A 54,603-nucleotide genomic window follows, 5' to 3' on the forward strand; every position below is an offset into this window, starting at 1 on the left:
CCCCTGGTCAGGCCGGTTCCCGATCCCCATACTGCTCGCATGAGAGGGACGGACAAGCCGCGCAGCAGCCCCTTGGTGCCCGACGCGGTGGGGGCGGAGATCGCCCGGCACGACTGGGAGACCGTGACGTGCGGCTGCCGCCGCGGCGCGGGGCATCTCGTGGACACCTTGTGGGCGGCCGCCGAGGGACATCCGGCCGCCTTCCGCGCGTTGGAGGGCCACGCCTTCCTGTCCGGGCAACTGCACCCGCCCGCTCCGGCGGTGTGCGGGGTGCTGATGGCCGTCTGGTCGGCGGGCCCTCCGCGGCTGGCGACCCGCGAGGCCCTGCTGTGGACGCTGCTGTCCCTGCTCGGTGCCGAGGACGACGGGTCGTCGCACGAGGCCGGGCTGTACGGGCAGTGCGCGGCGCACGTCCGCGCCGGCCTGCCCTCGCTGCGCCGCGCGGCGGCCGCCGTCCCGGGCTCCGTTTCGGCCGCCTACGTGGACGGCGTCGTGGAGCTGCTCGGCCTGGGGTCCTGACGGTCCTGCCGCGGAACACCGTTGCCGAGGCAGCGCCGCAGCAGGTCCGGGGTGACGTCCTCCAGGGACTGCGCGACGGTCCGTACGGGTGATTCCGGCACCTCCAGCGGTGACGGGACCACCAGCACCCCGCACCCGGCGGCCTCCGCTGAGGCCGCCCCGTCGGGCGAGTCCTCGACGGCCACGCAGTCCCGTACCGCGGCGCCGAGCCGCTCGGCGGTAGCCACCCCGTGGGAGCGCCGTACGGGCGACGGGTGAGGGGTCAGCGAGCCGCCTCGGCGAGCTCCTCGGTGATCGCCCCGGGCAGCCAGTCCGCGACCCGGCCGAAGCCGAAACCCAGTCCGGCGGCCCGGCTGTTGTCCAGGGCGTAGGCGCGGTCGAAGGAGAACGGGGAGGCGGGGGCGCCCTGTTCGACGACCCGGTGGCGCGCGGGCCGGCCGACCCGGTCGGCGACCATCTCGCACAGCCCGAGGACGTCGAGCGCCCCGTGGGAGGCGGCGTCGACCACGCCGGTGAAGGACCGCCCGGCCGCCCACTGCAGGAACCGGGCGATCTCCCGGTGGTGGATGAAGGAGGTGGCGTACGGGGCTGCGTGGACGTCCACCGGGTCTCCGGCGGCGATCCGCCCGACGTAGTGCGCGAGGCGCCCGGTGAACTCCTCCCGTCCGCCGCCCAGGACGTGCGCGGTCCGTACGGCGGCGAAGCCGAAGGGGCCGTCGCCCTCCCCCGCGCCGCGGAGGACGGCCTCGGCCTGCCGCTTGCCCTCGGCGTAGGCGCGGGCCCCGGGGGTGGGCGGCGCGGGGTCGTACACCTCCATCGTGGAGGTCATCACGTACCGCGCGGTCCGTCCGGCGAAGACCCGGCGGGCCACGGCGGCCTGCAGCGGCGTGTAGCAGACCTGGTCGACGACGGTGTCGAACGTGCGCGTGCCCAGGGCGGCGAGCAGCTGCGCCGCGTCGTCGCGGTCGGCGACGAGGCGGCCCACGCCGGGCGGCGGTTCGGCGGAGCCGCGGTTGAGGACGGTGACCTCGTCGCCCGCATCGCGCAGGAGGGTGACCAGGTGCTTTCCGAAGTACCGGCTTCCGCCGATCACGAGAATCTTCTGCATGGCTCCGACTGTGCCGCTGTATCGTCCCCAGCAGAACCGATCACCTGCTGAACGGGTATGAAGGAAAACTGATGATCGATGTGCAGCGGCTGCGCATCCTGCGCGCCGTCGCCGAGCACGGCAGCTTCAGCAAGGCGGCCGGAGCCTTGCGGCTGACCCCCTCGGCCGTCTCGCAGCACATCGCCTCGCTGGAACGGAGCCTGGGCCACCCCGTGGCGGTGCGCAGCACCCGCGGGGTCACCCTGACCGAGCCGGGGCGACTGCTGGTGGAGGCGGCGGAGACGATCTCCGCCGAGCTGGACCAGGTCCGCCACGCAATCGCCCGGCTGACGGCGCAGCGGCCCCGGCTGACGGTCGCCACGTTCACCAGCGGCGGCCGTCATCTGCTGCCGGCGGCGCTGGCCCGGTTCGTGGCCGCGCACCCCGAGGTCGAGCTGACCGTACGGGAGGTCGAACCGGAGACCGCGGTGCCGATGGTGCGCAGCGGCGGCGCCGACCTCGCCCTGACCTACCACTTCGACGGTCCGCTGCCCCTGCGGGACGGGCTCGACTGGACGCCGCTGATGGACGACCCGCTGTGGCTGGTGCTGCCGCGCGAGCACCGGCTCGCGGGCCGCGCCTCGCTCGGCCTCGCCGAACTGGCCGGCGACCGCTGGGTGCTCGGCTGCCTGAAGACGGAGGCCTTCCTGCGCCGGTACGCGGGGCTCGCCGGCTTCGACCTCCGGGTGGCGGCCTCCACCACCGACTACTTCTTCGCGCAGACCCTGGTCGCCGCGGGCGTCGGCGTCGCGCTGATCCCGCACGTGTCGCTGGCCCCCGCGGCCCCCCTCGCGGTCGTACGGGTCGAACCACCGCGCCCCGCCCGCCACATCGGGGTGGTCGCCCCGCGCCGGCGCCGCCCGCACCCGTACGCGGAGGCGTTGACCGCGGCGCTGGCCGAGGCGGCGGTGGAGCGGTGAACGGGCACCTGCTGTCCGGTCTCGCCGCCAATCCGGCACTGCCGGCCGAGCTGCTCGACCGGCTGATCGGCCGACTGGCGGACGGGCTGCTCTCCCGTGCGACCGCGGACCCGGACGGCGACGACGCGGACCTCGCCGAGGCTCTGAGCGAACGCACGCACCTCGGCCCCGCCCGGGTCGCTGCGCTCGCCGCCTGCGACGAGGACGCCGCACTCCATCTCGCCCAATCGGGCCTGCTGGACGCCGCCGACGTGGACCCGGCGGCCCGGCCGGCGGTGGCCCTCGCCCTGCTGGACGAGGGCGCCGGACCGCCCGCCTGGGCCCGCCTGCTGGCGGCCCATCCGGACCGGGAGATCCGCTGGAGGCTGGCCTCCCGGCCCGGTCTGCCGATCGACGTGCTGGAGACGCTGGCCGCCGATCCGGACGTCGGGGTGGTCGCGGAGTTGGCCCTCTGGACGACCGAGCCGTCCGTCGCCGCGCTCCTCGCGGCGCATCCGCATGCCGAGGTGCGCCGGGGCGCCGCGGCCAACGAGGCGGTGCCGCCCGCTGCGCTGGCCGCGTTGATCACCGGCGAGGGGCTCGCTCCCGCGCGCTCGTGCCTGGTCTGCGACCGCGAGGAGATCCCCTTCACGCACGATCCGTACTGCCCTCGACCGGACTGCGACCTGCGCGGCGGCGCGGCGTGCGCGGGTGGGCACGAGTCCACCCTGCACGAGATCCGGCAGCAGGCCGCACGGAACCCGGCCACGCCGACGGCCGCCGCGGCCTCCCTCGCCGACCATCCGTCCATGCTGATCCGCTGGGCCGTGGCCGAACGGACCGACCTGTCACAAGAGTTGTACGCACAGCTCGCCGAGGACCCGATCCCGGGGGTGCGGTCCGAGGCGGCCGGGAACCCGGCGATCGGCGAACCCCTGATCCGCTCCCTGGCCGCCCGCTGCGGCAAGCGCGGAACAGGCGGAAAGGGCGGAACCGGCGGGGACGAGGTCACCCAGAGCCTCGCCCGGCACCCTCGGGTGCCGCTCGACGTCCTCGCGCACCTGGCCGCCGCGACCCGGATCGGGCCGACCCTGCTGCCGCGGATCGCCGACGCCGAGCCTGCCGAGCTCGCGGAGGCGGCCGGGTCGGCGGATGCCCGCGTACGGATGCTCGTCGCCCAACGGCACGATCTGGAACCGCAGTTGCGCGACTCCCTGGCCGCCGACCCGGATGCGGCGGTGGTCAAGGCCGTCGCCCCGCACCCCGGCCTGTCCGAGCAGCAGCTGCGCGCCATGGTCGGGCTGCACGGCGTACGGGTCCTCGCGCGGGTGGCGGCCAACCCGGACGCACCGGGGGTCCTGCTGGAGGACCTGGCCCGGCACGATCCGCCGGTGCGGCGGGTCTTCCGCGAGATCGCCGGCCACCCGAACGCGACGGCCGAGGCCCTCCTGCCCTGCCTCGCCGACGAGAAGGCCCGGCCGCGCGCAGCCGGTCACCCGGCGCTGCCCCCGGCGGTCCTCGTCGGCCTGCTCACCGACGCCGATCCCGAGGTGGCGCGGGCGGCGGCCGCCAACCCTTCCCTTCCGGTCGACGTGATGGCGGACCTTCTCACGGACCGCCGGGGGGAACGGGACGAGGCGTCTGACCGCCGCCCGTGAGGCTCTGGACGGGGGCGCCCGCCTCGAGGGTGACGGGTCGGACCGGCCCGGGGGTCGGCACCTTCCGGGACGCGAAGCCCGGCGCTCAGGCGACCTGGCCGTCGACGATCCGGCCGTCGCGCAACTCCACCACGCGGTCGGCGAGTTCGATGAGGTTCTGGTCGTGGGTGGCGACCAGGGCGGTGACGCCCTCGCTGCGCACCACCGCGCGCAGGAGCTGCATGATCGAGCGGCCTGTCTCGGAGTCGAGTTGGCCGGTCGGCTCGTCCGCGATGATCAGCGCGGGCTCGTTGGCCAGGGCGCGGGCGACGGCGACCCGCTGCTGCTGGCCGCCGGAGAGCTCGCCGGGGCGCTGGTCCATGTGGTCGGCCAGGCCCACCAGGGCCAGCAGGGTGCGGGCGCGCTCCTCGCGCTGCTGCGCCGGTACCTTGCGCATCCGCATCGGGACGCCGACGTTCTCGAGGGCGGTCAGTACGGGGATCAGCCCGAAGGACTGGAAGACGAAGCCGATCCGGTCGCGGCGCAGGGCGAGCAGTGCGGCCTCGTCCAGCCCGGCGAGATCGGTGCCGTCGAGCGTGACCGTGCCGCCGGTCGGGGTGTCGAGGCCGCCGACCAGATTGAGCACGGTGGTCTTGCCGGAGCCGGACCGGCCCTTGAGCGCGGTGAGTTCGCCGCGGCGAATCTCGAACGACACCCCGCGCAGGGCGTGGACGGCCCGGGGTCCGCTGCCGAAGCTCCGTCGGAGGTCCTGAACCGCCACCATGGGCCCTGCCGTGCCGGTCTGATGCTGCGTCATGGTCTGGTTCCCCCTGGAATCGGCCCCGGCGGACACCGTCTGACGACCCGCCCTTTCGAATTTGCTCATCCGTCACATCGTTCGCGCAAGCCCCTTCCGGTCCCTTCCGCTCTGCATTCGAATCTGACAACATCGTCCGCTATCCGGTACCGACGGTCCGGATGGGGGAGGAAAACGGCACATGCTCGGCTTCGTCGTGCGCCGGCTCCGGGGGCGGCTGCCGCTCGCCGCCGCCGTACTGCTGACCGTACTGATCACCACGACCGTGCTGACCGCACTGCTCGCGTTCAACCGCAGCGTGGGCGAGGCCGGGCTGCGCCGGGCGCTCCAGGAACCGGGCCGGACCCGGACCACCGTCCTGGTCACCGGCGAGCATCCGGCGGCCGCCCGCAGCAAGGACGACGAGGCCGTACGGGCCTTCTCCGACGAGCTGTTCGGCCGACTGCCGGTCACCGTCGAGAGCGTGGCGCGCAGCCGCTCCTACGGGCTGCCCGGAGCACGCACCCCCGGCCGGGACGCCGACCTGACGCTGCTCGCGGCCCTCGCCCGGGACCGCGTACGCCTGGTCTCCGGGCAGTGGCCCCAGCCGGTCGCCGCGCCGGGCGGCCGGGTGCAGGCGGCCGTCCCGCAGGCGGCGCTGACCCGGCTCGGGCTGGCGCAGGGCGCGCTCCCCGCCGAGGTGCGCCTCGACGACCGGTACGGCGGCGCCCCGCTCACCGTGGTGATCACGGGCGTGTACCGCGCGGCCGATCCCGACGCCGCGTACTGGCGGCTCGACCCGCTCGGCGGCCGGGAGTTCCAGGTCGGCAGTTTCGCCACGTACGGACCGCTGCTCGTGGACGACACCGTCTTCGGCGCCGGCGGGCTCGTCCAGAACAGCCGCGACTCCCTCCTCACCGCCGACTTCGCCACCGCCCGCGTCGCCGAGACCAGAGCGCTCCGGGCCCGCGCCGCCGGTGCGGCGGACGCCCTCACCGGTGCCTCGGGGCTGCACGCCAGGACCGAACTGCCGGAGCTGCTGGGCGAACTGGAGTCCGGGTTGCTCGTCGCCCGGTCCACGCTGCTGGTCGGCGCACTGCAGCTCACCGTCCTGGCCGCGGCCGCACTGCTGCTCGTCTCCCACCTCCTGACGGGCCGACAGGAGACCGAGCGCCTGCTGCTCGCCGCCCGCGGGGCCTCCCGGCGCCGCCTCGGAGCCCTCACCGCGGCGGAAGGCCTGCTGCTCGCACTGCCGGCCGCCGTGTTCGCACCTCTGCTCACCCCTCCGCTGCTGCGACTGCTCGCCGGTTTCGGCCCGCTGTCCCGGGTGCCGCTGGACAGCTCCGGGACCTGGCTGCTGTGGCCGGTCGCGGCGGGCTGCGCCCTCGCCTGTGTCCTGCTGACCGCGCTGCCCGCCGTACTGCGCGGCGCGGCGGCCGCGGCCCTGCGCCGCACCCGGGGCCGGCAGCTGCTCACCGCGCGCGCCACCCGTTCCGGGGCGGACCTGGCGCTGGTGGTGCTGGCCGTTCTCGCGTACCAGCAGCTGTCCCGGTACAACGACGCCGGATACGGCTCGGGCCGGCCCGGGGGCTCCGGCACGTCCGGCGCGTCCGGCGTTCCGGGCATCGACCCGGTGCTGGTCGCCGCGCCGAGCCTCGCGCTGTGCGCCGGCACCCTGCTGGTGCTGCGGCTCCTGCCGGTCGCCGCCGCCCGGCTGGGCGGGCGGCTGGCCGCGCGCGGGCGCGGCCTCGGGCCGGCCCTGGTCGGCTGGCAGCTCGCCCGGCGGCCCAGTCGCGCCACCGGGCCGGTGCTGCTCCTCGTCCTCGCCGTCTCCAGCGGGGTGCTGGCCCTCGGCCAGCAGAGCGCGTGGTCCGCCTCCCAGCGCGACCAGGCCGAGTTCGCCACGGCGGGCGGGCTGCGGATCTCCGGGGCCGGTCTGTCGGCCATGGGCCAGGGCGGCCGGTACTCCGCGCTGCCGGGCGGCGAGCGGGTGATCCCGGTGATCCGCGAGCAGCAGGAGCTGGTGGGCGGGACTCCCGCGGAGTTGCTCGCGCTGGACGCCGGGGCCGTGGCGGAACGGGTGCCGCTGCGGGCCGATCTGCGGGACGGGCGCCCGATGGCCGACCTGTTCACCCCGCTCGCCGCCGACGCGGCCGGCCAGGGTGCGAGCGGCACTCCGGGTGCGAACGGTGTCGTACTGCCCGGCACACCCGTGCGGATCGACGTCGACGTGACGCTGCGCGGGCAGCAGGGCGGCAACCCCGGCATCTCGCTGCTGCTGCGCGACCGGTTCGGCCTCACGTTCCGGACACCGATGATGACGGTCCCCGCCGACGGCGAGGCCACCCTCTCCGCGCATCTGGGCGCCCTGACCGATGCCCCCGTCGGGTCGGCCGCCGCGCCACTGAGCCTCGTCGGCATGGCGGTCGGACACTCCGCCCTGATGCCGGAGCCCGGGGGGGTCCGGGTGTCCGCCGGAGAGCTGGCCGTCCGCCGGATCTCCGCCTCCGACACGGCGAGCGGCGCAGCCGTCCCCCTCCCCCCGTCCGCGACGGCCGGCTGGAAGCTGTCGGCGCCGACCCTCAAGGACGGAGCCGCCGCCGTGCAGCTGCCCGGCGCCACCGACGGCTCGGAGCTGCTGCGGATGAGCTACCGCGGCGGGGCCGACGCCCTGGGCGGCGCCGGCATCATGCTGACCCCTGCCGGCATGCCGCCGGCCGCCCACGAGCTCCCCGGCCTCGCCACGCCCGGCTACCTCGCCGCCGTGGGAGCGAAGGTGGGCGATACGATCCCCGTCCGGTTCGGCGGCTCGGCCCTAGGGGTCCGGGTGACCGCGGCCGTGAACTCGCTGCCCGTGGCCGGAGACACCGCGCTGGCCTTCGATCTGGCCGCCCTGGGCCGGATGCTCGCGGCCGAGAACGGGCACGCGCTCCCACCTCCCACCGAATGGTGGCTCCCGGCGGCCTCCGCCGACGATCCGCGCCCTGCCCGGGCGGCGGCCGAACTGCGCTCCGGCGCCGGCCTGCAGAAGGTGCAGCTGCGCGAGGAGGTGGCCGCCGGACTCCTCGACGATCCGCTGAGCGCGGGCCCGCAGAGCGCGCTGGCCGCCCTCGCCGTCGCCTGTGCCGTCCTGGCCGCGATCGGCTTCGCGGCCTCGTCCGCGGCGACCGCACGGGAGCGGACCCGGGAGTTCACCGTGCTGTCGGCCCTCGGTGCGCCCCGGCGGAGCCTGGCCCGCACGGCTGCCGCCGAGGGTCTGCTGCTGGTCGGCCTCGGCACTGGCGTGGGGGTGGGGCTGGGCGCCGCGATCGTGCACCTGGTCGTACCGCTGATGGTGCTGACACCGGCCGGCCGCCGCCCGCTGCCGCCGGTCGTGGTGGACCTGCCGGACGGCCGGACGCTGCTGCTGGCCGCCGCGATCGCCGCGCTGCCGCTGCTGGCGGCCCTCGCCGGCGGCCGGCGTGACCAGAGCGGCCGGAGCGTCGCCGCCCGGCTGCGGTACGTGGAGGAGATGTGACGAGCCCGGCCACGCCGGACGCCGGCACGGCGCCCGAGTCCCTGCCCGACACCGCGCCCGGCGCCCGGTCCGGCACCCCGCCCCGGTCCGGCATCCGCCCGGCGCCCTGGGTGCGTACCCGGCTGAGTGCGGCGCCGCTGACCGCCCTGCTCGCCGCCGCGCTGGCCTTCGTCACCGTGCTGCTGTCGGCCGCCCTGCCGCGCGCCATGGACCGCGGCGCCGATCAGGGGCTGCGCTCCTTCCTGCACGACCGGGGCGCGAGCGCGACGAGCGTGCTGGCCACCTCCCCCGCGCAGGACGGGCCGCAGAGCCCCGAGGGCCTGGACACGGCGCTGGCCGCCCTGCTCGCCCGGACCGGCCCCGGATACGGCCTCGCGCCCAGCGGGCCGGTGTACGGCGCCCGGGGCGTCAAGCCGCGCTCCCTCGACAATCCCGAACTGGCCCGCCCCGAGAAGGTCTCGCCGATCCTCTACCTGATGCACGTCCACGGGGCCGAGGAGCACGTACGCCTGGTGGAGGGGCGCTGGCCGGGCGGCGGGACGCCCGACGGCCCGATCCCCGTCGCGCTGCCGCAACAGACCGCGCAGACCCTCGGTGCCAAGGTCGGCACGGTGCTGCGGAGCTCCTCCGGCACCCCGGACGGCATGGACGCCGAGGTCGTCGGCCTCTACGCCGCGCACGACGAGGCGGACGTCTTCTGGACCGACCTGCCCTGCCCCACGCACGCCTGTCAGCGGTACACCCGCGCTCGGCTTCCGGAGATGTACTGGGAGGCCGCCGCCCTCGTCGGGCCGGACGCGCTCGGCCGGCTCGGCGCGTGGGGCGGGAGGGCCGAAGAGTTCTGGCGGCTCCCGGTGGACACGGACGCGCTCCGGGCCGATCAACTGGCCGCCGTCGGGCACCGGATCGCGGCGTACATGGCCGGCCAGACCGCCACCGACCTGGCGCGGGCCACGGGCCGGCCCAGGCTGCAGATCAGTTCCGGGCTGCCGGCCCTCTTCGCCCAGGCCCGGGCCCGGGAGGCGGCCGCCGCGCCGCTCGCCGCGATCGGCCCGGCGGGGGTCGCCGGGGTGGCCGTCGTGGTGTTCTGGCTGGCCGGCGCCCTGACCGGGGACCGGCGCGAGGCCGAGCTGCGGCTGCTGCACGCCCGCGGCGGGTCGCGCCGCGGCATCCTGCTCCGCCTGCTCGGCGAGGGCGCGGTCACCGTCCTGCCGGCTGCCGCGCCGGCGACCGCGCTGGCCGTCCTGCTGCTGCCGACCCCGCGGTGGACGGCCACCCTGTTCGCCGCTTCGGCCGCCGCGCTGTTCGCGCTGCTCGCCTTCCCCGTACGGGCCGCCGTGGTGCTGTCCGCGCGGCGCGGCGCGCGCCCCCGGCGCCGGCTGGCCGGCGAGCTGCTCGTCCTCGTCGCGACCGCCGCCGCCGTGTTCGAGGTCCGGCTGCGCGGGGTCGCCCCGGCCGGGGAGGGCGTGGACCCGCTGCTGGTCGCCGCCCCGCTGCTGCTCGCCCTGTGCGGCGGCCTGATCCTGGCACGGCTCGTCCCCGCCCTCGTCGGAGCGCTGGCCTGGTCGGCCGGGCGGCGGTCCGGGCTTATCGGCTTCCTCGGGCTGGCCCGGGCAGCACGCGGCACCGGCGGCCGGCGCCGCCCCTCCGTACTGCCGGTGGTCGCCCTGCTGCTCGCGATCACGACGGGAGGCTTCGGGGCCGCCGTCCTCGCCACGGTGGACAGCGCCAGGACCGAGGTGGCGCGGGTGAACGTGGGCGGCGACGCGCAAGTCATCGCGCCCTACGGGGAGATCCTTCCGCAGTCCCTCCTCGAGGCCGCCGCCGCACTGCCCGGCGTACGACTGTCCGTACCGGTGTGGACGGACGACGACGCGTTCGTCTCCGGCACCGAGCAGGGTTCCACCAAGGTGCGCGTGGTCGTGGCCGACCCGGTGACGTACGCGGAACTGGCCCGGGCCGTGGGAGGGGGCGAGTTCGACCCGGCCCGGCTGGCGGGCAGCGCTGCCGGGGCGCCCGTACCCGCCCTGTTCAGCCGCGACTTCGCCCGGCTGGCCGGCGCCGGCCCGCACGAGCTGCGCCTCGACAACGCCGGGGCGTTGCCGGTGAAGGAGGCGGGAGTGGTCGAGGGCACGCCCGCCCTGCCGGGCGTCGAAGGCTCCTTCCTCGTCCTGCCGGCCGGCCCGGCCACGGCGACGGTCGCCCAGACGACGCATCCGACCCGGTGGTTCGCACTCGGCTCCCCGGACAAGGCCGCGCTGGACGAGCTGGTCCGCGCAGTGCCCGGGAGCCCAACCTTCGCGGGCTGGGCCGTGCACACCAGCGCCGACGAGTACGCCCGGCTGACGCGCGACCCGCTGGGGCGGTCGGCGGCCCGGCTGTTCTGGGCGTCGGTGGCCGGCGCGGGGGGCCTCGCCCTGCTGGCCGTCCTGCTCACCATGGTTCGGGCCGCCCCGGAACGGGCTGCGCTGCTCGCGCGGCTGCGGACCATGGGGCTGCGGCCCCGGCAGGGCGTGGCGTTGATCCTGGCGGAGGCGCTGCCCCAGGCCCTGGCCGCCGCACTGGGCGGCGCCCTGGTCGCGGCGGCCGCCGTGGCCCTGCTGGGGCCGGCCGTGGACCTGTCCGCGCTGGTCGGCTCGCGCACGCACACCGGCGTACGGCCGGCCGCGTGGGCCGTACTGGCGCAGGCCCTGATCCTGGCGGGCCTGGTCGCGGCGGCCGTGCTCGCCGAGGCGGCCGTGACCGGGCGGCGCCAGATCACCACCGAGTTGAGAGCGGGAGACCAGCGTTGAACAGCGACCAGCCGACCTACGAAGAACTGCGCCGGCAGGCCCTGGCCGCTGCCGAGCCCCGGAGCATCGGGGCGGACACGGCCATCTCATGCGACCGCCTGGTCAGGATCTTCAGCAGCGACGGCGTCGAGGTACAGGCCCTGCAGGGGCTGGAACTGACCGTCGCCCAGGGGGATCTGGTGGCGCTCGTCGGCGCCTCCGGCAGCGGCAAGTCCACCCTGCTCAACATCCTGGCGGGCCTGGACGTGCCCACCGCGGGCACCGCGACCGTCGGCGGCCACAACCTGCTGGAGATGTCCGCGAAGGACACCCTGCGCTACCGCCGCGAGGCGGTGGGCTTCGTCTGGCAGCAGACCGCCCGCAACCTGCTGCCCTTCCTGACGGCAGCTCAGAACATTGCCGTGCCGCTCCAGTTGAACGGCGGCGCGAGGCGTGGTGCGGCGAAACGCCACGCCGCCCGGGTCGCGGAGCTCCTCGAAGCCCTCGGGATCGGCCACCTCGCCGACCGCCGCCCCGCGCAGCTGTCCGGCGGCGAGCAGCAGCGCGTGGCCGTCGCCGTGGCCATGGCCAACAACCCGCCGGTCCTCCTCGCGGACGAGCCCACCGGGGAGCTCGACTCCGAGACCGGCGCCGCGATCTTCGAGGCGTTCCGCACCGTGAACCGGGAGCTCGGCGCCACGGTCGTCATCGTGACGCACGACCCGCTCGTCGCGGGCGAGGTGCGCCGTACGGTGGCCATCCGCGACGGCCGCACCAGCAGCGAGGTGCTGCGCCGCACGGTCACCGACGAACACGGCGCGGAGTCGGTGAGCGAGCGGGAGTACGTGATGCTGGACCGGACCGGCCGCGTGCAGCTCCCGTACAAGTTCTTGGAGGCCCTCGGCATGGAACACCGCGTCGCGGTCGACCTGGCCCCGGACCACATAGAGATCCGCCCCGACTCCGCGGAGGACCCGCACGCATGAGCCGGCCCGTGGGGGTGGTTCCCGCCGGGCCGCCGGCGCGGCTACCGAGCTGACGAAGCCGTCGTGCGGTCGGTGGAGCGGTGCCCTGGGCCGGGGACGTGCCGCGTCCCGCGCAGTGCCACGACCGGTGAACGAACTGGTGGGCGTCACTTCCGTGGGCCGGGTGTCGTTAGGGCCTCGGGGTTGACTCTGGGGGCGAAGGGATGACGGAATGCGGCAGTTTCCTCTGGAGATGCACCACATGGCACCCGGACGGGTCGTCGAGTGGCGGTTGCGGTCCACGGCCGGGGCGGCGGCGGACGCCGGCGGCGCGGGCGGTGCGCCGGGCGGTGCAGCGGGCGATGGGGCGGGCAGGAGGGCTTCGTTCAACCAGGACAAGCACTTCACCGTCGCCGAGGAGAGCCGCGGCGCCGACGATCCCGTCGCGTCCTGGGTCGCCGTCACCTTCGAGGTCGCGGGTGCGCTCGACGAGCAGGCCCTGACCCGGGCCCTGCTGGCCTTCGTACGCCGGCACGAGGTACTGCGGTGCGAGTTCCGGCGCCTCGCGGGCGAGTTGGCGTGCGAGCCGATCGACGCCGGTGAACTCGCCCTCGACACCGCCCCCGTGGCCGCCTTCGACTCCGCCGACGAGCTGCGGGCCTTCCTCGTCGAGCGGTTCACGCGCAGCATCGACACCCTCTCCTGGCCGCTGTTCACCATGGGCGCCGTCCTGCGCGAGGACTCCGCGACCGTCTACCTGGCCTTCGACCACATCGTCTGCGACGGCCTGTCGATGCCGATCGTCGTCCACGAGGTGCAGAGCGCGTACGAGGCGCTGCTCCGCGGCGAGGACGTCGATCTGCCGCCCGCACCGAGCTACCTCGACTTCGCCGAGGAGCAGCGCCGCCGCTACCTCTCCATCGACGCCGACGACGAACGTCTCGGCTACTGGAAGTCGTTCATGGCGCGCGGCGGCGGCGAGTTCTTCCCCCGCTTCCCGCTCGAACTCGGCGTGGAGCCGGACCGGATGTACCCGATCGTCAACGAGGCCTCCACGCTGCTGGACGCCGCCGAGGCCGAGGTGTTCGAGAAGGCCTGCCGGGCGGTCGACGGCAAGCCGTTCATGGGGGTCCTCGCCGCCGTCGCGGTCTGTCTGCGCGAGGCCGGCGGGCCGGGTGCGTACCGGGGCTTCATGCCGCTCAGCGAGCGCGGCCGGGGCGGCTGGGCGAACTCGGTAGGCTGGTTCGTCAACACCCTGCCCATCGAGTTCGACGCCTCGCCCGGCCGGGACTTCGCCCAGGTCATCGCCGCGGTCCGGGCCGGGTTCGGCAAGATGATGGAGCACATCGACGTGCCGTTCGTCCGGGCCTGGCAGCTCCTGGCGCCCACCGAGTTCGCCGCCCGCTCGTGGCCGTACCCGGTGAACTTCTTCTCGTACATCGACGCCCGCAAGTGTCCCGGCGCCGAGCGGCACGAGGACTGGCGGCCGACCTCTCACGTGTGGTCGGCGCGCGCCAACGGCGCCTGCTCCTGGTTCCAGCGGGACGCGGACGGCCTGCACATGAACTCGCTCTACGTGGACACCGCCGCCGCCCGACGCACCATGGACGACTTCCAGGAGGCGCTGCGTCAGACGGTCCGGGAGATCGCCCGGCACGGCGCGTTCCGCCGGCCGATCGCGCTGACGTCGCCCCGCCGGGCCGTCGGGACCCCGCTCGACTCCGCCCCGTACGCCCGCCGCTCCTGACGACGCCGGCCGCCCGTGTTCACACGCGGGCGGCACGCCCGAGCAGCAGCGCCCGTTCCCGTGCGTTGCGCGTGAGCGAGGCGGCGCGTTCGAACTCCGTCCGGGCCTCGTCCCGGCGGCCCAGCCGCTCCAGCAGGTCGCCCCGTACGCTCGGCAGCAGGTGGTAGGCGCGCAGGGCCGGTTCCCCGGCCAGGGCGTCGACCAGCGGCAGCGCCGCTTCCGGGCCCTGTGCCATCGAGACGGCGACCGCCCGGTTGAGTTCCACGACCGGCGACGGGACCAGCTCGACGAGCCGCCCGTAGAGGGTCGCGATGGTCGCCCAGTCCGTGTCCTCGTAGCGGACCGCCTCCGCGTGGCAGCCGGCGATCGCGGCCTGGACGGAGTACGGGCCGCTCCCCGCGTGCTGCATCGCCAGGGCGCCGCGGCGGATCAGCATCCGGTTCCACTTGGCCCGGTTCTGGTCGGCGAGCAGCACGGGCTCGCCGTCGGGCCCGGTGCGGGCGGAGATCCGGGAGGCCTGGAACTCCAGCAGGGCCGCCAGCCCGTGCACCTCGGGCTCCCCGGGCATCAGGCCGGCCAGGACCCGGGCCAGGCGGAGGGCGTCCTCGCACAGGGCGGGGCGGACGAGGTGGTCGCCGGCGGTCGCCGAGTAGCCCTCGTTGAAGATCAGGTAGATGACCTCCAGGACCGAGGCGAGCCGCTCCTCGCGGTCCGCTCCGTACGGGACCTCGAAGGGCACGTCCGCCTTGGCGAGCGCCCGCTTCGCCCGGACGATGCGCTGGGCGACGGTCGGCTCCGAGGCCAGGAAGGCGCGGGCGATCTCCTGGGTGGTCAGCCCGCCCATCAGGCGCAGGGTGAGCGCGATCCGCGCCTCGGTGGCCAGGACGGGATGGCAGGCGGTGAAGATCAGCCGCAGCAGGTCGTCGTCGATGTCGTCCGGGGCCGCCGGCTCGGCGGGCGGCGGCACGTCCTCCAGGCTCCGGCCGACCTCGGCGAGCTTGCGGGCGTACGTCTCCTTGCGGCGGACGAGGTCGATCGCGCGGTGTTTGGCGGTGGCCATGAGCCAGGCGCCCGGCTTGTCCGGGACACCCGACTCCGGCCACTGTTCCAGGGCGGCGACCAGCGCGTCCTGTGCGATCTCCTCGGCGATGCCGAGGTCGCGCACGATGCGCGCCACACCGGCGATGATCCGTGCCGATTCGATCCGGAACACCGCTTCGACCGCCTGGGTCGCACTCACTGCCGTCACGGCCACCCATCAGAGCAGCCGTGACGGGGCAGGGCAAACGCGGCGCGGCGCGGGGCGCAGTCGCGGGTGGCCGGCCCGCGGTCGCAGTGCGGTCAGCCCTCGTCGATCTGGCGCAGTTCGGCGCCGACCGTCCACTCCTCGGGGTGGATCTCGAGGAACCGCTTGGTCCACTCCAGCGCCTCGGCCTTGTCCTTGGCCTGGAGGATGGCGTAGCCGCCGACGACCTCCTTGGTCTCGGTGAAGGGCCCGTCGGTGTAGCTCAGCTTGCCGCCGGACCAGGTCACCCGGGTCCCCTCGGAGGTCGGGAGCAGCCCGGCGGTGTCCAGCATCACCCCGGCCTTGGTGATCTCCTCCATCAGTGCGCCCATCCGCTGCCCGAACTCCGGCGGGAACTCGGTGTTGGCGGGAAGGGCCTGCTCGTCGATACGGATCATGGAAAGAAAGCGCGGCACGGTGACTCCTCGGTCGGACGGGCGGGGGCCTTCCCCGCCTCTCACTGCTTCGTCGAACGGGAGACGCCCGGATCGACAGCTCCCCGGAGATTTCTTCACAAGAAATCTTCCAGACCGAAAAGCCCTACCCGCGAGTAGGATCGCGGGTTCCGGCCCCTCCGAGAGGACCTTCCGATGCCGCGCACCCCTTCTTCCCCCGTCCTGCTCGCCGGCCTGCTGGCGACCGCGGGCGTCGCCCACGCGGTCGCGCCGAAGCAGTTCGACGCGATCGTGCCGAGCGCCCTGCCCGGCACCGCCCGGCAGTGGACGTACGTGAGCGGCGCGGCCGAGCTGGCGCTCGCCGCGGGCGTCGCCCATCCGCGCACCCGCCGGGTGGCGGCGCTGGCCGCGGCGGCGTTCTTCGTCGGGGTGTTCCCCGCGAACGTGAAGATGGCCGTCGACGCCCGTCGCCGCTCGCCCGCCGTACAGGCCGTGGCGATCGCCCGGCTGCCGCTGCAGCTCCCGCTGGTCCTGTGGGCCCGCAACGTCAGCCGGGGCGCGGCCGGCTGACGGCCCGCCACCGGGGTCGCGGGCCTGGGTCACCGGCTGTCGCCCGACCAGTCCCAGCGGTCCGGGTCGGCCGCGCGGCGGCGGTAGTGGGCGCGACCGCCGGCCCCGTAGCGACCTATCTCGGTGGGGAGACGCGCCTCTTCGGCGAGTTGGGACGGGCTCCAGCCCGTGATGTCCAGGAGGAGCCCGTCCAGGGGGCCGCCCACGAGTTCGCCGTAGACATGACCGGGGCGCGGGCCGGGGTCGGGGTCGTCGTGGTCGGCGCCGTAGACCCGGCGCCGGAGCATCCTGTCGTCCATGGCGCCCAGCTTCACAGGTACCACTGACAACGGCCTCGGGTCGCCGGTCTCAGCCTTCGAGCAGGCGCTGCCCGACGTACTCCCCCGGCGCGGCCCCACCCGGTACGCCGAACAGGGCGGACGCCTCGTGCTCGATGGAGCGCGCGAGGGCATCGCCCCGGGCCAGCCGCTGCTGGACGGGGACGAAGCCCGTACGGGGGTCGGCCTGCCAGGCGACGAAGAGCAGGCCCGCGTCCGGCGTGCCGTCGGGGCGCAGGCCGTCGTGGTCGACCAGACGCGCCTCAGCATCGTCGCGCCGCCGTTGGTGCGCGGCGCGGCCAGCCGGACGTGGGCGTTGGTCGCGATGACGGGGCTCCCGTCGGACCGGACGGCGTCCAGGTCCACGAGGGTGCGCTCGGTGCCGCCGGTCAGCGGGGCGCCGTCGGCCACGCGCCGCCCGACGGCCTGCTCGCGGTGGTCGACGGGCAGCCCCTCCCAGGTGCCGAGCAGCATCCGGATCCGGCGTACGACGACGTACGAGCCGCCGGCCAGCCGGGCGTGTCCGGGCCGGTGACGAGGGTCCGGGCCCGCTGGGCGGGGTCGTCGGCCGGGGCCGGGTCGGCGGTGCCGTCGAGCCGGCCCATCAGGTTCCGGTGGGTTCCGGACACGGAACCGGGCCCGACCCCGACAGCCGCAGCCGCCCCGGACGGCCGGGTGAAACCGGACATCACCCACCGGGTCCGGGCCACGCCCCGGGGCAGCCGCTGGAGGGTGCGCAGGGCGTGCACGGCGACGAACGGGTCGTCGGCGCCGATCTGCACCAACAGGTCGCCGCCGCAGCGGGCCGGATCGAGCCGGTCGTCCGTGAACGCGGGCAGCGGGGCGAGCGCCTCCGGCCGGGCGGCGGCCGACCCCAGCCGGTCGAAAGGGCCCGCCCCGAAGCCGAAGGTGGCGGTGAGCGCTGCCGGACCGGCGCCGAGGGCGACGCCCGTGTCGCCGTCGACGCCCGCCGTCGGCTCGCCGAGGCTCATCCGGACGACCGCCCCGGTCCAGGTGCGCAGCAGCGCGGCGGCTTGGCGGAAACACCCGTTCCGGGCGGGAATTCGAGCCACGCGAACCCGGCAGCGATGATGGGGACCCGCCCACGCATCACTCGGCACACGAAGCAGGAGCACCGCCCATGGCACGTCGGGTACACCAGCCGCTGGAGAACCGGGAGTTCGACTTCATCCTCGACATGACCGAGGGGCCGGTTCTCGCCTACTTCATCGGGACCTGGCCCAAGGCCCTGGAGGCCTGCCGGGCGATGGACGCGCTCGTGGCGGAGGCGGCCGAGGAGTACGGCACGCGCCTGACGGCCGTCCGGACCGACATGACCCGCTGCCCCGAGCCGACCAGGCGCTTCGGCGTGGCCGGCGCGCCCACCCTCGTCCTCGTCAAGGACGGCGAGGCCGTGGCGAGCCGGGCCGGCGCGATGAGCCGCGCGGAGCTCCGGGAGTTCCTCGACGCCCATCTCTGAGCGGCTCGGCGGCCACTCGCCCGCGCGGGCCAAAGAGGGCTATCTGGCCGAAACTGGCATAGGTCAGATAGGTGCCTAGGGCATGTAATGGGTTCCGGCGAGACGGACACACGGAACCATGCTTACGAGGTGCTGCATGTCAGAGACCGTTGCCTTCCCTCAGGACCGAACCTGCCCCTACCACCCGCCGACCGCCTACCAACCCCTCCGCGAGGGCCGGCCGCTGTCCCGGGTCACCCTCTTCGACGGCCGCTCGGTCTGGGTGGTCACCGGGCACGCCGAGGCGCGCGCCCTGCTCTCCGACGGACGACTCTCGGCCGACCGGCAGAACGAGGCCTTCCCCGCCCCCACGAAACGGTTCAAGGGCCTGCAGAACCGCCGCACGGCCCTGCTGGGCGTCGACGACCCCGTGCACAACACCCAGCGCCGGATGCTCATCCCGAGCTTCACACTGAAGCGGACGGCGGCCCTGCGGCCCGCGATCCAACAGACAGTGGACCGGCTGATCGACGACATGATCGCGAGGGGGCCGGAGGCCGAGCTGGTCAGCGCCTTCGCCCTGCCCGTGCCGTCGATGGTGATCTGCGCCCTGCTCGGAGTCCCGTACGAGGACCACGAGTTCTTCGAGGCGCAGTCCCGGCGGCTGCTGCGCGGGCCGGAGCTCGCCGACGTGGAGGACGCGCGATCCCGGATCAACGGGTACCTGGCCGATCTGATCGAGCGCAAGCGCACGCGCCGGGGCGACGGGCTGCTGGACGAGCTCGTCGAGCGGCGCCTGGAGACCGGTGAGACCGACATCGACGAGCTGGTCTCGCTGGCCGCGATCCTGCTGATCGCGGGCCATGAGACCACGGCCAACATGATCTCGCTGGGTACGTTCACCCTCCTGCGGCACCCCGAGCAGCTGGCCGAGCTGCACGCCGACCCCTCGCTGATCTCGGTGGCCGTGGAGGAGCTGATGCGCTTCCTGTCCATCGCGGACGGGATGCTGCGGGTCGCGACGGAGGACATCGAGATCGGCGGCGTGACGGTCCGCGCGGACGACGGGGTGATCTTCTCCACCTCCGTCATCAACCGGGACGCGGCGGTGTTCGAGGAGCCCGACGCGCTGGACTGGCACCGGCCCGCCCGGCACCACGTCGGGTTCGGCTTCGGCGTCCACCAGTGCCTCGGGCAGAACCTGGCGCGCGCCGAGATGGAGATCGCCCTGGGGACGCTGTTCGCGCGGCTGCCGGGGCTCCGGCTGGCGGCGGAGCCGGACCGGATCCCGTTCCGGCCCGGCGACACCATCCAGGGCATGGTCGAACTCCCCGTGGCATGGTGAGGGCATGTCGCCACAGCGCATCGACATCGACACGGCCGTCTGCATCGGCGCCGGGCAGTGCGCCCTGACCGCGCCGGACGTGTTCACCCAGGACGACGACGGGTTCAGCCAGGTGCTCCCGGGCCGGGAGGACGGCAACGGCAGCCCCCTGCTCCGTGAGGCCGCCCGCGCCTGCCCGGTCGCCGCCATCCGGATCCAGGAGGAGTAACCGGCGGGATCCGGGAGGAGCAACCGGCGCGAGCGCAGCAGCGCAACCCGCGCGCCGGGAGCCCGTACGGCTCAGAACAGGGCGACGGCCCGGCGCTCCAGGTCCAGCGAGCGGTCCACGAGTTCGGCGCACGCGTCGAACAGGGCCCGCCGCGCGGCGGCGTCGGAGTCCGGGTCGGCCGTACGGGCCAAGTCCGCCAGCTCCGACCAGTGCCGGGCGGAGTCCCGCAGGAGCGAGGCCGCCTCCGGCCGCCCGGCAAGGTCGAGGAAATCGGCGTACAGCGGCCGCGTGGCGCCGGGGGCGGTCCACTCCTCCTCCAGGCAGGCGTACAGCCGCCCGGTGCCCACCCGGAACGCCTCCGGGCCGGCGAACCGCCGCTCCCAGCCGGTCTTGGTGCTCGTGTCCCGCAGCTGCGCGGCGAACTTCGCCATGCCGGAGAAGCCGAAGTTGACGTCGAACTGGTTGCCGAGCACCGGCCCGGTGAGCCGGGCGGCGGTGGTGGCGACCGCCTCGTCGAGGTCCGGCTCGCCGGTGGCCGGTCCGGTGGGCACCACCATCTGGTGGTGGCCCTTGCGGTGCCCCGTCCAGGCGGCGCCGAACTCCTCCCGGCCGATCCGGTACGGGACGTCGGCCCCGTCCTCGACGTACAGGGTCTCGCCCTCCGGACCCTCGTAGCCCGCGACGACCACGGTGTACGGATCCGCGCCGGCCATCTCCGGAACCCCGTGGTGCCAGGGCAGCCGGGACCGGTCGACCGTGCAGAACACCGGACGGCCGCCGTCGAGGGCGGCGCACATCCGCCCCCAGCGGGGTTTGGCGCTGCGCGTGGCCTCGTACGGGACGTGCAGCCGGCCCAGAGCCGTCTGCACCCAGGGTTGGGGGTGGGCCTGGGCGACGATCGTCGGCATCGGCGGGTGGCCCGCGTACTCGAAGACGAAGTACATGAAGCCGATCCCGCCCGCGAGGCCCGCGACCAGCACCTCGTCGTGCACGCTCCCGAGGGCGTGGCGGATGAGCGAGGCCTCGCGGTGGCGGCCGGTGCCGAAGTCCGAATGGACGAGGGGGGTCATGCGGTCAGCGTAGCCGCGCCCGTTCGGGTGATGGCGCACCCGACTTCCTGTACAGTTGTCCAGGAAGTGGCCCGCCCGACCCAAGCTCGCGAAACGGAGGTGGCCGTGCACACGGTCGCTCAGGTCCTCATCGGTGTCGTCGCAGCGCTGCACCTGTACTTCCTGGTCCTGGAGATGTTCCTGTGGCAGCGGCCGCCCGGCCGGGCCCTGTCCGGGTTCGACGAGGACCTCGCCCGCCGCACCGCACCGCTCGCCGCCAACCAGGGCCTCTACAACGGCTTCCTGGCCGCCGGCCTGGTCTGGTCGCTGGTCATCGATTCGCTCGCCACACAGATCTTCTTCCTCGTCTGCGTGATCGTCGCCGGGGCGTACGGGGCCGCGACCGCCCATCGCCGCATCCTGGTCGCCCAGGCCCTGCCCGGCGCGCTCGCCCTCGGCGCGGCGCTGCTGGCCGCGTGAGCCCCGAGGACACGGTGAGGCCCGAGCACCCCGAGCACCCCGTGAGCCCCGAGGACCCGCGGACCGCCCGCACCAAGGCCCGGCTGCGCGAGAGCCTGCTCGCCGCGTGCGCGGACCGGCCGCTCGGGGAGGTCAGCGTGTCGGCGGTGGTCCGCCGGGCCGGGGTCGGCCGCGCCACGTTCTACCTGCACTACGAGGACCTCCCGGCGCTGGCCGTCGACGCCTGCGCCGATGTGGTGCACGCGGCGGTCGACGCCCTGCACGCCTGGCAGACGGAGCCCGGAGCGCGGGCCCCGGCCCGGCCCCCGGCCGCGCTGGCCGGCTTCCTCGCCGACGCCGCCGCGCACGGGGCCCTGTACCGCACCCTGCTCCTGCCGGGCGGCGGCGGCCCGCTCGGCGAGCGGCTCCACCGGGAGCTGCGCGCCCGCGCCCGCGCCGAACGCACGGCGGCGGGCGCCCCTCACGCCGACCTGGTGGCCTCGGCGGTGGCCGCGACCTTCACCGGGATCCTCGCCGACTGGCTGCACGACGGCGTTCCGGGCTCCCCGGCGGAGCTGGCGGACCACGTCTGGCCGCTGCTGCTGGCCCTGCACCGCGCGGGCTCCCGGCCGCCCGGTCCGTGACGGCCTCCGGACCCGGCCCATGACCGCCTCCGCCTCCACCCCCGCCCCATGACAGCCATGAGCCCCGCCGGACCGACCGGCGGGGCTCATGTCACGGGCTGGGCTCGTGAAGTGGCGTCACCGAAGCGGGACCACATTTTCCGCCTGCGGGCCCTTGGGGCCCTGAGTGACGTCGTACTCGACCTTCTCGTTTTCCTGCAGCTCCTTGAAGCCGGTGCCCTGGATGGCGGAGAAGTGCACGAACACGTCGGGGCCGCCGTCGTCCTGCTGAATGAAGCCGAACCCCTTCTCCGAGTTGAACCACTTCACGATGCCTGTTGCCATCAGTACGGATCCTTCTCAACGTTCCACGCGGACCACACGTGAGGTGCAGCCGTCTCCATCCTGCCCAACCGTCCCGCGCGCCACACCCCAGGCGCGGCCAACCGGGGACAGTTAGAACTTTCGTTCACCCCCCGCCGTCCACTGCGGGTGACAGCTCGGCGGGCCGCGGCCGCGGGGCCGAGGCGGCGGCGCGCCGGGGTCCACCGACCCGGCAGCCCAGGCACTGTGCGTGCCCGGTCCGGGCGACGGTGTCCCGGGTGCGCCAGTCCCACTCGGCGCGGGGGCGCGGGCCGCCGGGCTTGCCCCAGCCGGCGAGGTGCAGGACCCAGGTGACGACCCCGGCCACGGCGACCAGGCCGAGGCCGAGCCAGATGCCGGGGGTCCAGGCCGCGCACACGGCGACCCCGGCTCCGGTACAGCCCAGCAGGGCCAGGGCGGTGCCGGTCCAGCCTGCGACGGTGTGGCCGAGGTCGACGTCTCCGTGCGCGCTCATGATTCTCCCCAGACGGACGGGCGGCAGTAGGCTCGAAGGGCGAGATGCCTTAGTGAGCAAGATAAGCATCTCACGAGCTAAGTTACTTAGACACTAAGGAGTATCTGCGTGCAGGGCAAGTCCCGCCCCGCGGCCACGCCCGCGGAGGCGCTGTCGCGCATGGACCGGTACGTCGCGCTCGGCCTCATCGGCCAGCAGGAAGTGGCGCAGCTGCTCGGGCTGAACGTCACCGACCTGACCTGCCTGGGCCACATTCTGGGAGCCGGGGACGCCCCGCTGGGCGCGGGCGACCTCGCCGAGCTGACGAACCTGACCACCGGGGCCGTCACCGGGGTGCTCAACCGGCTGGAGCGGGCCGGATACGCCCGCCGGCAGCCGGATCCCGCGGACCGGCGCCGGGTGCGCGTGGTCGCCGACCCGGCGGCCGCGGCCCGGGTCTTCGCCGTGTACGAGCCCTTCTACGCCCGGCTCGGCGCGGTGTTCGCCGAGTACTCCCCCGACGAGATCGCCGTCATCGCCGACTGGTTCGCGCGGGCGACGGTCGAGATGACCGCCCACCTCGCCGAGGTGCGGGGCGGGCAGCTCGGCCCCGTGGCTCCGTAGTCCCGTAACGCCGCGGTCCCGTGACCCTGCGGGCCGGTGACCCCGCAGGCCGGTGACCCCGCAGTCCCGTGGCGCGGCGGCCCCGATGGTAAAATTTCTCTTTTCACGTCTCACGGAAGGTTCTGCATGAGGAACCCGTCAGCACACGGGCGTTTCGGCATCAAGGCCGGAGCCAAGGCAGGCCCCAAGGGCGGTGCGAAGTCCGGCGGCAAGACCCCCCGGACCGCCCCCCTGCAGGGCGAGTTCGCGATGCCGAAGACGGTCGAGCCGGCGCTGCCGCCGGTGGAGGCGTTCTCCGAGCTCGACCTGCCCCGTGAGCTGGTGACGACGATGACCGACCTGGGGGTGACGGAGCCCTTCCCGATCCAGGCGGCCACGCTCCCCAACTCCCTGGCCGGCCGGGACATCCTCGGCCGCGGGCGGACCGGCTCCGGCAAGACCCTGGCCTTCGGCCTGGCCCTGCTGGCCCGTACCGCGGGCCGCAAGGCCGACCCGAAGCGCCCGCTGGCGCTGGTCCTCGTACCGACGCGCGAGCTGGCGCAGCAGGTGACCGAGGCGCTCACCCCGTACGCGCAGGCCCTGGACCTGCGGATGGCCACGGTGGTCGGCGGCCTGTCGATCGGCAGGCAGGTGAGCTCGCTGCGTACCGGCGCCGAGGTCGTGGTGGCCACCCCCGGGCGGCTCAGCGACCTGATCGGGCGGCGCGACGTCCACCTGGAGCGGGTGAAGATCACCGTTCTCGACGAGGCCGACCAGATGTGCGACATGGGCTTCATGCCGCAGGTCACGGAGATCCTGGACCAGGTGCACCACGCCGGGCAGCGGATGCTGTTCTCGGCCACCCTGGACCGCAACGTGGACCAGCTCGTGCGCAGCTACCTGAAGGACCCCGTCTCCCACACCGTGGACCCGTCGGCGGCCTCGGTGAGCACGATGGACCACCACGTGCTGCACATCCACTCCGCCGACAAGTACTCGGCCGCCACCGAGATCGCGGCGCGCGAGGGCCGGGTGCTGATGTTCCTGGACACCAAGCACGGCGTGGACCAGTTCGTGAAGCACCTGCGGGCCATGGGCGTACGCGCGGAAGGGCTGCACAGCGGCAAATCGCAGCCGCAGCGCACGCGGACGCTCGCCCAGTTCAAGACCGGGGCCGTCACGGTCCTCGTCGCGACGAACGTCGCCGCGCGCGGCATCCACGTCGACGACCTCGACCTCGTCGTGAACGTGGACCCGCCGGCCGACCACAAGGACTACCTGCACCGGGGCGGCCGTACCGCCCGCGCGGGCGAGTCCGGCAAGGTCGTCACCCTGGTCACCCCGAACCAGCGCCGGGACATGGTCCGGCTGATGGCCGAGGCCAAGATCCGGCCGACCACCACCCAGGTCCGCTCCGGCGAGGCCGCGCTGAGCCGGATCACCGGGGCCAAGCCCCCGTCCGGGGTGCCGCTGGCGGGCGCCGAGCCGACCGACGCGAAGGGCCGCCCCTCGGGCACGGACCTCGGCTTCCGCGGGATCGGTACGCGTCCGGGCCGGCCGGGGGCGGGCAAGGAGTCCCGCAAGACCTCGGAGGCCCGCAAGCTCGCCGAGGCGCGCCGCGCGGCCCGCGTCCGCAAGGGCGGCTGAGACCCGACGCCGTCGGTGCCGGTCCCCGGATCCGGGGGCCGGCACCGACGTGCGTACGCAGGCGGGAGGCGCGACCGGGGTCAGCCGCGGCGGCGCCGCCAGGACACGATCGCGCGGGTGATCACCGGCGGGAGCAGGTCCTTGGCCAGCCTGCGCCACGCGGTTCCGGCCCGCGGGCGGGGTCCGGGCTGGTGCACGGGCGGCACGACGGGCTCGGGCGCCGGACGCAGCGGCGCGGGCGGCGCGGGCGGGACGGCCCCTTCGTCACCGATGCGGACCAGGGACTGGCCGGCCACGACGTCCACCCCGTGCCACAGGTCCGTACGGCCTTCCAGCCAGCTGAGCAGCGCCGACCGGTAGGGCGCCGGGTCGTCCCAGGTCGCGTACAGCTTCGACGCGGACACGGCGATCAGGTGCAGCTCGTCGGTGGCCACCGCGCCCCACACGGCGGCGGCGACACCGGGGCAGTGCTCGGAGCGGTAGTCGTCGAAGACGACCACGGCCCCCGGAGCCGCGACGACGCGCGAGGACGCGATGTCCTGGACGACGTGCTCGTAGAGGTGCGAGGCGTCGATGTGGATGAAGCGGCAGCTCGCCGGGCGCACCCGGTCGGCGACCACGAAGGTCGGTGCCTGGATGACCGTGGGCAGGGCCTCGTGGAAGGCCAGGTAGTTCGTCTCGAACCCGCGGCGGGTGAGCGTGGGGTACGAGCCCTGCATCTCGGCGACGTTGGAGTCGTCCGGCGCGGGCGAGTCGAAGAGGTCACAGACGGTGAACTCCTCTCCCTCCCGCAGGTACCCCCCGAGGAAGATCGCGCTCTTCCCCATGAAAGCGCCGAGCTCGAGAAGATCGCCCGGCTTTGCCTCTTCGCCGTTCTGGCGCGTCAGGAACCAGTCGAAAAGCACCTGGTCATAGTCCGAGAACCAGCCCTTGACCTGGCTGTACGCGGTCGGAGCGGGCGGAGCAGGCTCGCCGTCGGGGGTGGTGACGGGAGCTTGGGAAACGTGCGACACGGAGAGCAGCCTCCAGTGAAACGGCATCGGATCAACGCTGATACCCGGCCAGGTAGGCAGACCATAAACCCCCGAACAGCCGTGTGACGAGACTCCGGTGCTCAGCGGGCGGAACCGCGGGCCCCGTTTTCCCATCTTGCTCCCGATTGCCCCTTTCTTCCCAGCCGCACCTCTTCTCGGCTGTGCCCGGAGGGCCTGGCAGGGCGGGTCCGCGGCCTCAGTCCGTGATGTTGCGGCGGTGCAGGCGCTGGGCGGCGGTGTTGCGCACGCGGCGGGTGCGGGCCGTGGCGGAGAGCAGGTCGAGGGCCTCGTACGAGGGCAGCGACTGGGCGGCGGTGCGCTGGCACCAGTCGGAGGCGGCGGTGAGCTCGGCCGGCGACCACGGCTCACCGTCGGTGATCGCCTTGAGCAGGTTCCACTCGCGCAGCCGGCGGGCCGGGAAGGCGCGGGCGCCGATCGCGGTGTCCATGGCCCGGGCCCAGCCGGGGAAACCCGGGTCGGTCAGCAGGTGTGCGGCGCGGCGGTCGAGGTGGGTGACCACCGCGCTCTCGGCCATCACCGGGTCGCGATCGCGCAGCACGGCGGCCACGGCGTCCGCCTCGGCCCCGACCGTCGCACCGGCCGCGGCGGCCAGGGCGACGAGGTGGCGGGCGTAGCGCCAGTGGTCGGGCGCGGTGGTGGCCGAGCCCTCGGCGCGGTGCGCCGGGCCGCCCCCCTCGCGTATCTGGTTCTTGCTCATCCCCATGCCGCCCATTCCACACGACCGCCGTGAACGACCGGTGCGCAGGGGTGCCTCCGCGAGGCCGTCGCACCCGAGGGCGGCCGGGCCGTCCGGGAGCGCCTCGAGGGTGCGGCCCGTGCCCGTCAGACCTGCTCGAAGGAGAACGCCTTGATGAAGCAGTCGCGGGGCTGGCCGATGGCGAAGAAGATGCAGTCCACCAGCGACTGGGCGGTGAGCGGGTCCTTGACCGTGCGCGGGGCGCTCTCCCATTCCGGGGACAGCGGGTCGTGGTTGTCGAAGTCCGGCGGGTAGAGGGAGATGACGCGGACGCCCTGGTCGCGCAGCCGACGCGAGAGGATCTCGGTGAAGCCGGCCTGGGCGGACTTGGCGGCGTAGAACGCGTCGTGCGCGTCGGAGCGGTGGTGTCCGGTTTCGCCGCAGCCGGAGACCATCGTCACGATGTCGGGCTTGTCCGAGTTCAGCAGCAGCGGGAGGAAGGCCTTGGTGGCGAGGACGGTGCCGGTGGCGCCCGAGGCGAGGGTGTCGACCACGTCCGCGTCGGATGCGGAGAGCAGGTCCGTGCCGTGCTGGTAGCGGGAGCCGTTGTTCACGAGCACGTCGATGCGGTCGGTGCGGGCGGCCACCGCGGCGGCGAACTCCCGTACGGAGGCCGGGTCCGTGAGGTCGCACGCGAAGGCGTGGACGCGGTCGGCGTCGTGGCCCTGCGCGAGGATCTCCTCGCGGACGCGTGCGGCGGCTTCGAGGGTGCGCGCGGAGAGGTGGACCTCGGCGCCCCGGGCGGCGAACCGGAGGGCGAGGGTGCGCCCGAAGTCGCGGCCGGCGGCGGTGATGACGACGCGGTGGTGTTCGAGGTTCATGTCAACGCTCCTGGTTCCGTGGTCGTTACACATGATCCCAGGCGCGCGTACGGCTGTCCGGGCGGGGCGGAGGCGGGAGGTAGGGGGCGGCCGGGCGGGCCGACGCCGTGCTCCGGCCCCCCGCCGGTTCGTCCGGGCTCAGCTGCCGTGGGCCTCGTACCCGCCCCGGCCCTGGTCCGAGTCGTGCCCCGGCTCGGGCAGCGGAGCCCCGGTCTCCAGCAGGGTCTTGAGGCTGGAGGCGAGCATCGGCCAGGCGCGGCTGCACATGCCGATCAGGGTGCCGCCGGGCTGGAAGCCCTCGTGGTGGATGGTCAGCCGTGCGAGCGTGTCCCCGACGGGCTCGATCTCGTACGTCACCTTCGTACGCCGCTCCTGCGCCAGCTCGGCCCGCAGCTCCTCGGCGACCCCGGCCGAGGCCGCCCACTGCGGGGTGAAGGTGTGCCAGGTGTAGGAGAGCCGGCGGTTCGGGACGCAGGCGAGGACCACCTGTTCGGGATCGCTCGTCCGGGCCCCGCGCTCCACCCAGTCCATCCTCGATCCCACCGCCCAGTCGGTCTCGAAGCTCAGCCCCCAGTACCGCCGGGTGAAGGCGGGCTCGGTCAGGGCCTGCCAGACCCGGTCGGGATCGGCCTGGACGTACAGGGTGTAGGTGATCGCGCTGTCGCTCATCCCCCCATGCTGCGGGACCGGAGCCCGCGGGCCCCGGATTTCCCAGGTCGCGGCGGGGGCGCCCGCCGTGTGCCGCCGCCGGATCCGGGTGCGGTTCGGGCGCGGCCCGGATCGTACGTGCTCGGCGGACATCCCGGGCCGGGGCCCCACACGTACGACGCGTACCTGGAGCGCCGGATCAGCGGCGTCCTACGATCCGCACGGGGTCGTCATCGCGCTCGACGGCGGCGGCCGGTGGATCGGCCTTTCGGCGATCTCCGACTGGCGGGCCGAGGGCTACGTGTTCAGCGAGATGACGGGTTCGAGAAACCCACCGCCGGCAGGGGGTCTCGCTCGCCATGAAGGTGCTCGGCGTCGGATGCGCCCGCTCCTGCGGGGTCGCGACGATCCGCACCGTCCACACCCGGCGAGCACCCGGGCCATCGCGATGAACCGCCGCCTCGGCTTCACCGACGCCGCATGGCCCCACCCCTGAGCCCGTGACGCCCCACCGGGCGGGTCAGTGGACGTGCAACGCGACGGCACGGAGCCCGCGCCCCGCAGCGGCGGCAGACCGCCAGACGCGGAGGGGGCCGTCGGTGACGGGCTCCTCGCGGGCGCCGTAGTCCAGCCGGTCCCGGTCGGCGACGCGGGCCCGTTCCCCGGCGGTGAAGGTCAGCGCCCGCTCCACGCCCGGCAGCGTCCGGCGCACCTCGGCGCGGCGAGGAGCACGTTGCCGCACCAGCCGGGCAGCAGGGAGGCCCGGTCCGGTCCGACGGCATGGAACAGGGCGGCGACCGCGTAGTCCTTGCGGTGCACGGAGACGATCGTGCCCGCCGGGTCCGGCTCGGGCTCCCAGAGGTCCTGCATGACAGGGAACTCCGGGTCGGTGATGCCGTTGCAGAGGTCGTCGACGCGCACGCCGGGGCGGGTCAGGTCCCAGAACGAGTCGATGGCCCCACTGAGTGCCCGGTCGGTGTGCCGGCTGCGGTGGTCCGGCAGCGGGGCGCCCCGCCAGGCTGCCCAGCGGTGGCGGGCCGCCGGGTTCGTACGGTCGGCTTCGAGGGCCGGCGCGAGGCGGGGCGCGAGCTCCGCGACGACGGAGTCGGGGTGGCTGCTGCCTGACAGGGTCCGGTGGTGTTACCAGCGGGTGCCCCGGTCGGGGAGTTCCGTGAGGGGGGTGCGGGGTGGGCGGGGAAGGGAGAGGCGGGCGCGGGCCGTGTGGACCGCGGCGAGTTCGGCGTGGCCCGCCGGACCCCAGTCGGCGAGTTCGCGGACCTGCTCGGGGGTGGCCAGCAGGCGCGCGTACGCCGGGTCCGCGGACGGGGGCAGGGAGGTGAGGCGGGCCGCGAAACGGGGATGGGCGGCTTCGTCGGCGTACCGGTGGCCGAGCGGGGTGGAGTCCGCCGTGGGCGGCGGGAGCTGGGCGGTGCCGGTGGTGCGGCAGATCAGCAGCACGACCCGGCCGTCGGGGGCGAACAGCCAGGCCGAGGGCTCCCGTACGGGCAGCGCCGCGGGGGCCGGGCCGGAGTGCCAGGTGCCGTGGTGCGGGGTGCGGCGGGTGCGCAGGACCCCGAGCCGGTCCAGGGTGGTCGGCGCGACGGGACGGCCGGCCTCCAGCAGGGCCGGGCCGCCGCCGTTGATGCGGGCGCGCAGCGCCGACAGGGCGCGACGGGCGTCGCCCGGGTCCATCAGGGCGGGCAGGTCGGCCGGTTCGGCGAAGTGGACGCCGGTGATCTCCTGGGCGGGGAGGCGGATCGCATCGATGCGGTCCGGGGTCCAGGTGCCGCCGTCGTACACGAACAGGACCTCTCCCGGGAAGCGCATCTCGGGCGGGAAGCCGGGGGTGTCCGCCGGGATCCAGTCCACGGCGAGGCCGTTCGGGTAGCTGCCGTCGACACCGAGTTCCTCCCGCACCTCGCGGGCCGCGGCGGCCGACGGAGCCTCGCCGGCGTCCACCGCGCCCCCGGGCAGCATCCGGTCGGCGCGGTAGTCGACGCTCTGGACGAGGATCCGGCCGTCGGTGTCGGTGACCAGGACGACGGCGCCGGTCCAGAGCGCGGCCCGCGAAGCCCCGTACTCCTGCGGGGTCATCCACGTGCCCGGCCCTCCGCCGTCCTCGTCGGTCACGGCCTCGTCGGTCAGCTGCGGCATCGGAACTCCGTTCACCGTGGATGGGCCCTCTCCCGTGCAACAGCCCGTACCGCCCGCGGGTTACGCCGCTCGCGCCGCCCCGGCCGGTGACCGCTGCTTTGCCGCCCCTATACCTCTTTATTACCTTGTTACGCCCTCGTTGGTACGTTCGCGTCGCGGACTGGCGGCCTGAAAACCGCCGGTCCGACCACGTCACCGGGCCGACGCCGAGGGTGGACACAGCCGTGCACTGCGCTTCCCGTACCGACCCGGGTACGGGCAACGGCACGGCCAACAGGGCCGCCACCGCACGGCGGTGGAGCGCACCGGCCGTCGCGGGATGGCCGCGCAGGGCCGCCGGGCGGTGTGGCCGGGCCCGCGCAGGGCCCACTCGTGTGGGTGACGGTGCGTAGGTTCCACCGCCTGTCGTACGGCAGGGTGGACGGATGCAGTTACGCCGGGTGGCTCTGCCCCTGCCCTTGATCCTCGCCGCCCTGGCGCTGACCGCCGGGTGCGTGACCGTACGGCCGGACGGACCGGCGGAACCGGCCCTGCCGGCTCCGCCGGTGGACCGGACCACGGCCCGGGAAACGGCGGTCGACGCCCTGCCCTTGGGCCGGCTCCCGGCGGCGGAGCCCCCGCCGGCCTCGCCGGCGGCCGAGCCCGATGCGGAGCCCGAGCCGGAGCCGCCCGCCGCGCAGCCCGAGGAGCACCGGCCGCCGCAGCACCGGACCGGCGGTCGCGCGGCTGCCCGGCCGGCGCGGCCCGAGCGCGCCGCCCCGGCGCCCAAGCCCCGCAAGCGGCCGCCCGTACGGCCGAAGCCCCGGCCCGCGCAGCCTCGCACGTACGACATGGCACCCCTGTGCGAGGCGGCGAAGGGCACGGTGTCCCCGTCGATCGTCGCCCTGTGCGGCTGAGCAGTCCGTTCCGGATCATCCGAGTAGCCCCGGCCCGGCTGCCGGATGTCGGCGGGCCGGTTCGCTTGGATGGGCGGCGCGGGTCCGACCGGAGGCCCGTAACGCCTCCATTCCCAGGGAGTCGCCATGGCGAAGATCGCCCTGTTCGGCGCGACCGGCACCATCGGAGCCCTAGTGCTGCGCGAAGCACTCGGTCGCGGCCACGAGGTCACGGCGGTCGTACGCGACCCCGCGAAGCTCGCGGATTCCGGCGCCGAAGTGCTGCACGGCGACGTCCTCGACCCGCACTCCGTCGCCGAGGCGGCCGCCGGCCGGGACGTGGTCGTCAGCGCGGTCGGCCCCGGGTCCGGGGATCCGGGCGTGCTCGTCACCGCCGCCAAGTCCCTGATCGGCGGCGTCTGCACGCTCGGCCCGGAGACCCCGCGGCCCCGTGTGATCGTCGTGGGCGGGGCGGGCTCGCTGCGCACCCCCGAGGGCCCGCTGGTCTGGGACGCCCCAGGCCTCCCGGAGCCGGTCCGCGCGCTCATGCACGCCCACGGGGAGGCGCTGGACTTCCTGCGCACCGTGCCCGTGGAGGAAGTGCGCTGGAGCTGCCTGAGCCCCGCCGCGCAGATCGGGCCGGGTGAGCGCACGGGCACCTACCGGCTGGCCCTCGACGATCTGATCGTGGACGAGGACGACCTCAGCAGCCACATCTCCGTCGAGGACTACGCGGTGGCGCTGGTCGACGAGATCGAGCGCGACGCGCATCCGGGCCGGCGGTTCACCATCGGCTACTGAACGGGTGGCACGCCCTGGACGTCCCCCGCGTACGTCGCCGTGAGCTCGGCGCCGATCCGGGCCAGCCACTGCCGTACCTCCGGCGGGTCCAGGACCTCGACCCCCGCCCCCAGACCGGCCAGGTGGCCGGCCAGCGCCTTGGGGGCCGGGCCGTCGACCCAGACCTCGGTCCAGCCGTCGGGCAGAGGGCCGCCGACGCGAACCCGGCCGCCGAGGAACCGTTGCAGCAGGGCCAGCGTGTCGGGATGGACGCGGGCCCGCGCGGTCACCGCGTACATGCCGTCCTGGAAGGCCCCGGACAGCTCCCGCCAGGCCGTGGCCAGGTCGAAGCCGGGCGGCCGGACAACGGGTTCGCCGGTCGGCTCGACGGAACGGACCCGGCTGAGCCGGAAGGTGCGCAGGCCCTTCTCCGTACCGGCGACGAGGTAGTCGACGCCCGCCTTGGCGACGAGCCCGAGGGGGTCGACCGTACGCTCGCCGGCCGGTTTGCCGACGCCCGCGTACCCGAGGCGGACGCGGATCCCGTCCACGACGGCGCCCTGGAGCGCGGAGCGGTGGACGGCATCGGCGGTGACGGCGTTGCGGGACCAGTCCGTGGCGTCGACGACTCCGGCGCGGGTGGCGGCCTCGGCTTCCGCCCGCAGGGTGGACGGCAGGGCCCGGACCAGCTTGCGCAGGGTGGTGCGCAGTTCGGGGGTGGCCGTCAGGGGCCCGGTGACGAGGAACAGTGCCCGGATCTCGTCGGCGGTCAGGCCGGTGAGGTTGGTCCGCGCGCCGCCGACGAGGGACCAGCCGCCGCCGCGGCCCCGCTGCGAGTAGACGGGGATGCCGGATGCGGCCAGGGCCTCCAGATCGCGACGCGCGGTGCGCTGGGACACCTCCAGTTCGGCGGCCACCTCGGGGACGGTGACGCGGCCGCGCTCCTGGAGGAACAGCAGGGTGGCCACCAGTCGGTCGGCTCTCATGTCCCTCTTCCCTGCCTGCGCTCCGGGCGTTTTCGTCGGTCCGTTCATTCTCCTCGGGAAACTGGCCAGAAGGTGGCCAGTTCAGCTTCCAGGATGAACACATGACCGAGATCACTCAGCTCACCGAGACCCCGTCCGCCTCCGTCGCCTTCGACCCGCGACTCGACCTCGCCGCCGCCGTCGAGCTGGCGGGCCGCACCCTTGCCGCAGTCCGGCCCGACCAGTACGACGCCCCCACCCCGTGCGACGAGTTCGACGTCCGACGGCTCTCGAGCCACCTCGTCGCCGTCGTCCGCCGGATCGCGGTGATCGGGCGCGGTGAGGACCCGTTCAGCGTCCCGTCCTTCGCCGACGAGCTCGCCGACGGCGCCTGGGCGGCGGCCTGGGAGCCGGGCGCCCGCGCGGTCGCCGAGGTGTGGGCCGACCCGGGCATCCTCGGCCGGGAGCTGCGCCTGCCGATCGGCGTCCTGCCGGGTGCGGCCGCCGCGGCCGTCTACACCCACGAACTCACCGTGCACACCTGGGACCTGGCCAGGGCGACCGGACAGCACCCGGAATGGGACGCTGCCCTGATCGAGCGGGTGATCGCCGTCGTACGCCGTGCGCTGCCGGCCGAAACCCGCGGCGGCCGGATCCCGTTCGCCGAGGTCGTGGCGGTGGAAGCCGGTGCCCCGGCCATCGACCGACTGGTGGCCTGGGCCGGGCGGCGGCCCTGACGCAGCGGGCGACCCCGCACGGGGGTTATTGATTGGATGCCCCGGCTCCGGATACCTAGAGTGACGACGCACCACGTCGTCGAGCAGGAGCCGGTCATGCGCACCCACTACCCCCGTACGCCGCATCTGCCCTGGTCCCCCGGGGCGGCGGCGGACGACGTGCGCGCCGCCGGGCTCGCGGGGCTGGCCGGGCGCGAGGTCGTCGTCACCGAGAAGCTCGACGGGGAGAACACCACCCTGTACGAGGACGGCCTGCACGCGCGCTCGCTCGACTCGGGCCACCACCCCTCGCGCGCCTGGGTCAAGGGCCTCCAGAGCCGGATCGGCGCCGGCATACCGGCCGGGTGGCGGGTGTGCGGGGAGAACCTGTACGCCCGCCACTCGATCCCCTACGAGGACCTGGACAGCTGGTTCTACGGCTTCTCGGTGTGGGACGGCGAGCACTGCCTGGACTGGGACCGGACCGTGCGCTTCCTGCACGGTCTCGGCGTGCCCACCCCGCGCGTGCTCTGGCGGGGCGTCTTCGACGAGCGCGTACTGCGCAAGCTGCGGCTCGACACCGCACGACAGGAGGGCTACGTCGTACGGACGGTGGCCGGCTTCGCGCGTGCGGACTTCGGGCGGTGCGTCGCCAAGTGGGTGCGCGGCGGCCATGTGCAGACCGACACGCACTGGATGTACGCGCAGGTGGTGCCGAACGGGCTCGGTCCGCAGGCTCCGCTGTGGGCGGTGCGCTCGGGCTCCGAGCCCGATGCGGCGCAGCTGGCGACCGCCGTCGGCCTGGATCCCGTACCCGATGCCGCACCCGATCCCGATGCCGCACCCGATCCCGTTGCCGCCGTCGCCCCGGTCGTCGCCGAGGTGGCGGGCCGGCTGGACGCGTCGGGCCGCACCGGTGAGGCCCGGCTGGCCGGCGTACTGGCCGCCGTACTGCACCGCACGCCGCGGGCCCGGATCGGGGCGCGGCTGGCGGCCGGGCCGCTCGGGATGCCGCTCGCCCGGCGGGTCGCCGACCTGGTCGGGCTGTACCCGTCGCTGCAGCGGCCGTTCCCGGACGAGGGGCGGCGGGCCGGGCTGGTCCGGATGGCCGTCGCCGCCGATCTCGGGGTGCTGCACGCGCTCGCCGGGGCGGCGGCGGGGGATGCCGGGGCGCGGGAGTGCGTGGAGTGGTCCGCGCTGTACGCCGAGGAGGCGGGGCTGCTCGGGCCCGATCCGCTGGGCCCGCTGCGCACCGGGCTGCGGGAGGCCCTCGGGGGGCTCGGCGCGGACGCGGCGGACCGGTGCTGGGCGGAGGCCCGGGAGGCGTTCGCGCGGGGTGGGATCTCCACCACCGAGGAGGCGGTGGCCGCGACGTGGCGGTGGCGCGACGGCGCCTTCCCGCGGCTGGTGCAGCTGTGCGGGCCGTCGGGCAGCGGGAAGAGCACGTACGCCCGGAACCTGCCGGGCGTGGCCGCGTACATCAGTCTCGACGATCTGCGCACCGCCCGGGGTTCCCGCGCCGACCAGCGGGCCAATGCGGACGTGCTGCGCGAGGGCCTGGACCGGCTGAACGCCGCGCTGGCGGCCGCGGCGGGCGCCGGCGGCACGGTGGTGTGGGACGCCACCTCCCTCACCGAGCAGCAGCGGGGTCTGGTGGGCGCGGTCGCGCAGCGCCGCGACGCGCTGGTCACCCAGGCCGTGGTGCTGGTCGAGGAGGAAGAGCTGGTCCGGCGCAACGCCGTGCGGCCCCATCCCGTACCGCCGCAGGTGCTGGCGACCCAGCTGCACCGGTTCGGCCCGCCGTACCCGGGTCATGGGCCGGGGCACCGCACCTGGTACGTCGGGGCGGGCGGGACCGTGGAGGACACGGCGGGAACCATCGGGGCGACGGCAGCGACGGCGACGGCGGCAGTTGCTGCGGCAGGGGGCGGGAACGGCTGATGCGTACCAGTGAGGAGCTCTACCACCAGGTCCGCTGGGACCCCCGGTTCGATCCGGCGCGCTTCGTGTTCGGGCTGCACCAGCGCGGCGCGCCGCCGAAGCGGATCCCGCTGCACTCCTTCGTGCCGGGCGGCGACATCCCCTGGCACCGGGTGCTGTTCGTCGAGGCGGACGGCGAGCTCGTCTGGGACCGGGCGAGCGGCTTGGACCGGATCGACGCCACCGAGGCCGGCCGGATCCGCGAACCACGGCTGCTGCGGGCCCCGTTCTTCACCGCCCGCACCCCGCACGCATGGGATCCGGCGGGCGGCGGGGCCTGGCGGCCGGCCGGCGTGGCTGCGTCGGTCGACCCGGGACCGCAGCAGGTGCGGCTGCTGACGTGGAACACCCTGTGGGACCGGTACGACGCCCCGCGCATCGACACCGCCCGGCGCAGGCCGATGCTGCTGGCCGACCTCGCGGCCGCCGACGCCGATGTGATCGCCCTCCAGGAGGTCGAACCCGCGCTGCTCGGCATGCTGCTGGCGGAGCCGTGGGTGCGGGCCGGATACACGGTGGGCACCGAGCCGCGCGGCAAGGACGTCGATGCCAGCGGGCTGCTGGTGCTGAGCCGGCTGCCCGTACGGGAGGCGGGGCTGCACCTGCTGGGGCCGCACAAGGCGGTCTCGGCAGTGACGGTGGACACCGCGAGCGGCCCCCTCGTCGTGGCCTGCGTGCACCTGACGAGCGATCACACGGAGAACGGCGCCGGGCGGCGCAGCATCGAACTGGCTCGGATCGCCGAGGGTTTGAACGGCATCGAGGCGGATGCCGTGCTGCTCGGCGACTTCAACGACGGCCGCTGCGGCCCGCAGGGGCCGGCGGCCGCACTCGGCATGCGGGACACCTGGAGCGAGGTGCACGGGGCCCGGGACGCCACGCCGACCTTCGATCCGGCGGCCAATCCGCTCGCCGCCGTGGGCACGCTGTCGGGACGGGCCGCCCGGCTGGACCGGGTCCTGCTGCGCTCGGCGGGGGCGCGGGTGCGGGAGGCCGTCCTGCGGGGCAACACCCCTGGTCCGGAAGGCCTGTTCATCTCCGACCACTTCGGGGTGGAGGCGGTGGTGGACTTCGCCGAGCGGGACGCCGGGCGCACGGTGGTCGACGTACGGGCGACCGCGCGGACGGCGGTGGCCTGGCTGCCGCCGTACATTCCGGCGGTCGAGGGGCTGCGCCGGGAGCACGATCCGGCGGTCCACCGCTGGCCGGCGCACGTGAACCTGCTGTTCGGCTTCGTACCGGAGTCCTCGTTCGAGGAGGCGTTGCCGCTGCTGGCCGAAGTGGCCGCGCAGACGCCGCCGTTCACGGCCCGCCTGGCCGGGGTGCACAGCTTCGGGCACCGCGAGGACGCCACGCTGTGGCTGGACCCGGCGGCGGCCGGCGACGCGCCGTGGCAGCAGCTGCGGCGGGCGCTCGCCGAGCGCTTCCCGGGGTGCCGCGGGCGCGACGGTTTCACCCCGCACCTGACGCTGGGGCGCAGCCGGGATCCGCAGCGGGCCCTGGCCGAGTTCGCGGCGCGACTCGGCGGATCCGGGACGGGGACGTCGGCCCGGGTCGGTGAGCTCGCGGTGCTGTCACGGCGCGGGGACGGGCCGATGCAGGTCAGGGCGACGGTGGACCTCGGCACCGGCAGCCGGCGGTGGGCGCAGGAACCGGAGCCCGGCCCGGAACAGGAACCGCAAGCACCGTCCGCACACGATGCGGAAGCCGAGTCCCTCACCGCGCGGATCGCGGCGGCGCTCGGCGACGGCGTGGTGCACCTCGCCGGATCCCGCCGCATGGGCTGCGCCCTGCACGGGGCCGACCTCGACCTGGTCGCGGCCCTGCCGGGCACGGTCGGGATCGCGGAGGTACGGGAGCGCGTCGCGACGGCCCTCCCGGAGGCCGAGGGGCTGCGGGAGGTGAAGGGCGCACGGGTGCCCGGGCTGCGGCTGCGTGCGGCCGGACTGGACGTGGACCTGGTGGTCGTCGCCACGGGCGCGGTGGACCCGGCGCAGGCGGTGGAACGCCGGGCGGAGCTCGGCGAGGCGGCCACGATCGCGCTGAGCGCGGTGAGCGACGCCGATGCGGTACGGGACTTCGCGGGCTCGGAGCGGCATGCGGCGTTCGCCCGGCTCGCGCGACAGGTGAAGGCGTGGGCCCGGGCCCACGGGCTGGACTCCGCGCCGTTCGGCGGGCTGCCGGGGGTGGCCTGGGCGGTACTGGCGGCGCGTACGGTGCGCGAGGCCGCCGACCTGTCCCCCGCGGGCCTGCTCCGGGAGTTCTTCGGAACCTGGGCGGCCTGGGATTGGCGCGACGCGATCGCCCTCACGCCCCTGACCCCGGACCCGCACGCGGACCCGCTTGTGCAACCGGACCCGCACCCGGACCCCGTCACCGTCCTCACCCCCTCCGCACCGGCCCGCAGCTGCACGACCCAGGTCGGCCCGGGGCTACGCGACCTGCTCGGCCGGGAGCTGTACCGGACGTGGGAACTCCTCGAGGCGGATACCCGCACCGGGGCCCTGCCCCCCGGGTCCCTGCCCCTCGGTACACCGCCGCTGCACCGCCGGCACGCGGCGTGGGCCGTGGTGACCGTACGGGCCGGTACGCCCCGGGAGTTCGAGGAGCACCTGGGCCGGGCGCGGGGCCGGATGCGCGCCCTGCTCGGTGCGCTGGCGGAGGCCGGTGTCCGGGACGTGCACGCCTGGCCGCGGCCCTTCGCGCTCTCCCCCGTGTCGGCCCGGTATGCGATCGGGCTCGGCGCGAGCCCGCCGGACGCGGCCGGTCTCGCCGTGGTCGCCGACCGCTGGTCCGCCGGCCTCACGGGCGCCGAGGTCACCTGGGCGGAGTGCGGGGCGGTCCCCCCGCTCGGGTGACGCGCCCGCCTCCCTGACGACAAGTAACGAACGCACGGCAGCACTCACCCTCCGGCCCGGGCCACTCTCCGAAGACGGCCGAGCTCTGTCCCGTCCCGGCGGACGTGGCGGGACAGAGAGGCCTGAAGTCTCAGTAGATTCCCGACACTTTTTTTCGTCAACACTTTTCACAAGGATTGAAGAAACTCCGAGTTCACAGGCCTCGGCGGCCATTGACACCCCCTCAAGCCTTCACTTCATGAACGCGGAAACCCTTGACGGCCCTCGTGGCGGGCAGTTCACTCACGCTTCGATCCCCACGGGGTCCACGACGTCAGGAGAGCCCCCCATGCCCCGCCTCTCGGACCATCCGCCGCGACTGACGGTCGCGGCTCTCGCCGCCGCGCTGGTCGCGGCCCTCCTCGTACTGCTGCCGGGTACCGCCGCCCAGGCCGCGCCCGTCCTCCTCTCCCAGGGCAGACCCGCCACCGCCTCCAGCCAGGAGAACGGCGGCACCCCCGCCTCCGCCGCCGTCGACGGCGACAACGCCACCCGCTGGTCGAGCCAGTTCGCGGACCCGCAGTGGATACAGGTCGACCTCGGCGCCCCCGCCCAGGTCAGCCAGGTGGTGCTGCGCTGGGAGGCCGCGTACGCGACGGCGTACCGGATCGAGCTGTCCGACGACGGCACGCACTGGAGCACCGCCTACTCCACGACCGCGGCCACCGGCGGGGTGCGGACCCACGACGTCACCGGAACCGCCCGCTTCGTCCGCGTACACGGCACGCAGCGCGCGACCCAGTGGGGCTACTCCCTCTACGAGTTCCAGGTCTTCGGAACCGCCGACGGAGGCCCCACCCTCCCCGGCGGCGGCGACCTCGGCCCCAACGTGATCGTCTTCGACCCGTCCACGCCGAACATCCAGGCCAGGCTCGACGAGGTGTTCCGGCAGCAGGAGTCGGCCCAGTTCGGCACCGGTCGCTACCAGTTCCTGTTCAAGCCGGGTACGTACAACGGCCTCAACGCCCAGATCGGCTTCTACACCTCCGTCTCGGGACTGGGCCTCAGCCCCGACGACACCACCATCAACGGTGACGTGACCGTCGACGCCGGCTGGTTCGGCGGCAACGCCACCCAGAACTTCTGGCGTTCGGCCGAGAACCTCGCGCTCAACCCCGTGAACGGCACCGACCGCTGGGCCGTCTCCCAGGCCGCGCCCTTCCGCCGCATGCACGTCAAGGGCGGCCTCAACCTCGCCCCCGACGGCTTCGGTTGGGCCTCCGGCGGCTACATCGCCGACTCGAAGATCGACGGCCAGATCGGCAACTACTCACAGCAGCAGTGGTACACGCGCGACAGTGCGATCGGCAGCTGGGGCAACGGCGTCTGGAACCAGGTCTTCTCCGGGGTCCAGGGCGCGCCCGCCCAGTCCTTCCCGAACCCGCCGTACACCACGCTCGACTCCACGCCCGTCTCCCGGGAGAAGCCCTTCCTCTACCTCGACGGGAGCGAGTACAAGGTCTTCGTCCCGGCCAAGCGGGTGAACGCCCGCGGCGCCTCTTGGGGCAACGGCGCGCCGCAGGGCACCTCGATCCCGCTGAGCCGCTTCTACGTGGTCAAGCCGGGCACCACCGCCGCGACGATGAACCAGGCGCTGGCCCAGGGCCTGCACCTGCTGTTCACGCCCGGCGTCTACCACGTCGACCAGACCGTCCGGGTGAACCGGGCGGACACGGTCGTCCTGGGCCTCGGCCTCGCGACGATCGTCCCGGACAACGGGGTGACGGCGATGAAGGTCGCCGACGTCGACGGGGTGAAGCTCGCCGGGTTCCTGATCGACGCCGGCCCGGTCAACTCGCCGAGCCTGCTGGAGGTCGGCCCGGCCGGCACGACCACGGACCACGGCGGCAACCCGACGACCGTGCAGGACGTGTTCGTCCGGGTCGGCGGCGCCGGCCCCGGCAAGGCCACCGTCGGCATGGTGATCAACAACCACGACACGATCGTCGACCACACCTGGATCTGGCGTGCCGACCACGGCGACGGGGTGGGTTGGGAGACCAACCGCGCCGACTACGGGTTCCGGGTGAACGGTGACGACGTCCTGGCCACCGGACTGTTCGTCGAGCACTTCAACAAGTACGACGTGGAGTGGAACGGCGAGCGCGGCCGCACGGTCTTCTTCCAGAACGAGAAGGCGTACGACGCCCCCAACCAGGCGGCGATCCAGAACGGCGCGATCAAGGGATATGCGGCGTACAAGGTGGCCGACTCGGTGACCACCCACGAGGGCTGGGGGCTGGGCAGCTACTGCTTCTACAACGTGGATCCGACGATCCGTCAGGACCACGGCTTCCAGGCGCCGGTGAAGCCGGGGGTGCGGTTCCACGACCTGCTCGTCGTCTCGCTCGGCGGCAAGGGCCAGTACGAGCACGTCATCAACACCACCGGCGCGCCGACCTCGGGTACGGCGACGACCCCGTCCACGGTCGTCTCCTTCCCCTGATCTGCCGAAGGCCCGGACGGTGGGGGGGGGGTCCTGGCCGCCCCGCACGCCGGCGCCGGGGGTGGCCGAGGCGCTGGAGGGGATCGGCACCCGGGCTTCCTCGCCCCGGAGCACCTGACGGGGGCTCCGATCACGTCGGCCGTCGACGCGTACGCGTTCGCGTTCGCGTTCGCGTTCGCGTTCGGGATGGTGCCGGGCCACGCGTGCGGGGCCGCGCCCTTCCCGACGGGAGCGGAAGTGGAGACGGCCCTGCAGCTCCTGCCCGCGGACCTGTCGGCGATCGTGTCGGCCTGTCTCTCCCCCGACCCGGCCGTCCGGCCGACCCCGGCGCAGATCCTGGCGCGCCTGGGCGGCGCGGAGGAGAAACCGGCCCGGGACCGGCTGCCCCCGGCCGTGCGGACGATGGTGAACCTGCACAACCTGCCGACCGTTGACTCGAACTGAGGGGGCCTCAGACCTCCAGGATGATCTTTCCGGCGGCGCGCCCGGTCTGGCTGAACTCGAAGGCCGCCGCCAGCTGCGAGAGCGGGAACGTCTTGGCGACGGTGACCGTGAGCTGCCCACTGTCGGCGAGCCGGGCCAGCTCGGCCAGGCCCTCGGCGTCGGGCCGGACCCACATCCACTGGCCGCCCTCACCGAGGACCGTGTGGTCGGCGATGGAGGCGTGCCGGCCGCCGTTCGCCAGGACCGCCTTGGTGACGTCGAGGACGCCGCCGACGAAGTCCGCGGCGACGGTGATCCCGTCGGGGGCGAGCGCGCGCACCCGGTCGACCAGCCCGTCCCCGTACTCGACGGGCTCGCAGCCGAGGTCGCGCAGCCGGTCGTGGTTGCGCGGGGAGGCGGTGCCGATGACCCGGGCGCCGAGTGCGCGGGCGATCTGCACGCCGAAGGACCCGACGCCGCCGGCGGCGCCGTGGATGAGGACGGTGTCGTCCTTGCCGGTGGCGAGCCGGGTGAGCAGCTGGTACGCGGTGAGTCCGGCCAGGGGCAGGCCCGCCGCCTCGTGCCAGCTGAGCGAGGCGGGCTTGGCCGCGGCGGCGCGGACGGGCACGCTGACGTACTCGGCGAACGTCCCTCCGTGCACGTAGTCCTTGCGGGCGTACGCCATGACCTCGTCGCCGACCGAGAACTCAGGTGTGTCGATGCCGACCCGCTCGACCGTGCCGGCGACGTCCCAGCCGGGGACGACGGGGTACACGACGTCCATCAGGGCGTCGAGCCCGCCCGACATGATCTTCCAGTCGACGGGGTTGACCGAGGCGCACTTGACCCGGACGAGGATCTCGCCCGGGGCGAGCTTGGGCATCGGCAGCCGGGTCTCGGAGAGCACCTCCGTCCCGCCGTACGTCTCGTACGCCATCGCCCGCATGGTGTCCTCGGACATCTACCCGACCTCTCCGTGAGCCGTCAGCCATGAGCCGTCGCTTCCCATCCCATCACGAAAGACCGGGCCCGCCCCGAGAAGCGGGGCGGGCCCGGCGCGGCGCGGGGACCCGTGGTCTCAGGACCTGCGGTCTCACAGGGCCCGGTGCGCGGCGATCACCTCGGCGTAGCGGCGGCCGCTGGTCTTGATCGTGCGGCGCTGGGTGGCGTAGTCGACGCGGACGAGGCCGAAGCGCTTGTCGTAGCCGTAGGCCCACTCGAAGTTGTCCAGCAGGGACCAGGCGTAGTACCCGGCCACCGGTGCGCCGCGGCGGGCGGCGCGGGCGCAGGCCGCCAGGTGCCCGGTCAGGTACGCGGCCCGCTCGGGGTCGTGGACGCTGCCGTCGGAGGCGACGGTGTCGTGGTACGAGGAACCGTTCTCGGTGACGTGGATGCGGCGGGCCCCGTACTCCTCGGTCAGCCGCATGAGCAGGGTCTCCAGGCCGCTCGCGTCGACCTCCCAGTCCATGCCGGTGCGCGGGACGCCGGGCCGGTCGATCTGTCGGGCGTACGGGGCGGGGCCGGCCGGGTCGTCGGTGACGGTCTGCGGGAAGTAGTAGTTCAGGCCGGTCCAGTCGAGCGGGGCGGCGATGGCCGCCGCGTCACCGGGGCGTTCGGGGAGGTCCACCGCGTAGACCTCGCGCATGTCGGCGGGGAAGCCACGGCCGTGGACGGGGTCGAGCCACCAGCGGTTGACGTGGCCGTCCATGCGCAGGGCCGCCGCCCGGTCGGCTTCGCCGTCGCCGGCGGGCTCGACGGTGGAGAGGTTGTTGACGATGCCGATCTGCGCGCCCGGGGCGGCGGCCCGTACGGCCTGGGTGGCGAGCCCGTGACCGAGCAGCAGGTGGTAGGAGGCGCGGACGGCGGCGGTCAGGTCGGTCCGGCCCGGGGCCATCCTGCCCTCCAGGTGGCCGATCCACGCCGAACACAGGGGCTCGTTGAGCGTGGCCCACTGGGTGACCCGGTCTCCGAGGCGGGCGGCGACGAGGTCGGCGTACGCGGCGAAGTGCTCGGCGGTCGCCCGCTCGGGCCAGCCCCCGCGGTCCTGGAGGGCCTGGGGCAGGTCCCAGTGGTAGAGGGTGACGGAGGGGGTGATCCCGGCCGCGAGCAGCCCGTCGACGAGCCGGTCGTAGAAGGCGAGGCCCTTCGGGTTTGCGGGGCCGTCTCCGCCGGGGACCACGCGTGGCCAGGCGACGGACATCCGGTAGGCGTTGGTGCCGAGCTCCCGCATCAGGGCGATGTCCTCGCGCCAGCGGTGGTAGTGGTCGCAGGCGGTGTCGCCGGTGTGGCCGCCGTCGACGGCGCCGGGGGTGTGGGAGAAGGTGTCCCAGATGGAGGGGGCGCGGCCGTCCTCGTCGACCGCTCCTTCGATCTGGTAGGCGGAGGTCGCGGTGCCCCAGGCGAAGTCGCGGGGCAGGGCGGCGAGGTCGATGCGGCCGGTCTCTGCGCCGGTGTCGGAACGGGCTTCGGAAAGGGCTTCGGAAAGGGTCACTTGACGGCTCCTGCCGAAAGGGTCATTTGACGGCTCCCGCCGTGAGGCCGGCCACCAGGTACCGCTGCAGCAGCAGGAATCCGGCGACGACGGGGATGCTGACGACGAGCGAGGCGGCCATGATCTGGTTCCAGTAGACGTCGTTCTGCGTGGAGTAGCCCTGCAGGCCGACGGCGAGGGTGCGGGTGGTGTCGTTCGTCATGACGGAGGCGAAGAGCACCTCTCCCCAGGCGGTCATGAAGGCGTACACGGCGACGGCGACGATGCCGGGGACGGCGGCCGGGACCACGACCCGCAAGAGCGCGCCGAGGGGGCCGCAGCCGTCGACGGTGGCCGCCTCGTCGAGGTCGCGGGGCACCGAGTCGAAGTAGCCGATGAGCATCCAGATGGAGAAGGGGAGGGAGAAGGTCAGGTACGTGAGGATCAGCTCGCCGCGGGAGCCGTAGAGGGCGATTCCGGTGGCGTTGCCGATGTTCACGAAGATCAGGAACAGCGGGAGGAGGAAGAGGATCCCGGGAAACATCTGGGTGGAGAGCACGGTGACGGTGAACAGGCGCTTGCCGCGGAAGCGGTGGCGGCTGACCGCGTAGGCCGCGAAGACGGCGATGACGACGGAGGCGGCGGTGGCCGCGCCCGCCACGATCAGGGAGTTCACGAAGTACCGGGCGAGCGGGACGGTGTGCCAGATGTCGATGTAGGGGCGGACGGTGAGCCCGGTGGGGATCCAGCGGAAGCGGCCCGCGACGTCCTCGAGGGGTTTGAGCGAGCTGGTGACCATCACGTAGACGGGCAGCAGGACGAAGCCGGTGAGCAGGGTGAGGAAGACGGCGCGGACCACCCGGAAGGAGGCGGGCGGGGCCAGCGGCGAGGTTCGGCGGCGGTCAGGCACGCTCGTTCCTCCGTCCGCGTGTCGTGGCGAGCAGGTAGCCGACCGTGACCAGCAGCAGGAAGAGCAGCAGGAGGACGGACATCGCCGATCCGGTGCCGAAGTTCCAGGTGACGAAGCTGGATTGGTAGATGTGGAGGGAGATCAGGTCGGCGGCCTCGGGGGCCGATCTGCCGAACAGCACGAACGGTGTGTTGAAGTCGTTGAAGGTCCACAGGAACAGCACCAGGATCAGCACCTGGTTGACCGCGCCGACCGAGGGCAGGGTGATCCGGCGGATCTGCTGCCAGATGCCGGCTCCGTCCAGCGCTGCGGCCTCGTACAGCTCCGCGGGGACGTTCTGCAGGGCGGCCATCACGATGAGGAAGGCGAACGGCCAGCCCTTCCAGACGGAGACGGTCAGCAGCGCCCAGAAGCTGTTGTCGCCCAGCAGCCAGAAGGTGTGCTCGGCGCCGCCGAGGCCGAGCTGGTCGTGGAGGACGTGGTTCACCAGGCCGTTGTCCCGCTGGAACATGAACGCCCAGGTGATGACGGCGGCGTACACGGGCAGGGCGTACGGGACGAGGAACAGGGCGCGCAGGACGCCGCGGCCGCGGAAGTTCTCCTGCATGAACACCGCCGCCGCGGTGCCCAGCAGCCAGCACAGGCCGACGGAGAGCAGGGTGAACAGGCAGGTGGTGAGGAAGGAGCGCAGGAGGGCCTCGCCGACGGGCCGGTTGACGTCGACGGCGAGTTCGTAGTTGGCCAGCCCCGTCCAGGGGGCCCGGGACCAGTCGCGGATGAAGAACTGGGTGAGCTGCCGGAAGCTCATCAGGATGCCCATCACCATGGGGACGAGGTGGATGAGCAGTTCGAGGAGCAGGGCGGGCAGGAGCAGGAGGTAGGGCAGCGCGCTGCGGCGCAGGCGGGCGGTCTTGGGGCTCATGCGGCTCTCGCTGCGTATGCGGCTCGTGTGGCTCGTGTCGCTCGTGGCGCTCATCGGGCGGGGCTCAGCTCGCCATCTGCTGTTGGGCCTTGGTGAGTTTGGCCTTGACCGACTCGGTGGTGACGGGTCGGCCCGCTGCCGCGTCGGCGAAGAGTTCCTTGACGGCGGTGCCGACGGCGGTCTCGAACTGGGACTCCTGCGGGACCTGCGGGAGCGGGGCGGCGCTGGTGCCGAGGGTGGTGCGGAGCACGGTGAGGTCCTCGGTGGCGAACGCGGGATCGCTCTGGGCGGCCTTGACCGGCGGGATGGAGCCGTACGTCTTGTTGAGGATCTTCTGTTCCTCGTCGCTGGTCATGAACTTCACGAACTTGAGGGAGCCGTCGGTGTTGTCGGTGTTCTTGAAGACGGCCAGGTTGATGCCGGCGACCATCGAGTTTGTGTTGCGGCCGCCGCCGGGCACGCCGCCGGCCGGCACCGGTACGGGGGCGACGCCCCAGTCGCCGTCCTTCATGCCGTGGCTCTTGAAGGAGGAGGCGGCGCTCTGCCACAGGACCATCGCGGTCTTGCCGCTCGCGAAGTCCTGGAGGGACTGGTTCTGTGCGTACTCGGCGTTGCCCGGCGCGATGATCTTGTCCTTGGCCATCAGGTCGACGTACTGCTTGACGGCGTCGACGGCGCCCGGGGAGTCGAAGGTGGGGGCGCCGGCCGCGTCGAAGAAGTCCGCGCCGTGCTGCTTGGCGAGGACGAAGGCCTGGTGGATGTTGTTCGCGAGGTTGCCCCCTTCGGCGCCGAGCGCCCACTTGCCGTCCTTGGACAGGCTCCGGCCGATCGTGACCATCTCGTCCCAGGTGGCCGGGGGCTTCGCTATGCCCGCCTCCTGGAACATCTTCTTGTTGTAGTAGAGCGCGTACGACATCGAGTAGAGCGGGACGGCGGCCGGGTCCTGGCCGGCGGCGCCCGCCGAGCCGATGGCCGACTCCACGAAGCGGTCCCTGCCGCCGATCGCCTCGAAGTTCTTCGCGTCCCACGGGAGCAGGGCTCCGGTGGCCTGGAGGGAGGCGGACCAGGTGTTGCCGATGTTGAGGACGTCGGGGCCCTGGCCGGAGGCGGTGGCGGCGAGGATCCGGTTGAGCAGGTCGGACCAGGGGACGACTTCGAGCTTGACCTTGATGCCGGTCTGCTCCTCGAACTTCTTCAGCTCCGGGGCAAGGGCCGCCTGGTCCGCCGCGAGGTCGGGGCCCTGGTTGGAGGCCCAGTAGGTGAGCTCCTTGGGGGCGGTGTTGGAGCCGCCGCCGTTGTCCGCGGTGCCGCCGCCGCAGGCGGTGGCCGTGGCGGCGAGCAGGCAGGTGGTGACGGCGGCAGCGGCGGCTCGGGTTCTGCGCATGGCGGATCGGCCCCTTTCGGCAGGGTCGGGGGAAGGCCGGCGGATGGTCTCGGCTCGGGCGCTTCGAGGGCGCCCACGGCGTCAAGGCCTTAATTCAGGACGTGAGTTAAGCCTCGTGAAAGGGTCGCGTCAAGGGGTCCCGCACGGGTATGTTGCGAGCGACGACAGGGCGGACGGCAGGACGGAAGGAGCCAGATGACCACAGGGCGTGGCGGCCGTACGGTGCGGGACCTGCGGCGCGGCAACCGCAGCGCCGTGCTCCAGCGGCTGTACTTCGGCGGGCCGATGAGCCGGCAGGAACTCGGGCCCGCAACCGGGCTGAGCTCCGGTTCCGTCAGCAACGTGGTCGGCGAACTCGTCGCGGACGGACTCCTGGAGGAGGCCGGCATCGTCGACTCGGACGGCGGCCGGCCCCGCACGCTGCTGCGGGTGGCTCCCGGCAGCGCCCACATGATCGGGGTCGACGTCGGCGAAACCCGGGTGCGCGTCGAGCTGTTCGACCTGGCCCTCACCGAACTGGCCCGGGCCGAGCTCCCGTTGCAGCCGCGCGGCTGCTACGACGTCGGCCCGATCGTGGACCACGTCCGGACCGGGATCGCCGCCGTCCTCGCCGAGGCGGGGGTCGGGACCGAGCGGCTGCTGGGCGTGGGCGTCGGCGTCCCCGGCATCGTGGACCGCGAGGCGCCGGGCGGAGCGGTCGTGCACGGGCAGACCATCGGCTGGGACGCGGTGCCGCTGGAGGCGCTGCTGCGCGCCACCGGGGCCCTGCCGGACGAGGTGCCGTACATCATCGACAACGGCGCGCGCACGCTCGGCCAGGCGGAGATGTGGTTCGGGGCGGGGCGCGGGGCCCGGGAGGCCGTCGTGGTCCTGTTCGGCTCGGGCGTGGGCGCCAGCCTGATCACGGACGGCTCACCCGACGGGGGCACGACGGAGGGCACCCCGCTGGAGTGGGGTCACCTCACGGTGTCGGTACGGGGGCGGCGCTGCCGGTGCGGGGCGCTGGGCTGCCTCGAGGCGTACACGGGGGCCGAGTCCCTGCTGGCGCGCTGGGCGGAGCGGGGCGGGGGCGCCGGCGACGCGCTGGACGAGGAGGAGGCCCTGTCGGCCCTGCTGGCGGCGGCGGTCGCGGCGGATCCGGTGGCCGTGGAGGTCCTGGAGGAGACCGCGGAGTACCTCGGCGCGGGCCTGTCGGACGTCGTCAACCTGTTCCGGCCGGAGCGCATCCTGATCGGCGGCTGGGCGGGCCTGCTGCTGGGCCCGCACATCCTGCCCGCCGTACGGGAGCACGCGACCCGGTACTCCCTGCGCCATCCCGCCGACCGCGTCACCATCGACCTGGGCTCGCTGGGCCCGGATGCGGTCACGGTCGGGGCGGCGACCCTCCCGCTGTCGGCCTTCTTCGCCACGGGCGGCCGCCGCACGCCCCCGAAGCCGCGGACGGAACCGCCGGGCTGGCGCACGGCCCTCGAGATCCGCGGCACACCGGCGGCCGACCGGGGCTGAGCCAGACGGCGTGGCGCGCGCGACCGGGTCCACGTGCTCGGCGGGGGTGGGCCCCGGCCCTCCGCTCCCGCTCGACGCAACCCGAAGCCGCGCATCACCGCCGCCTCCGGCGTGAGCGGCCAGACAGGTCAGACCGGAAAGGCGGCCTGGAAGGCCAGCCGCCGGTCGGCGCCGTCGGCGATCCGGCCGAGCAACTCGTCCAGATCGAGGAACACAGCCCACGGCTCGGTGCCCGCGGCCTCCGCGATCCGGCCGACCAGGAGGTCCTCCAGTTCGGGCACGCGCTTGCCCTTCCACACCTTGTCGGCGGTGCTCACCAGCAGCTCCTCGACGCTGATGCCGGGCGCCGCCCAGGCGGCATGGGTGGCGGCGAAGCGCGCCTGGTCCTCGGTGAACCCGTGCGCGAGGAGCAGTTCCCGCCCGGCGGCCTCGTGCGCGGAGCCGGGCCCGCTGAGCTCGGCGGTGTGCACGGCCTTGCCCACGTCGTGCGTGGCCGCACCGAACAGCACGGCTTCGCGGGCGAAGGGCAGGCCCGGGCAGTACGCCGCCAGCCAGTCGGCGAGTTGGCCCGCCACGTCGTGCACGAGCCGCAGATGCGCCGCCAGCCGGGGTGGCGCGGCCAGCGCGCGCAGCAACGCCGCCACGCCGGGCGGCAACGCGCGCAGCGGCCGGTCCGCGGGGGTGTCGAGGGCACGGGAGAGCTCGTCCGGTTCGGGCATCGGGCCAGGTTAACCGGGCCCTGCTGCACGCGCCGGGGTCACTCGTACTCCGTGCCTCCCTTGCGGGTCAGGTAGGCCGGGCTGACCGCCTTGGCGATGGCGCGGCCGCCGACCACCGGGCTGTAGCGTTCCGTCGCCGGGCGGATCACGACGCCCTCGCGCAGGTGCGCGGCCCGGCCGGACACCGTCTCCCGGCCGGTGGCCAGCTCCAGCACCGTGTCGAGCTCGTACGGGCCCTCGAACAGCCGTGGTACGAGGGGCAGTTCGCCGTCCGCGAGCAGCTCGTGCGCATCCAGCCAGTGCACCTGCCCGTCGATCTCGGCGGACACGTCGAAGACGGCGTACCCCGGCCCCGTGGCGGCCGTGCGCGCGTCGGTCCCGTACGCGAGGTCCTGGACGCCCGCGCCGTACACCTCGCCGAAGACGCCGATCCGGGTCGCGCCCAGCCGGGCGGCCAGCTTCGCCGCGACCTCGGCGACGCCGTGACCCCGTACGGCCCGCCAGTAGAGGTTGCGGTCCTCCTCCTTGAGCGCCAGCCCCTTGGACCCGAAGCCCTTGGAGGAGACCAGCACCCGGCCGCCCTCGACGACGTACGTCAACAGGCAGGCCGTGCCGTGCAGTTTCTCGGTGAGGACGACCGGCTCGCCGGGCTCGAAGAGGTGCGGGTAGCGCTGGAGGTTCTCGATGTCCACCCAGGGCAGCAGTTCGGGCGCGGCCTCCACGTCGCCGTTCATGGTCGTCGGGACGGGCGGCGCCCATTTCGTGATCCCGAGCAGCTCGGCGAAGTCCGTACCCTCGTCGGCCGCCCGCGCCAGGTCCACGTCGGCCAGCGCGCGCGGCCGGCACACCAGACCCTGCGAGAGCTCGCCGCGCAGCCGCACCGCCTTGACCCGGTCGGCGGAGCCGCCGGCGAGGCGGCCGGTCAGGCCGAGCTCCTCGATCAGCTCGGCGGGCAGCACGGCCTGTTCGGGTATGTAGACGGCGAACTCACCGGTGCGGTAGGCGCCCTTGGCGACGACGGCGCGGTAGAGGCCCACCTGGGCCAGCTCCAGCGCGTCGGCGTTCGGATGCTCGTGGACGGTCAGTTCTTCGGCGGTGACTCGCAGGGTCGACATGTGCGCAACTCCTCGGATGTGACGACGGAGTCCACTCTGCGGCCCGGCATTTTTGCTGGTCCAGCCGATATTGCGGTGCTAGCCTGACCCGCCCGCCGCCCCGGCGGCTCAGCCCCCGAAGGCCGCCCGGGTGGCCGGGCCGTAGACGCCCGGCTGGTCTCCCTTGATGTCCCGGTCGCGCTGGAGCTGGGCGACCCCACGCTTGGTCTGGCTGTCGTAGACGCCGTTGACGTCCACGTACGTGAACCCCTGCGCGTAGAGCCGCTCCTGCAGGGCGCTCACCTCGGGCCCGCGGTCGCCCATCCGCAGCGTCCCGGAAGGCCCCGCCGACTGCTGCCCGGCCGAGGCGCTCGGCGGGGGCGTCGTCTTCGGCGTCCGGCTCGTCGAGGGACCGGCCGACGCCGATGCGGCCGCCGGGGGCGCGGAGGCTCGTACGGACCCCGTGGGCGAGGGGTCGTCCCCTGCGCCGGGGCTGCGCGCCGGGAGCATCGGAACGGACAACTCCGGCGGCGTCACGGCCCGCTCGGGCCGCGGATCGGGGCCGCTCAGCAGGAGCACCAGCCCGCCGGCCGCCCCGAGGGCGAGCAGGGCGAGGACCGCCAGCGGGAGCGGGCTGCCGCGGTCCCGCCGGGCGGCGCGGGCATCGGCAGCGCCGGCGGCCTCGGCCGCCCGCTCGGGGTCGTCCCCGCGCCGCCCCTCGGGCGCGTGGAAGGAGACGGGAACGGGTCCGGTGTGCGGCCAGGCGGGCGTCGTCGCCCGGTACGGCCGCTCGGAGGGGGCGACGTACGGGGGTACGAGCCGGCGGTCCTCGGAGAGGGTTCCGCTCTCATCGGGATGGTGGGACACGGTTGTCTCCCGGCATGGGTGGGGACCGGCGCGGCGGTGCGGTGTCGGCCCCCACCCGGCCGGTCAGGCCCTGCGCCGCCGCGCGACCAGGACCCTGCCCGTAGGGGGTGTCTTGCCGATCGGGCCGGGCTCGCGGATCGGTGTGAACATGTGAGACGTCTCCGAAGTGCAGCTCATGCGGTGGTTCTTGAGTGCTTGATCGGCGCACTCTTTCCTCCCGGGATGGCCCGGGTCAAGCCGGCTGTCCGAACTGCCCCATCCGTCCGGTCTACCCGTCGGCCGCGGTAGCCCTCGGCATCCGGACCGTCACGGTGAGGCTGACCGTGACCGCGGCGACGAGCATCAGCGCGGCCCCGGTGAGCGGGGCCGCCGCGGCGCCGATCCCGTCGACCGCGAACCCGCCCGCCAGGGCGCCCGCCGCGATGGCCAGGTTGAACATGGCCACCATCAGCGAGGTGGCGGCCTCGGCCGCGCCCGGCGCCGCCTTGATCATCCAGCTCTGCAGGCTCACGGAGACACCCCCGTACGCGAGCCCCCAGGCGAGCAGCAGCGCAGTCCCGGCGGCCGCTCCCGGCAGGCTGGCGATCAGCCCGAGGACCACGGTCAGCGCGGTGCTGATCACGAGGACCGCACGGTACGCATCGCGCGCCCCGGCCAGGAAGTTGCCCGCGACGCCGGCCACCCCGTAGCCGAGGAGCAGGGTGCTCACGTACGCGGCGTCGATGCCGGACACGTCCTGCAGGACGGGCCGTACGAAGGTGTAGGCGGCGAACTGCCCGGTCACCACCAGGAAGGTGACGATCACCCCGGCCCGGACCCCGCGGTTCCCGCGCAGCAGGGCGGGGAGTTCGCGGAAGGTGACGTCCCGGGTCGGCGGCAGCGGGGGCAGCAGCAGGAGCAGCGCGGCCAGCGCGAGGAGGCCGAGGACGCCGACCGCGCCGAAGGCGGCCCGCCAGCCGCCGAGTTCGCCGAGCAGCGTGCCGGCGGGTACGCCGAGCACGGATGCGGTGGGGACGCCGCCGAAGACGAGCGCGGTCGCCCGCCCGACGTGGCGCTCCGGGACGAGCCGTACGGCGAGTCCGCCCGCCAGCGCCCAGAAGCCGCCGACGCCGACCCCGACGAGCAGGCGCGCGGCCAGCAGCACGGCGAAGCCCGGGGCGAGGGCGGCGGCGAGGTTGGCGGCCGCCATCAGGGCGATCAGCACGCACAGCACGAGCCGCCGGTCGAGCCGGCCGGCGCCGACGGTGACGAGCGGGGCGCAGAGTCCGGCGACGAGCCCGGGCACGGTCACCATCAGCCCGGCGGTGCCGTCGGAGACCCCGAGGGCGTCCCCGACGGGGGTGAGCAGGCCGACGGGCAGCAGTTCGGAGGTGATCAGGCAGAAGATCGCGAGCGCCACGGCGAGGACGGCCGCCCAGCCCTTCCAGGGCGCGGGGTGCGAGGTGGGTGGGGGCGGGGATGGGGATGGGGATGGGGGCGGGGGCGGGTCGGGAGTCGGTGCGGGGTCGCCGGGCGCGTCGGCTGCGGTCATGGATCGGTACTCCGTACGGTCCGTCGGGATGTGAGGGCAGGCAGCACGGCGCACCCGGGGGTCGCGCCTCCCCGGCGGTCGCACTGTCGTTCCCGTCCTCCGGCAGACTACGGAAATTCCTGGTCGGGGCAATCGTTTCGGCAGCCGGGCGGGCTTCCGGGCCTCGTCACCCGGACGCGTGAGCGCGGGGGCCGGCCGGCCGTGCGGTACGGCATGGTGGTCGGATGCAGTTACGCCGGGCCCTGCCCCTGTCCCTCGTCGCGCTGCTCGCGAGCAGCGGCTGCGTCTCCATCGCTTCGGACGCGGATCCGGCCCCGGCGCCCGGCACCTCTGCGCCGCTGGACGCGCGGGATCCGGCCGATGCGTCGCCCCCGACCGCTGGTCCCGGCCTGCCGCCGCCCGTCCCGGACTCCCGGCCCCTGCCGCTGGGGCGGCTCCCTGGGTCGGACCAGGAGCCGGACCCGGAGCGTCCGCCGGCCAGGCCCGCCCGGCCGCCCGCCGCGCGCAGCGCGAAGCCGCCGGCTGCGCCGCGCCGGGCGCACCCGCCCCAGCCCGCACCGCCGCACGGCCCGCGGCAGGGGGCCGCGCTGCCCCGGCCGGACGAGCTGTGCGCGGCCGCCGAGGGCGCCGTACCCCCGTCGATCGTGGACCTGTGCATCCGGCAGTATGGCCGCTGACCAGCAGTTGTCGCTCAGGACTTGACCCTCCCCCCGTGTCAGGGCCTGCACTGGAAGGCGTCATGTTCACCATCGGAGACTTCGCCAAACACGGCCGGGTATCGGTCCGCATGCTGCGTCACTACGACGCCATCGGGCTGCTGCGCCCGGCGCGTGTCGACCCCGCCAGCAGCTACCGCTACTACGAGGCCGAGCAGCTCGCCCGCCTCAACCGTGTCATCGCGCTCAAGGAGCTCGGCTTCAGCCTGGACCAGGTGGGGGCGATCCTCGACGAACGGGTGGGCGCGGAGGAGCTGCGCGGCATGCTGCGGCTGCGCCGGGCGGAACTGGAGTCGGCCATGGCCGCAGCGGCGGCCCGGCTGACGCAGGTCGAGGCGAGGCTCCGGACCATCGAGAGCGAGGGATCCATGTCCAGCGTCGACATCGTCGTGAAAAGCCTCCCGCCCGTCCGGCTCGTCGAACTGACCGGGGTCGCGGGGAGCTACCAGCCGGAGGACATCGGGCCGGTCATCGGCCCGCTGTACGAGGAGCTCTGCCGCCGGATCGAGGCCGCCGGGGTGGTCCCGACCGGCCCGGGGACCGCGTACTACGAGGACGCGCCGGGGACGGAAGCCGGGGCCGTCCTCGTCCACGCCGGACTGCCGGTGGGGGCCGCGGTCCGCGCCGAGGACCTCGGGGGCGCGGTCCGCGTGGTCGAACTGCCGGGAGTCGAGCGGGCCGCGACCGTGGTGCACCGCGGCTCGATGGACCGCGTCCTGCCCACCGCCCAGGCCCTTGCCCGGTGGATCGACGCCAACGGCCACCGCTCGGCGGGGTACGCGCGTGAGCTGACCCTCGCCTGCCCGGAGGACCGGGACCAGTGGGTCACGGAACTCCAGGAGCCGCTCGCCCCCGTCGTCTAGCCGACCGGCGGAGCGTCAGGCGACGCGGTCCCGGGAGACGGCGGCGGGGCGGCGGCGGGTGCGGAGCGCGGCGCAGTGGCGCGCCGTGTCCCGGCGGGCGGTGCGCAGTCGGCGCATCGTGGCGTGGCCGCGCCGACGCCACTCGGCCCGGGGCAGGCCCGCCCGCTGGCCGCCGTTGGTGATGAGGGCGTTGACGGGGGTGTGCGGGTCGGCGGCCATGCCCTTGGCCACCAGGACGCCGACCACGAGCGGGACCAGGGCCACGGCCAGGGCGGAACCGGCGGTGGTCACGTGCTGCATGCGGCGCGGGCGGGGCGCGGTGCGGGCGGCGGTGGCGTCGAAGGTCATGC

At 74.3% G+C, this 54,603-nt stretch carries 54 protein-coding genes and 1 pseudogene; 25 read left to right on the plus strand and 30 right to left on the minus strand.

What is annotated here, in order from left to right:
• Positions 1-39 precede the first annotated feature (39 nt).
• Complete coding sequence (locus tag ACZ49B_RS10600; RefSeq protein ID WP_468303070.1) at positions 40-519, plus strand: hypothetical protein; 480 nt, start codon at positions 40-42, stop codon at positions 517-519.
• On the opposite strand, the gene ACZ49B_RS10605 is transcribed toward ACZ49B_RS10600, so the two are convergent.
• Positions 477-746 carry a hypothetical protein gene (locus ACZ49B_RS10605; RefSeq protein WP_468303073.1) on the minus strand — a complete coding sequence of 90 codons (270 nt, stop codon included), beginning with the start codon at positions 744-746 and terminating at the stop codon, positions 477-479. The genes ACZ49B_RS10600 and ACZ49B_RS10605 overlap by 43 nt on opposite strands.
• Positions 747-781: 35 nt before the next feature.
• A complete protein-coding gene (locus ACZ49B_RS10610) occupies positions 782-1,627 on the minus strand; it encodes an NAD-dependent epimerase/dehydratase family protein (RefSeq protein WP_468303076.1) in 846 nt (281 codons plus the stop codon).
• 71 nt (positions 1,628-1,698) lie between these two features.
• Here ACZ49B_RS10610 and ACZ49B_RS10615 point away from each other — a divergent pair, with 71 nt between their 5' ends.
• Together ACZ49B_RS10615 and ACZ49B_RS10620 are read left to right on the plus strand one after the other, a co-directional pair.
• Positions 1,699-2,586 carry a LysR family transcriptional regulator gene (locus tag ACZ49B_RS10615; RefSeq protein ID WP_468303079.1) on the plus strand — a complete coding sequence of 296 codons (888 nt, stop codon included), beginning with the start codon at positions 1,699-1,701 and terminating at the stop codon, positions 2,584-2,586.
• Complete coding sequence (locus tag ACZ49B_RS10620) at positions 2,583-4,223, plus strand: hypothetical protein (RefSeq protein ID WP_468303080.1); 1,641 nt, start codon at positions 2,583-2,585, stop codon at positions 4,221-4,223. Before ACZ49B_RS10615 ends, ACZ49B_RS10620 begins: the two co-directional genes overlap by 4 nt.
• An 85-nt stretch (positions 4,224-4,308) precedes the next feature.
• Here the strand turns inward: ACZ49B_RS10620 and ACZ49B_RS10625 are convergent, their stop codons facing one another.
• On the minus strand, positions 4,309-5,019 hold the full coding sequence (locus ACZ49B_RS10625; protein ID WP_468303083.1) for an ABC transporter ATP-binding protein: 711 nt from the start codon (positions 5,017-5,019) through the stop codon (positions 4,309-4,311).
• A gap of 181 nt (positions 5,020-5,200) precedes the next feature.
• Between ACZ49B_RS10625 and ACZ49B_RS10630 the strand changes: the two genes are divergently transcribed.
• The 4 genes from ACZ49B_RS10630 to ACZ49B_RS10645 all read left to right on the plus strand — a co-directional run bounded on the left by ACZ49B_RS10630 (position 5,201) and on the right by ACZ49B_RS10645 (position 13,998).
• Positions 5,201-8,515: an FtsX-like permease family protein gene (locus ACZ49B_RS10630; protein WP_468303086.1), complete on the plus strand. Its 3,315-nt coding sequence runs from the start codon at positions 5,201-5,203 to the stop codon at positions 8,513-8,515.
• A complete protein-coding gene (locus tag ACZ49B_RS10635) occupies positions 8,512-11,307 on the plus strand; it encodes a hypothetical protein (RefSeq protein ID WP_468303089.1) in 2,796 nt (931 codons plus the stop codon). The genes ACZ49B_RS10630 and ACZ49B_RS10635 overlap by 4 nt, the downstream gene beginning before the upstream one ends.
• The gene (locus ACZ49B_RS10640; protein ID WP_468303092.1) at positions 11,304-12,272 is read left to right on the plus strand and encodes an ABC transporter ATP-binding protein; all 969 of its coding nucleotides are present in this window, start codon (positions 11,304-11,306) and stop codon (positions 12,270-12,272) included. Before ACZ49B_RS10635 ends, ACZ49B_RS10640 begins: the two co-directional genes overlap by 4 nt.
• Before the next feature lie 211 nt (positions 12,273-12,483).
• Positions 12,484-13,998, plus strand: coding sequence for a condensation domain-containing protein (locus tag ACZ49B_RS10645; RefSeq protein ID WP_468303094.1), 1,515 nt, complete (start codon positions 12,484-12,486; stop codon positions 13,996-13,998).
• A gap of 19 nt (positions 13,999-14,017) precedes the next feature.
• Here the strand turns inward: ACZ49B_RS10645 and ACZ49B_RS10650 are convergent, their stop codons facing one another.
• A complete protein-coding gene (locus ACZ49B_RS10650) occupies positions 14,018-15,238 on the minus strand; it encodes an RNA polymerase sigma factor (protein ID WP_468303396.1) in 1,221 nt (406 codons plus the stop codon).
• Positions 15,239-15,339: 101 nt separating this feature from the next.
• A complete protein-coding gene (locus ACZ49B_RS10655; RefSeq protein ID WP_468303096.1) occupies positions 15,340-15,699 on the minus strand; it encodes a YciI family protein in 360 nt (119 codons plus the stop codon).
• Positions 15,700-15,873: 174 nt separating this feature from the next.
• Here ACZ49B_RS10655 and ACZ49B_RS10660 point away from each other — a divergent pair, with 174 nt between their 5' ends.
• On the plus strand, positions 15,874-16,248 hold the full coding sequence (locus tag ACZ49B_RS10660) for a DoxX family protein (protein WP_468303099.1): 375 nt from the start codon (positions 15,874-15,876) through the stop codon (positions 16,246-16,248).
• Between the two features lie 29 nt (positions 16,249-16,277).
• Here ACZ49B_RS10660 and ACZ49B_RS10665 read toward each other — a convergent pair whose 3' ends face one another.
• The 4 genes and pseudogenes from ACZ49B_RS10665 to ACZ49B_RS10680 form a co-directional block, all read right to left on the minus strand.
• Entirely contained in the window at positions 16,278-16,547 is a 270-nt protein-coding gene (locus ACZ49B_RS10665) for a hypothetical protein (RefSeq protein WP_468303399.1), read from the minus strand.
• Positions 16,548-16,596: 49 nt separating this feature from the next.
• The gene (locus tag ACZ49B_RS10670; RefSeq protein ID WP_468303401.1) at positions 16,597-16,821 is read right to left on the minus strand and encodes a hypothetical protein; all 225 of its coding nucleotides are present in this window, start codon (positions 16,819-16,821) and stop codon (positions 16,597-16,599) included.
• Positions 16,822-16,871: 50 nt separating this feature from the next.
• A pseudogene (locus tag ACZ49B_RS10675) lies at positions 16,872-17,027 on the minus strand (iron uptake transporter deferrochelatase/peroxidase subunit); the annotation flags it as partial.
• Complete coding sequence (locus ACZ49B_RS10680) at positions 16,955-17,557, minus strand: Dyp-type peroxidase (RefSeq protein WP_468303404.1); 603 nt, start codon at positions 17,555-17,557, stop codon at positions 16,955-16,957. The gene ACZ49B_RS10680 and the pseudogene ACZ49B_RS10675, both read right to left, overlap by 73 nt.
• 149 nt (positions 17,558-17,706) lie before the next feature.
• Between ACZ49B_RS10680 and ACZ49B_RS10685 the strand changes: the two genes are divergently transcribed.
• The 3 genes from ACZ49B_RS10685 (at position 17,707) to ACZ49B_RS10695 (ending at position 19,577) form a co-directional block, all read left to right on the plus strand.
• On the plus strand, positions 17,707-18,045 hold the full coding sequence (locus ACZ49B_RS10685) for a thioredoxin family protein (RefSeq protein ID WP_468303102.1): 339 nt from the start codon (positions 17,707-17,709) through the stop codon (positions 18,043-18,045).
• 136 nt (positions 18,046-18,181) lie between these two features.
• Positions 18,182-19,369 (plus strand): cytochrome P450, encoded by a 1,188-nt coding sequence (locus ACZ49B_RS10690; protein ID WP_468303104.1) that lies wholly within the window; start codon positions 18,182-18,184, stop codon positions 19,367-19,369.
• A gap of 4 nt (positions 19,370-19,373) precedes the next feature.
• Entirely contained in the window at positions 19,374-19,577 is a 204-nt protein-coding gene (locus ACZ49B_RS10695; protein WP_468303107.1) for a ferredoxin, read from the plus strand.
• 71 nt (positions 19,578-19,648) lie between these two features.
• Here the strand turns inward: ACZ49B_RS10695 and ACZ49B_RS10700 are convergent, their stop codons facing one another.
• Entirely contained in the window at positions 19,649-20,647 is a 999-nt protein-coding gene (locus ACZ49B_RS10700) for a BtrH N-terminal domain-containing protein (RefSeq protein ID WP_468303110.1), read from the minus strand.
• A 105-nt stretch (positions 20,648-20,752) separates the two neighbouring features.
• Between ACZ49B_RS10700 and ACZ49B_RS10705 the strand changes: the two genes are divergently transcribed.
• Together ACZ49B_RS10705 and ACZ49B_RS10710 are read left to right on the plus strand one after the other, a co-directional pair.
• Positions 20,753-21,106 (plus strand): DUF1304 domain-containing protein, encoded by a 354-nt coding sequence (locus tag ACZ49B_RS10705; protein WP_468303113.1) that lies wholly within the window; start codon positions 20,753-20,755, stop codon positions 21,104-21,106.
• Entirely contained in the window at positions 21,103-21,729 is a 627-nt protein-coding gene (locus ACZ49B_RS10710) for a TetR/AcrR family transcriptional regulator (RefSeq protein ID WP_468303116.1), read from the plus strand. Before ACZ49B_RS10705 ends, ACZ49B_RS10710 begins: the two co-directional genes overlap by 4 nt.
• Before the next feature lie 117 nt (positions 21,730-21,846).
• Here ACZ49B_RS10710 and ACZ49B_RS10715 read toward each other — a convergent pair whose 3' ends face one another.
• Both ACZ49B_RS10715 and ACZ49B_RS10720 read right to left on the minus strand, forming a co-directional pair.
• Complete coding sequence (locus ACZ49B_RS10715; protein ID WP_030295647.1) at positions 21,847-22,053, minus strand: cold-shock protein; 207 nt, start codon at positions 22,051-22,053, stop codon at positions 21,847-21,849.
• Positions 22,054-22,177: 124 nt separating this feature from the next.
• Entirely contained in the window at positions 22,178-22,546 is a 369-nt protein-coding gene (locus ACZ49B_RS10720) for an HGxxPAAW family protein (RefSeq protein WP_468303119.1), read from the minus strand.
• Between the two features lie 108 nt (positions 22,547-22,654).
• Between ACZ49B_RS10720 and ACZ49B_RS10725 the strand changes: the two genes are divergently transcribed.
• A complete protein-coding gene (locus tag ACZ49B_RS10725) occupies positions 22,655-23,149 on the plus strand; it encodes a MarR family winged helix-turn-helix transcriptional regulator (protein ID WP_468303122.1) in 495 nt (164 codons plus the stop codon).
• A 126-nt stretch (positions 23,150-23,275) separates the two neighbouring features.
• Complete coding sequence (locus tag ACZ49B_RS10730; protein WP_468303125.1) at positions 23,276-24,775, plus strand: DEAD/DEAH box helicase; 1,500 nt, start codon at positions 23,276-23,278, stop codon at positions 24,773-24,775.
• A gap of 80 nt (positions 24,776-24,855) precedes the next feature.
• Here ACZ49B_RS10730 and ACZ49B_RS10735 read toward each other — a convergent pair whose 3' ends face one another.
• The 7 genes from ACZ49B_RS10735 to ACZ49B_RS10765 all read right to left on the minus strand — a co-directional run bounded on the left by ACZ49B_RS10735 (position 24,856) and on the right by ACZ49B_RS10765 (position 30,189).
• Positions 24,856-25,788 carry a class I SAM-dependent methyltransferase gene (locus ACZ49B_RS10735; RefSeq protein WP_468303128.1) on the minus strand — a complete coding sequence of 311 codons (933 nt, stop codon included), beginning with the start codon at positions 25,786-25,788 and terminating at the stop codon, positions 24,856-24,858.
• Positions 25,789-26,005: 217 nt separating this feature from the next.
• The gene (locus ACZ49B_RS10740) at positions 26,006-26,533 is read right to left on the minus strand and encodes a hypothetical protein (RefSeq protein WP_468303130.1); all 528 of its coding nucleotides are present in this window, start codon (positions 26,531-26,533) and stop codon (positions 26,006-26,008) included.
• A gap of 119 nt (positions 26,534-26,652) precedes the next feature.
• Positions 26,653-27,387, minus strand: coding sequence for an SDR family oxidoreductase (locus ACZ49B_RS10745; RefSeq protein ID WP_468303133.1), 735 nt, complete (start codon positions 27,385-27,387; stop codon positions 26,653-26,655).
• A 138-nt stretch (positions 27,388-27,525) separates the two neighbouring features.
• A complete protein-coding gene (locus ACZ49B_RS10750) occupies positions 27,526-28,056 on the minus strand; it encodes an SRPBCC family protein (RefSeq protein ID WP_468303136.1) in 531 nt (176 codons plus the stop codon).
• Between the two features lie 499 nt (positions 28,057-28,555).
• The gene (locus tag ACZ49B_RS10755) at positions 28,556-28,726 is read right to left on the minus strand and encodes a hypothetical protein (protein ID WP_468303138.1); all 171 of its coding nucleotides are present in this window, start codon (positions 28,724-28,726) and stop codon (positions 28,556-28,558) included.
• Complete coding sequence (locus ACZ49B_RS10760; RefSeq protein WP_468303141.1) at positions 28,711-28,956, minus strand: hypothetical protein; 246 nt, start codon at positions 28,954-28,956, stop codon at positions 28,711-28,713. Before ACZ49B_RS10760 ends, ACZ49B_RS10755 begins: the two co-directional genes overlap by 16 nt.
• A gap of 219 nt (positions 28,957-29,175) precedes the next feature.
• Positions 29,176-30,189 carry an NUDIX domain-containing protein gene (locus tag ACZ49B_RS10765; RefSeq protein WP_468303144.1) on the minus strand — a complete coding sequence of 338 codons (1,014 nt, stop codon included), beginning with the start codon at positions 30,187-30,189 and terminating at the stop codon, positions 29,176-29,178.
• A 425-nt stretch (positions 30,190-30,614) separates the two neighbouring features.
• On the opposite strand from ACZ49B_RS10765, the gene ACZ49B_RS10770 reads away from it, so the two are divergent.
• Together ACZ49B_RS10770 and ACZ49B_RS10775 are read left to right on the plus strand one after the other, a co-directional pair.
• The gene (locus ACZ49B_RS10770) at positions 30,615-31,085 is read left to right on the plus strand and encodes a hypothetical protein (protein WP_468303147.1); all 471 of its coding nucleotides are present in this window, start codon (positions 30,615-30,617) and stop codon (positions 31,083-31,085) included.
• Between the two features lie 126 nt (positions 31,086-31,211).
• Positions 31,212-31,865 (plus strand): NAD(P)-dependent oxidoreductase, encoded by a 654-nt coding sequence (locus ACZ49B_RS10775; RefSeq protein ID WP_468303150.1) that lies wholly within the window; start codon positions 31,212-31,214, stop codon positions 31,863-31,865.
• Here the strand turns inward: ACZ49B_RS10775 and ACZ49B_RS10780 are convergent.
• Positions 31,859-32,830: a helix-turn-helix transcriptional regulator gene (locus tag ACZ49B_RS10780; protein WP_468303153.1), complete on the minus strand. Its 972-nt coding sequence runs from the start codon at positions 32,828-32,830 to the stop codon at positions 31,859-31,861. The two genes, ACZ49B_RS10775 and ACZ49B_RS10780, sit on opposite strands and share 7 nt — an antisense overlap.
• A 101-nt stretch (positions 32,831-32,931) precedes the next feature.
• Between ACZ49B_RS10780 and ACZ49B_RS10785 the strand changes: the two genes are divergently transcribed.
• From ACZ49B_RS10785 to ACZ49B_RS10805, 5 genes are all read left to right on the plus strand, one after another.
• Positions 32,932-33,546, plus strand: coding sequence for a TIGR03086 family metal-binding protein (locus ACZ49B_RS10785; protein WP_468303156.1), 615 nt, complete (start codon positions 32,932-32,934; stop codon positions 33,544-33,546).
• Positions 33,547-33,642: 96 nt separating this feature from the next.
• On the plus strand, positions 33,643-35,466 hold the full coding sequence (locus tag ACZ49B_RS10790) for an RNA ligase family protein (protein ID WP_468303407.1): 1,824 nt from the start codon (positions 33,643-33,645) through the stop codon (positions 35,464-35,466).
• Positions 35,466-38,363, plus strand: coding sequence for a poly(A) polymerase (locus ACZ49B_RS10795; RefSeq protein WP_468303158.1), 2,898 nt, complete (start codon positions 35,466-35,468; stop codon positions 38,361-38,363). The genes ACZ49B_RS10790 and ACZ49B_RS10795 overlap by 1 nt, the downstream gene beginning before the upstream one ends.
• A 328-nt stretch (positions 38,364-38,691) precedes the next feature.
• Complete coding sequence (locus ACZ49B_RS10800; protein WP_468303160.1) at positions 38,692-40,848, plus strand: discoidin domain-containing protein; 2,157 nt, start codon at positions 38,692-38,694, stop codon at positions 40,846-40,848.
• A 237-nt stretch (positions 40,849-41,085) separates the two neighbouring features.
• Positions 41,086-41,292, plus strand: coding sequence for a hypothetical protein (locus ACZ49B_RS10805; RefSeq protein ID WP_468303162.1), 207 nt, complete (start codon positions 41,086-41,088; stop codon positions 41,290-41,292).
• A 7-nt stretch (positions 41,293-41,299) separates the two neighbouring features.
• Here ACZ49B_RS10805 and ACZ49B_RS10810 read toward each other — a convergent pair whose 3' ends face one another.
• The 5 genes from ACZ49B_RS10810 to ACZ49B_RS10830 all read right to left on the minus strand — a co-directional run bounded on the left by ACZ49B_RS10810 (position 41,300) and on the right by ACZ49B_RS10830 (position 46,957).
• Positions 41,300-42,217: an NADP-dependent oxidoreductase gene (locus tag ACZ49B_RS10810; protein WP_468303410.1), complete on the minus strand. Its 918-nt coding sequence runs from the start codon at positions 42,215-42,217 to the stop codon at positions 41,300-41,302.
• 147 nt (positions 42,218-42,364) lie between these two features.
• A complete protein-coding gene (locus ACZ49B_RS10815) occupies positions 42,365-43,702 on the minus strand; it encodes a GH1 family beta-glucosidase (RefSeq protein ID WP_468303413.1) in 1,338 nt (445 codons plus the stop codon).
• 82 nt (positions 43,703-43,784) lie between these two features.
• Positions 43,785-44,651, minus strand: coding sequence for a carbohydrate ABC transporter permease (locus ACZ49B_RS10820; protein WP_468303165.1), 867 nt, complete (start codon positions 44,649-44,651; stop codon positions 43,785-43,787).
• Complete coding sequence (locus tag ACZ49B_RS10825; RefSeq protein ID WP_468303416.1) at positions 44,644-45,573, minus strand: carbohydrate ABC transporter permease; 930 nt, start codon at positions 45,571-45,573, stop codon at positions 44,644-44,646. Before ACZ49B_RS10825 ends, ACZ49B_RS10820 begins: the two co-directional genes overlap by 8 nt.
• Positions 45,574-45,637: 64 nt before the next feature.
• On the minus strand, positions 45,638-46,957 hold the full coding sequence (locus tag ACZ49B_RS10830) for an ABC transporter substrate-binding protein (protein WP_468303167.1): 1,320 nt from the start codon (positions 46,955-46,957) through the stop codon (positions 45,638-45,640).
• Positions 46,958-47,152: 195 nt separating this feature from the next.
• Between ACZ49B_RS10830 and ACZ49B_RS10835 the strand changes: the two genes are divergently transcribed.
• Positions 47,153-48,463, plus strand: a complete 1,311-nt coding sequence (locus ACZ49B_RS10835; RefSeq protein ID WP_468303169.1) for an ROK family transcriptional regulator — start codon at positions 47,153-47,155, stop codon at positions 48,461-48,463.
• 128 nt (positions 48,464-48,591) lie between these two features.
• Here ACZ49B_RS10835 and ACZ49B_RS10840 read toward each other — a convergent pair whose 3' ends face one another.
• The 4 genes from ACZ49B_RS10840 to ACZ49B_RS10855 form a co-directional block, all read right to left on the minus strand.
• A complete protein-coding gene (locus tag ACZ49B_RS10840; protein WP_468303172.1) occupies positions 48,592-49,182 on the minus strand; it encodes an HD domain-containing protein in 591 nt (196 codons plus the stop codon).
• A gap of 38 nt (positions 49,183-49,220) precedes the next feature.
• Entirely contained in the window at positions 49,221-50,297 is a 1,077-nt protein-coding gene (locus tag ACZ49B_RS10845; protein ID WP_468303175.1) for an RNA ligase (ATP), read from the minus strand.
• Positions 50,298-50,405: 108 nt separating this feature from the next.
• Positions 50,406-51,143, minus strand: coding sequence for a peptidoglycan-binding domain-containing protein (locus ACZ49B_RS10850; RefSeq protein WP_468303178.1), 738 nt, complete (start codon positions 51,141-51,143; stop codon positions 50,406-50,408).
• Positions 51,144-51,411: 268 nt separating this feature from the next.
• On the minus strand, positions 51,412-52,674 hold the full coding sequence (locus ACZ49B_RS10855) for an MFS transporter (protein ID WP_468303181.1): 1,263 nt from the start codon (positions 52,672-52,674) through the stop codon (positions 51,412-51,414).
• 224 nt (positions 52,675-52,898) lie between these two features.
• On the opposite strand from ACZ49B_RS10855, the gene ACZ49B_RS10860 reads away from it, so the two are divergent.
• Both ACZ49B_RS10860 and ACZ49B_RS10865 read left to right on the plus strand, forming a co-directional pair.
• Positions 52,899-53,351 (plus strand): hypothetical protein, encoded by a 453-nt coding sequence (locus ACZ49B_RS10860; protein WP_468303184.1) that lies wholly within the window; start codon positions 52,899-52,901, stop codon positions 53,349-53,351.
• 62 nt (positions 53,352-53,413) lie between these two features.
• Positions 53,414-54,253, plus strand: a complete 840-nt coding sequence (locus tag ACZ49B_RS10865; protein ID WP_468303187.1) for a MerR family transcriptional regulator — start codon at positions 53,414-53,416, stop codon at positions 54,251-54,253.
• Between the two features lie 15 nt (positions 54,254-54,268).
• On the opposite strand, the gene ACZ49B_RS10870 is transcribed toward ACZ49B_RS10865, so the two are convergent.
• The gene (locus ACZ49B_RS10870; RefSeq protein ID WP_468303190.1) at positions 54,269-54,601 is read right to left on the minus strand and encodes a hypothetical protein; all 333 of its coding nucleotides are present in this window, start codon (positions 54,599-54,601) and stop codon (positions 54,269-54,271) included.
• Positions 54,602-54,603 lie beyond the last annotated feature (2 nt).

The sequence above is a fragment of the Streptomyces sp. NPDC031132 genome (genome assembly GCF_055570595.1).

What these genes read in the sequence shown, in the direction of transcription:
- ACZ49B_RS10680 (WP_468303404.1), bottom strand. Translation starts at nt 17,557, where the DNA reads ATGAGCCTCGGCGAGCCGACGGCGGGCGTCGACGGCGACACGGGCGTC.
- ACZ49B_RS10750 (WP_468303136.1), bottom strand. Translation starts at nt 28,056, where the DNA reads ATGAGCGACAGCGCGATCACCTACACCCTGTACGTCCAGGCCGATCCC.
- ACZ49B_RS10795 (WP_468303158.1), top strand. Translation starts at nt 35,466, where the DNA reads ATGCGTACCAGTGAGGAGCTCTACCACCAGGTCCGCTGGGACCCCCGG.
- ACZ49B_RS10685 (WP_468303102.1), top strand. Translation starts at nt 17,707, where the DNA reads ATGGCACGTCGGGTACACCAGCCGCTGGAGAACCGGGAGTTCGACTTC.
- ACZ49B_RS10715 (WP_030295647.1), bottom strand. Translation starts at nt 22,053, where the DNA reads ATGGCAACAGGCATCGTGAAGTGGTTCAACTCGGAGAAGGGGTTCGGC.
- ACZ49B_RS10625 (WP_468303083.1), bottom strand. Translation starts at nt 5,019, where the DNA reads ATGACGCAGCATCAGACCGGCACGGCAGGGCCCATGGTGGCGGTTCAG.
- ACZ49B_RS10840 (WP_468303172.1), bottom strand. Translation starts at nt 49,182, where the DNA reads ATGCCCGAACCGGACGAGCTCTCCCGTGCCCTCGACACCCCCGCGGAC.
- ACZ49B_RS10700 (WP_468303110.1), bottom strand. Translation starts at nt 20,647, where the DNA reads ATGACCCCCCTCGTCCATTCGGACTTCGGCACCGGCCGCCACCGCGAG.
- ACZ49B_RS10690 (WP_468303104.1), top strand. Translation starts at nt 18,182, where the DNA reads ATGTCAGAGACCGTTGCCTTCCCTCAGGACCGAACCTGCCCCTACCAC.
- ACZ49B_RS10600 (WP_468303070.1), top strand. Translation starts at nt 40, where the DNA reads ATGAGAGGGACGGACAAGCCGCGCAGCAGCCCCTTGGTGCCCGACGCG.
- ACZ49B_RS10630 (WP_468303086.1), top strand. Translation starts at nt 5,201, where the DNA reads ATGCTCGGCTTCGTCGTGCGCCGGCTCCGGGGGCGGCTGCCGCTCGCC.
- ACZ49B_RS10870 (WP_468303190.1), bottom strand. Translation starts at nt 54,601, where the DNA reads ATGACCTTCGACGCCACCGCCGCCCGCACCGCGCCCCGCCCGCGCCGC.
- ACZ49B_RS10810 (WP_468303410.1), bottom strand. Translation starts at nt 42,217, where the DNA reads ATGCGGGCGATGGCGTACGAGACGTACGGCGGGACGGAGGTGCTCTCC.
- ACZ49B_RS10855 (WP_468303181.1), bottom strand. Translation starts at nt 52,674, where the DNA reads ATGACCGCAGCCGACGCGCCCGGCGACCCCGCACCGACTCCCGACCCG.
- ACZ49B_RS10740 (WP_468303130.1), bottom strand. Translation starts at nt 26,533, where the DNA reads ATGGGGATGAGCAAGAACCAGATACGCGAGGGGGGCGGCCCGGCGCAC.
- ACZ49B_RS10745 (WP_468303133.1), bottom strand. Translation starts at nt 27,387, where the DNA reads ATGAACCTCGAACACCACCGCGTCGTCATCACCGCCGCCGGCCGCGAC.
- ACZ49B_RS10845 (WP_468303175.1), bottom strand. Translation starts at nt 50,297, where the DNA reads ATGTCGACCCTGCGAGTCACCGCCGAAGAACTGACCGTCCACGAGCAT.
- ACZ49B_RS10775 (WP_468303150.1), top strand. Translation starts at nt 31,212, where the DNA reads ATGGCGAAGATCGCCCTGTTCGGCGCGACCGGCACCATCGGAGCCCTA.
- ACZ49B_RS10645 (WP_468303094.1), top strand. Translation starts at nt 12,484, where the DNA reads ATGCGGCAGTTTCCTCTGGAGATGCACCACATGGCACCCGGACGGGTC.
- ACZ49B_RS10860 (WP_468303184.1), top strand. Translation starts at nt 52,899, where the DNA reads ATGCAGTTACGCCGGGCCCTGCCCCTGTCCCTCGTCGCGCTGCTCGCG.
- ACZ49B_RS10785 (WP_468303156.1), top strand. Translation starts at nt 32,932, where the DNA reads ATGACCGAGATCACTCAGCTCACCGAGACCCCGTCCGCCTCCGTCGCC.
- ACZ49B_RS10830 (WP_468303167.1), bottom strand. Translation starts at nt 46,957, where the DNA reads ATGCGCAGAACCCGAGCCGCCGCTGCCGCCGTCACCACCTGCCTGCTC.
- ACZ49B_RS10615 (WP_468303079.1), top strand. Translation starts at nt 1,699, where the DNA reads ATGATCGATGTGCAGCGGCTGCGCATCCTGCGCGCCGTCGCCGAGCAC.
- ACZ49B_RS10665 (WP_468303399.1), bottom strand. Translation starts at nt 16,547, where the DNA reads ATGGACGACAGGATGCTCCGGCGCCGGGTCTACGGCGCCGACCACGAC.
- ACZ49B_RS10720 (WP_468303119.1), bottom strand. Translation starts at nt 22,546, where the DNA reads ATGAGCGCGCACGGAGACGTCGACCTCGGCCACACCGTCGCAGGCTGG.
- ACZ49B_RS10835 (WP_468303169.1), top strand. Translation starts at nt 47,153, where the DNA reads ATGACCACAGGGCGTGGCGGCCGTACGGTGCGGGACCTGCGGCGCGGC.
- ACZ49B_RS10765 (WP_468303144.1), bottom strand. Translation starts at nt 30,189, where the DNA reads ATGCCGCAGCTGACCGACGAGGCCGTGACCGACGAGGACGGCGGAGGG.
- ACZ49B_RS10610 (WP_468303076.1), bottom strand. Translation starts at nt 1,627, where the DNA reads ATGCAGAAGATTCTCGTGATCGGCGGAAGCCGGTACTTCGGAAAGCAC.
- ACZ49B_RS10790 (WP_468303407.1), top strand. Translation starts at nt 33,643, where the DNA reads ATGCGCACCCACTACCCCCGTACGCCGCATCTGCCCTGGTCCCCCGGG.
- ACZ49B_RS10695 (WP_468303107.1), top strand. Translation starts at nt 19,374, where the DNA reads ATGTCGCCACAGCGCATCGACATCGACACGGCCGTCTGCATCGGCGCC.
- ACZ49B_RS10660 (WP_468303099.1), top strand. Translation starts at nt 15,874, where the DNA reads ATGCCGCGCACCCCTTCTTCCCCCGTCCTGCTCGCCGGCCTGCTGGCG.
- ACZ49B_RS10825 (WP_468303416.1), bottom strand. Translation starts at nt 45,573, where the DNA reads ATGAGCCCCAAGACCGCCCGCCTGCGCCGCAGCGCGCTGCCCTACCTC.
- ACZ49B_RS10780 (WP_468303153.1), bottom strand. Translation starts at nt 32,830, where the DNA reads ATGAGAGCCGACCGACTGGTGGCCACCCTGCTGTTCCTCCAGGAGCGC.
- ACZ49B_RS10770 (WP_468303147.1), top strand. Translation starts at nt 30,615, where the DNA reads ATGCAGTTACGCCGGGTGGCTCTGCCCCTGCCCTTGATCCTCGCCGCC.
- ACZ49B_RS10730 (WP_468303125.1), top strand. Translation starts at nt 23,276, where the DNA reads ATGAGGAACCCGTCAGCACACGGGCGTTTCGGCATCAAGGCCGGAGCC.
- ACZ49B_RS10800 (WP_468303160.1), top strand. Translation starts at nt 38,692, where the DNA reads ATGCCCCGCCTCTCGGACCATCCGCCGCGACTGACGGTCGCGGCTCTC.
- ACZ49B_RS10865 (WP_468303187.1), top strand. Translation starts at nt 53,414, where the DNA reads ATGTTCACCATCGGAGACTTCGCCAAACACGGCCGGGTATCGGTCCGC.